The organism is Cellulomonas sp. NPDC058312, from assembly GCF_042880135.1.
Classification (GTDB): domain Bacteria; phylum Actinomycetota; class Actinomycetes; order Actinomycetales; family Cellulomonadaceae; genus Cellulomonas.
In genome coordinates this window covers 735399-793069 of record NZ_JBHVZE010000003.1, presented here as the reverse complement: position 1 = coordinate 793069, position 57671 = coordinate 735399, and the positions used below count along the sequence as shown (strand labels likewise).

General features: G+C 72.6%; 48 protein-coding genes and 1 pseudogene (2 of these 49 cut by a window edge). 30 read left to right on the top strand and 19 right to left on the bottom strand.

What is annotated here, in order from left to right; genetic code table 11:
- Positions 1-301 (bottom strand): annotated as a pseudogene (locus tag ACFVXN_RS12550) (DDE-type integrase/transposase/recombinase); its annotated part reaches 29 nt to the left of the window's first position; the annotation flags it as partial.
- Between the two features lie 66 nt (positions 302-367).
- On the opposite strand from ACFVXN_RS12550, the gene ACFVXN_RS12545 reads away from it, so the two are divergent.
- Positions 368-2725: a restriction endonuclease gene (locus ACFVXN_RS12545; RefSeq protein ID WP_389232554.1), complete on the top strand. Its 2358-nt coding sequence runs from the start codon at positions 368-370 to the stop codon at positions 2723-2725.
- A 638-nt stretch (positions 2726-3363) separates the two neighbouring features.
- Here ACFVXN_RS12545 and ACFVXN_RS12540 read toward each other — a convergent pair.
- Positions 3364-3819 carry a hypothetical protein gene (locus tag ACFVXN_RS12540; RefSeq protein ID WP_389232551.1) on the bottom strand — a complete coding sequence of 152 codons (456 nt, stop codon included), beginning with the start codon at positions 3817-3819 and terminating at the stop codon, positions 3364-3366.
- Positions 3820-3824: 5 nt separating this feature from the next.
- Positions 3825-4949, bottom strand: coding sequence for an acyltransferase family protein (locus ACFVXN_RS12535; protein ID WP_389232548.1), 1125 nt, complete (start codon positions 4947-4949; stop codon positions 3825-3827).
- A gap of 417 nt (positions 4950-5366) precedes the next feature.
- Here ACFVXN_RS12535 and ACFVXN_RS12530 point away from each other — a divergent pair, with 417 nt between their 5' ends.
- The 4 genes from ACFVXN_RS12530 (at position 5367) to ACFVXN_RS12515 (ending at position 13045) form a co-directional block, all read left to right on the top strand.
- Entirely contained in the window at positions 5367-8885 is a 3519-nt protein-coding gene (locus ACFVXN_RS12530; protein WP_389232545.1) for an RHS repeat domain-containing protein, read from the top strand.
- Positions 8886-9606: 721 nt separating this feature from the next.
- Entirely contained in the window at positions 9607-10467 is an 861-nt protein-coding gene (locus tag ACFVXN_RS12525; RefSeq protein WP_389232634.1) for an RHS repeat-associated core domain-containing protein, read from the top strand.
- A gap of 834 nt (positions 10468-11301) precedes the next feature.
- Positions 11302-11940 carry an RHS repeat-associated core domain-containing protein gene (locus ACFVXN_RS12520; protein WP_389232631.1) on the top strand — a complete coding sequence of 213 codons (639 nt, stop codon included), beginning with the start codon at positions 11302-11304 and terminating at the stop codon, positions 11938-11940.
- Positions 11941-12394: 454 nt separating this feature from the next.
- Positions 12395-13045 (top strand): RHS repeat-associated core domain-containing protein, encoded by a 651-nt coding sequence (locus tag ACFVXN_RS12515; protein ID WP_389232628.1) that lies wholly within the window; start codon positions 12395-12397, stop codon positions 13043-13045.
- 261 nt (positions 13046-13306) lie between these two features.
- Here the strand turns inward: ACFVXN_RS12515 and ACFVXN_RS12510 are convergent, their stop codons facing one another.
- The gene (locus ACFVXN_RS12510; RefSeq protein WP_389232542.1) at positions 13307-13627 is read right to left on the bottom strand and encodes a DUF4913 domain-containing protein; all 321 of its coding nucleotides are present in this window, start codon (positions 13625-13627) and stop codon (positions 13307-13309) included.
- A gap of 56 nt (positions 13628-13683) precedes the next feature.
- Positions 13684-14307: a hypothetical protein gene (locus ACFVXN_RS12505; RefSeq protein ID WP_389232539.1), complete on the bottom strand. Its 624-nt coding sequence runs from the start codon at positions 14305-14307 to the stop codon at positions 13684-13686.
- Between the two features lie 783 nt (positions 14308-15090).
- Between ACFVXN_RS12505 and ACFVXN_RS12500 the strand changes: the two genes are divergently transcribed.
- The 15 genes from ACFVXN_RS12500 (at position 15091) to ACFVXN_RS12430 (ending at position 34486) form a co-directional block, all read left to right on the top strand.
- On the top strand, positions 15091-15792 hold the full coding sequence (locus tag ACFVXN_RS12500) for a hypothetical protein (RefSeq protein WP_389232536.1): 702 nt from the start codon (positions 15091-15093) through the stop codon (positions 15790-15792).
- A complete protein-coding gene (locus ACFVXN_RS12495; protein WP_389232533.1) occupies positions 15789-22307 on the top strand; it encodes an RHS repeat-associated core domain-containing protein in 6519 nt (2172 codons plus the stop codon). The genes ACFVXN_RS12500 and ACFVXN_RS12495 overlap by 4 nt, the downstream gene beginning before the upstream one ends.
- Positions 22308-22357: 50 nt before the next feature.
- On the top strand, positions 22358-22789 hold the full coding sequence (locus ACFVXN_RS12490; RefSeq protein WP_389232530.1) for a hypothetical protein: 432 nt from the start codon (positions 22358-22360) through the stop codon (positions 22787-22789).
- 193 nt (positions 22790-22982) lie between these two features.
- On the top strand, positions 22983-23537 hold the full coding sequence (locus tag ACFVXN_RS12485) for a hypothetical protein (RefSeq protein WP_389232527.1): 555 nt from the start codon (positions 22983-22985) through the stop codon (positions 23535-23537).
- 1236 nt (positions 23538-24773) lie between these two features.
- Positions 24774-24965, top strand: a complete 192-nt coding sequence (locus tag ACFVXN_RS12480; protein WP_389232524.1) for a hypothetical protein — start codon at positions 24774-24776, stop codon at positions 24963-24965.
- A gap of 55 nt (positions 24966-25020) precedes the next feature.
- A complete protein-coding gene (locus ACFVXN_RS12475; protein WP_389232521.1) occupies positions 25021-25848 on the top strand; it encodes a hypothetical protein in 828 nt (275 codons plus the stop codon).
- Positions 25849-25907: 59 nt separating this feature from the next.
- Positions 25908-26399 carry a hypothetical protein gene (locus tag ACFVXN_RS12470; protein WP_389232518.1) on the top strand — a complete coding sequence of 164 codons (492 nt, stop codon included), beginning with the start codon at positions 25908-25910 and terminating at the stop codon, positions 26397-26399.
- 130 nt (positions 26400-26529) lie between these two features.
- A complete protein-coding gene (locus tag ACFVXN_RS12465; RefSeq protein ID WP_389232515.1) occupies positions 26530-27678 on the top strand; it encodes a LacI family DNA-binding transcriptional regulator in 1149 nt (382 codons plus the stop codon).
- Between the two features lie 100 nt (positions 27679-27778).
- The gene (locus ACFVXN_RS12460; protein ID WP_389232512.1) at positions 27779-28750 is read left to right on the top strand and encodes an ABC transporter substrate-binding protein; all 972 of its coding nucleotides are present in this window, start codon (positions 27779-27781) and stop codon (positions 28748-28750) included.
- A 70-nt stretch (positions 28751-28820) separates the two neighbouring features.
- Entirely contained in the window at positions 28821-30371 is a 1551-nt protein-coding gene (locus tag ACFVXN_RS12455) for a sugar ABC transporter ATP-binding protein (RefSeq protein WP_389232509.1), read from the top strand.
- On the top strand, positions 30368-31447 hold the full coding sequence (locus ACFVXN_RS12450) for an ABC transporter permease (protein WP_389232506.1): 1080 nt from the start codon (positions 30368-30370) through the stop codon (positions 31445-31447). Before ACFVXN_RS12455 ends, ACFVXN_RS12450 begins: the two co-directional genes overlap by 4 nt.
- Positions 31444-32502 carry a sugar ABC transporter permease YjfF gene (locus ACFVXN_RS12445; RefSeq protein WP_389232503.1) on the top strand — a complete coding sequence of 353 codons (1059 nt, stop codon included), beginning with the start codon at positions 31444-31446 and terminating at the stop codon, positions 32500-32502. Before ACFVXN_RS12450 ends, ACFVXN_RS12445 begins: the two co-directional genes overlap by 4 nt.
- An 80-nt stretch (positions 32503-32582) precedes the next feature.
- Complete coding sequence (locus tag ACFVXN_RS12440) at positions 32583-33059, top strand: GNAT family N-acetyltransferase (RefSeq protein ID WP_389232625.1); 477 nt, start codon at positions 32583-32585, stop codon at positions 33057-33059.
- A gap of 189 nt (positions 33060-33248) precedes the next feature.
- Positions 33249-33800: a hypothetical protein gene (locus ACFVXN_RS12435; protein WP_389232500.1), complete on the top strand. Its 552-nt coding sequence runs from the start codon at positions 33249-33251 to the stop codon at positions 33798-33800.
- Entirely contained in the window at positions 33797-34486 is a 690-nt protein-coding gene (locus tag ACFVXN_RS12430; protein WP_389232497.1) for a hypothetical protein, read from the top strand. The genes ACFVXN_RS12435 and ACFVXN_RS12430 overlap by 4 nt, the downstream gene beginning before the upstream one ends.
- Here ACFVXN_RS12430 and atpC read toward each other — a convergent pair.
- The 4 genes from atpC to ACFVXN_RS12410 all read right to left on the bottom strand — a co-directional run bounded on the left by atpC (position 34446) and on the right by ACFVXN_RS12410 (position 36790).
- On the bottom strand, positions 34446-34760 hold the full coding sequence (gene atpC / locus ACFVXN_RS12425; protein ID WP_389232494.1) for an ATP synthase F1 subunit epsilon: 315 nt from the start codon (positions 34758-34760) through the stop codon (positions 34446-34448). The two genes, ACFVXN_RS12430 and atpC, sit on opposite strands and share 41 nt — an antisense overlap.
- A 117-nt stretch (positions 34761-34877) precedes the next feature.
- The gene (locus ACFVXN_RS12420; RefSeq protein ID WP_389232491.1) at positions 34878-35171 is read right to left on the bottom strand and encodes a hypothetical protein; all 294 of its coding nucleotides are present in this window, start codon (positions 35169-35171) and stop codon (positions 34878-34880) included.
- A 144-nt stretch (positions 35172-35315) separates the two neighbouring features.
- Positions 35316-36458 carry a hypothetical protein gene (locus ACFVXN_RS12415; RefSeq protein WP_389232488.1) on the bottom strand — a complete coding sequence of 381 codons (1143 nt, stop codon included), beginning with the start codon at positions 36456-36458 and terminating at the stop codon, positions 35316-35318.
- Entirely contained in the window at positions 36455-36790 is a 336-nt protein-coding gene (locus ACFVXN_RS12410; RefSeq protein ID WP_389232622.1) for a PadR family transcriptional regulator, read from the bottom strand. The genes ACFVXN_RS12415 and ACFVXN_RS12410 overlap by 4 nt, the downstream gene beginning before the upstream one ends.
- Before the next feature lie 113 nt (positions 36791-36903).
- Here ACFVXN_RS12410 and ACFVXN_RS12405 point away from each other — a divergent pair, with 113 nt between their 5' ends.
- Positions 36904-38334: a PQQ-binding-like beta-propeller repeat protein gene (locus ACFVXN_RS12405; RefSeq protein WP_389232486.1), complete on the top strand. Its 1431-nt coding sequence runs from the start codon at positions 36904-36906 to the stop codon at positions 38332-38334.
- A gap of 16 nt (positions 38335-38350) precedes the next feature.
- On the opposite strand, the gene ACFVXN_RS12400 is transcribed toward ACFVXN_RS12405, so the two are convergent.
- Positions 38351-38626 (bottom strand): helix-turn-helix domain-containing protein, encoded by a 276-nt coding sequence (locus tag ACFVXN_RS12400; protein WP_389232483.1) that lies wholly within the window; start codon positions 38624-38626, stop codon positions 38351-38353.
- A gap of 65 nt (positions 38627-38691) precedes the next feature.
- On the opposite strand from ACFVXN_RS12400, the gene map reads away from it, so the two are divergent.
- Together map and ACFVXN_RS12390 are read left to right on the top strand one after the other, a co-directional pair.
- Positions 38692-39471: a type I methionyl aminopeptidase gene (gene map, locus ACFVXN_RS12395; RefSeq protein WP_389232480.1), complete on the top strand. Its 780-nt coding sequence runs from the start codon at positions 38692-38694 to the stop codon at positions 39469-39471.
- Positions 39472-39565: 94 nt separating this feature from the next.
- Entirely contained in the window at positions 39566-40177 is a 612-nt protein-coding gene (locus tag ACFVXN_RS12390; protein WP_389232477.1) for a dihydrofolate reductase family protein, read from the top strand.
- Between the two features lie 3 nt (positions 40178-40180).
- On the opposite strand, the gene ACFVXN_RS12385 is transcribed toward ACFVXN_RS12390, so the two are convergent.
- The gene (locus ACFVXN_RS12385) at positions 40181-40894 is read right to left on the bottom strand and encodes a hypothetical protein (RefSeq protein WP_389232474.1); all 714 of its coding nucleotides are present in this window, start codon (positions 40892-40894) and stop codon (positions 40181-40183) included.
- 244 nt (positions 40895-41138) lie between these two features.
- Here ACFVXN_RS12385 and ACFVXN_RS12380 point away from each other — a divergent pair, with 244 nt between their 5' ends.
- On the top strand, positions 41139-42065 hold the full coding sequence (locus tag ACFVXN_RS12380) for an Fpg/Nei family DNA glycosylase (RefSeq protein ID WP_389232472.1): 927 nt from the start codon (positions 41139-41141) through the stop codon (positions 42063-42065).
- Position 42066: 1 nt separating this feature from the next.
- Here ACFVXN_RS12380 and ACFVXN_RS12375 read toward each other — a convergent pair whose 3' ends face one another.
- Genes ACFVXN_RS12375 through ACFVXN_RS12365 form a run of 3 tightly spaced genes read right to left on the bottom strand, consistent with a single transcriptional unit; the run spans position 42067 to position 43424 of the window.
- On the bottom strand, positions 42067-42522 hold the full coding sequence (locus tag ACFVXN_RS12375) for a GNAT family N-acetyltransferase (RefSeq protein ID WP_389232470.1): 456 nt from the start codon (positions 42520-42522) through the stop codon (positions 42067-42069).
- 19 nt (positions 42523-42541) lie between these two features.
- A complete protein-coding gene (locus ACFVXN_RS12370) occupies positions 42542-43201 on the bottom strand; it encodes a DUF1684 domain-containing protein (RefSeq protein ID WP_389232467.1) in 660 nt (219 codons plus the stop codon).
- Between the two features lie 4 nt (positions 43202-43205).
- The gene (locus ACFVXN_RS12365) at positions 43206-43424 is read right to left on the bottom strand and encodes a hypothetical protein (protein ID WP_389232464.1); all 219 of its coding nucleotides are present in this window, start codon (positions 43422-43424) and stop codon (positions 43206-43208) included.
- A gap of 61 nt (positions 43425-43485) precedes the next feature.
- Between ACFVXN_RS12365 and ACFVXN_RS12360 the strand changes: the two genes are divergently transcribed.
- A complete protein-coding gene (locus ACFVXN_RS12360; RefSeq protein WP_389232461.1) occupies positions 43486-44430 on the top strand; it encodes an LLM class F420-dependent oxidoreductase in 945 nt (314 codons plus the stop codon).
- Here ACFVXN_RS12360 and ACFVXN_RS12355 read toward each other — a convergent pair.
- Positions 44411-45667 carry a hypothetical protein gene (locus ACFVXN_RS12355; RefSeq protein WP_389232459.1) on the bottom strand — a complete coding sequence of 419 codons (1257 nt, stop codon included), beginning with the start codon at positions 45665-45667 and terminating at the stop codon, positions 44411-44413. The genes ACFVXN_RS12360 and ACFVXN_RS12355 overlap by 20 nt on opposite strands.
- 178 nt (positions 45668-45845) lie before the next feature.
- Between ACFVXN_RS12355 and ACFVXN_RS12350 the strand changes: the two genes are divergently transcribed.
- Positions 45846-47183 carry a uracil-xanthine permease family protein gene (locus ACFVXN_RS12350; protein WP_389232456.1) on the top strand — a complete coding sequence of 446 codons (1338 nt, stop codon included), beginning with the start codon at positions 45846-45848 and terminating at the stop codon, positions 47181-47183.
- 26 nt (positions 47184-47209) lie between these two features.
- Here ACFVXN_RS12350 and ACFVXN_RS12345 read toward each other — a convergent pair whose 3' ends face one another.
- The gene (locus ACFVXN_RS12345; protein WP_389232453.1) at positions 47210-47881 is read right to left on the bottom strand and encodes a LytR C-terminal domain-containing protein; all 672 of its coding nucleotides are present in this window, start codon (positions 47879-47881) and stop codon (positions 47210-47212) included.
- Positions 47871-48179: a type II toxin-antitoxin system VapB family antitoxin gene (locus tag ACFVXN_RS12340; protein ID WP_389232450.1), complete on the bottom strand. Its 309-nt coding sequence runs from the start codon at positions 48177-48179 to the stop codon at positions 47871-47873. The genes ACFVXN_RS12345 and ACFVXN_RS12340 overlap by 11 nt, the downstream gene beginning before the upstream one ends.
- 178 nt (positions 48180-48357) lie before the next feature.
- Between ACFVXN_RS12340 and ACFVXN_RS12335 the strand changes: the two genes are divergently transcribed.
- Positions 48358-51222 carry an EAL domain-containing protein gene (locus tag ACFVXN_RS12335; protein ID WP_389232447.1) on the top strand — a complete coding sequence of 955 codons (2865 nt, stop codon included), beginning with the start codon at positions 48358-48360 and terminating at the stop codon, positions 51220-51222.
- Here ACFVXN_RS12335 and ACFVXN_RS12330 read toward each other — a convergent pair.
- Positions 51105-53675, bottom strand: a complete 2571-nt coding sequence (locus ACFVXN_RS12330) for a hypothetical protein (protein WP_389232445.1) — start codon at positions 53673-53675, stop codon at positions 51105-51107. The two genes, ACFVXN_RS12335 and ACFVXN_RS12330, sit on opposite strands and share 118 nt — an antisense overlap.
- Positions 53676-53804: 129 nt before the next feature.
- Between ACFVXN_RS12330 and pheA the strand changes: the two genes are divergently transcribed.
- Complete coding sequence (gene pheA / locus ACFVXN_RS12325; RefSeq protein ID WP_389232442.1) at positions 53805-54767, top strand: prephenate dehydratase; 963 nt, start codon at positions 53805-53807, stop codon at positions 54765-54767.
- Between the two features lie 51 nt (positions 54768-54818).
- Here the strand turns inward: pheA and ACFVXN_RS12320 are convergent, their stop codons facing one another.
- Entirely contained in the window at positions 54819-55961 is a 1143-nt protein-coding gene (locus ACFVXN_RS12320) for a diacylglycerol/lipid kinase family protein (protein WP_389232440.1), read from the bottom strand.
- Between the two features lie 160 nt (positions 55962-56121).
- Here ACFVXN_RS12320 and serS point away from each other — a divergent pair, with 160 nt between their 5' ends.
- The gene (serS, locus tag ACFVXN_RS12315; RefSeq protein WP_389232437.1) at positions 56122-57432 is read left to right on the top strand and encodes a serine--tRNA ligase; all 1311 of its coding nucleotides are present in this window, start codon (positions 56122-56124) and stop codon (positions 57430-57432) included.
- A protein-coding gene (locus tag ACFVXN_RS12310) for an HAD family hydrolase (RefSeq protein WP_389232434.1) crosses the window boundary here: on the top strand, positions 57429-57671 show its 5' end (the start). 570 nt of this gene lie beyond the right edge of the window; the window shows 243 of its 813 coding nt (coding positions 1-243); the start codon lies at positions 57429-57431; its stop codon lies beyond the right edge, outside the window. The genes serS and ACFVXN_RS12310 overlap by 4 nt, the downstream gene beginning before the upstream one ends.

The window sequence follows — 57671 nt, the reverse complement described above, 5'->3', positions numbered from 1 at the left end:
GACGCAACGCCCGATCCGCCTGCTGCTGCCGTCGCGACATTCCACACCTCCGTGACCACAGGGGGGGGTGTTGCGACGACCGATTGATTTCGCCCTGGCTGCCCCTGTCGCTGTGGACGATGCAGCCAGCGACGTCACCGCCGCGGCGGGCGACCGCCGAGGCCAGGGCGTCGACCGCGAGGCGGGAGGTCATGCGGTCGCTGATCGAGTACCCCACGATCCGGTTCGAGTACACGTCCTTGATCGCGCACAGGTAGACCTTGCCCTCGGCGGTGGGGTGCTCGGTGATGTCGGTCAACCACCGTCTTCAAGAACGATCCTGCTGGATTTTCTGGTGGGCAACCGCTCCGGCTGCTAGCGTGCCGTCATGACAGACGGCGGGCTAGCAGCACTCTCACCGCACGATTTCGAAGTCCTGTGTCAGGACCTGCTAAACGCCGCGTGGGGCCTCTCTCTAGAGGGATTCACGAAAGGCCGCGATGGAGGAGTCGACCTCCGACTGCTGAAACCCGAAACCGGCCAGATTGATCTGGTGGTGCAATGCAAGCACTACCTGGCCACCGGCTACTCCGGTTTGAAGTCGCGAGTCAAGAACGAGGCCGATACGGCGGCTACCGTCGGGGCCTCCCGCTACGTGTTGGCCACGACAGTTTCGATGACACCCAAGCGGAAAGCCGAACTCGCGGCGATACTGGCAGATGCTGGCGCGAATTGCGCACCGTCTGACATCCTCGGCAAGGAGGACATACTTGCCCTCATTCGTGCACATCCGGAGGTCGAAAAAGCCCACTTCAAGTTATGGCTCAACAGCGCTGCAGTCCTCGAACGCCTCCTCCATAACGAGCTATACGTCCGATCTCAGGGCTACGTCGAAGAGCTTCGCTCAAACGCGGCCGTGTTCGTCCACAACAAGAGCGTCGCCCGAGCTCGCGAAATCCTCGACTCATCGCACACCGTCCTCATCTCGGGCCCGCCTGGCGTCGGCAAGACCACGCTCTCAGAGATTCTACTTCTGCAGGCCATGGCCGATGGATTCCAGGCGGTCGTAATCAGCTCTGATATAGACGAAGCGGACAGGCTTTACACGGCCGGGACGAAGCAGATATTCGTGTACGACGACTTTCTCGGGCGAACCACAGGTTTCGAGAAACTCGGCAAGAACGAGGACGACAGGCTCCTCAGATTCATCAAAAGGATCGAAAGTTCTCCCACTAAGCTGCTCTTACTAACCACCCGCGAGTACATACTCCAGCAAGCGCGGGTGGCCTTTGATCGCCTGAATAGCCCGAAGATGGAACTGAGCAAGTACGTGCTCGATGTGGGCGTCTACACGCGTCGAAACCGGGGGCACATCCTTTACAACCACGTTTTCTTCTCCGGCGTTGGTCCCGCCGCACGGGAGTCGCTGCGCCATGAGCGCAAGTACGCACGCCTCATCGATCACGCAAACTACAACCCTCGCCTCATCGGCGACGCGATATCTCTCTTTCAATCCAGCGGTCGGGCTGAGTCGGAGTTCGGCGACTATCTAGAGGAGGCTTTCGACAAGCCTACTGAACTCTGGAGGCATGTTTTCCGCCACCAGATCTCGCGCATGGCGAAGCGGATGCTCGCGATGCTGACGCTTATGGAACCACCCAGCCAAATCGCGTCGCTGGAAAGATCGCACGCGAGTTTCTCGATCGCGCTTAGGGACGACGAAGCGTTCGAGGAGACGATGCGTCAACTGGAAGGCAGCTCCGTCGACCTCCACATCGCGCCGTGGGGCACTATGGTCGACTTCTCAAATCCGGGCGTCCAGGATTCTGTGCTGTCGATCCTCCTGCCAGATCCAGTGATATTGCAGTCGGTCGTTGCTGCGAGCCACGACTTCAATCAACTCTTGCGGCTCTGGACGTACGCGAGCGAGCCGGAGCGTGGCGTCCCAGCGCATTTGTTCGCAGGGCCGCGCTCGCTTACAAGGACCGCTTCTTTTATGTTGCAGAACGCGGGTCGCAACAAGCAAGTGTTGCGGCCGACCCTTCGCGCCAGCGTCGTGGGGATCGGTGACTTGATCGTCGAACGACTGCTGTCGCTCACGGGTACTGGAATGCACGGCCAGTCCAGCCGAACGGAGCGACTAGGATTCGTTGTCGCCGTTACTCACGATCTAAACGCGAGGACAGCGACCCCAGACATCTCGAGCGCGTTACTGGCTGACTCAATCTCCTGGGAGCAGTGGGACAATAAGGGCGATGTCCTGGTGCTTTTAGAGCGAGTCGTATCTTTCCCTTCTTTCGACCCGAGCGTTCGAGAGACGCTGTTCTCGAGAGCGGAAGACTGGTTCTCCAAGTCGTTGGATCGGCCCCGGGACTTCGAATTTCTGGTCCAGTTGCATCGGCTCAGTCCGCTGCGGACCCAGGGATCGGACCCCGCTGACCTCACATCTGAGTTCACTGATTCGGTCGCTGGCGCACTCGAGACTTGGACGGACCTCGGTGACGCTGAGGAACTTCGCGGTTTCGTCGACGAGCTTGAAGAGGCGGCTCGTGCCGTGGGGATCGAACTGGACGACTTGGATGTCGATTGGGCCTACCAGCGAGATCAAATTGACGATCGAATCGCGGAGCTCGAGCGCGATGACTACGAGCCCGACGATGATCGTCGAGAAGAACGGGGATACCGCCCTCAGCTAGGAGACGACGACCGCTGGCTCGACGGACTCTTCGACACTATTTCGGAATGACAGAACGCCCATATCAGTTTCACGCGGGGGTCAGGGCGCTCAGCAGGTTTGACTTACCAGTCGCGGAGCGGGCATTTGGCACGGGTCTAGGCTCGATGCCCAGATTCGTCCATGATGACCTCCGTCATTATGGACGGGCCGTCGGAACGCACTCGCGTGGACACTCGTGAACTCGGACTCAGCGACCAGGAAGCCGCCGAGTACGGTGCGGCGGTCCAGGCCGACGGCGGTGTAGCCGGAGAGCGCACCAGGACGTTCATCGAGTTGTCCGCTCCGGCGCGATCACACTTGCAGCTGACGTCGCTGCGAACGTCGCCGCAACTGGCCTCCTCGAGCTCGTCGCCGGATCCTCGGGCTAGACGCCCGGCCTGTACACGACATCACCCCTAGCCTGTACACGGCAGCTGACCAGCGAAGACGTGCCGCCCTATCGGAGGGTTAGGCGAACAAGCCACACAGACTTGTTCGTCTGGAACGGGTCAAGCAGTTCGGGTAACCCCCGGTCGGAGTGTCTCCGGCCGGGGGTTCTTCGTTTGCGGGTGGATCTGCGGAATCCTGAGCGCGCTGGCGTGCCGTAGCGCTCGGGGGAAGGTGCCTGGGGCGCTGGCGGGGTGGACGCGACGTAGCCGGGCTCGTCGTCAGGGCGAGGCGACGTCCGCGAGCGTCACGGACGGGGGTAGGCCGTGCGGTGCGCTGGCGATCCGGTTGAAGGTCGAGCCACCGGGTGATCGTTGGAATGCCCCTGGACCCACCACGGTGAACGCCTCACTGGTTCCGCCGTCCTCGAGGTAGAGCACGTAGTGGAAGCCGGGGTGCAGGTCCAGGGGTTCGGCAGGGTCGAGAGCGACGTGGATCGGGTCGTCGCGTGGTGCGGCACCTTCGAGCGTCGAGGTCACGGAGAACTGGACGAGGGGTCGCTCGTCGGTGCCCGTGTGCCGTTGCGCCACCCCGGTGACGATCAGGGAGGCGTCGTCGGCCAGGGCCGTGAGCGTGTCGTACTCCTGCCATGATTCCGGGGGCGACGGTTCGGCGGTGGCTGCGCAGCCCGAGACCAGCAGCAGCCCGATGATGGATCCGAGTGCGCGACGTCGCACCGGGGTCATACCGGGATCGGTTCGGTCGTGGGGTCGGTGCGGGGCTGCCGCCGCTCCGCCGGCGCGACGGTGTGCGGGAACCGTCGTCGCCCGGCTCGGTGGCTCGGCATCTCCACGGCACGGAACAGCACCTCGGCGCCCAGGACGGTGATCGCCAGGGCGAGCGACCCGCCCAGGACGAGCTGGGTCGGTGTACCGCCGGGGAGTGCTGCCACGGCGGGGGCCAGGACGAGCAGGACGGGTTGGTGCAGCAGGTAGAAGCTGAACGAGCGGGCGCCGAACAGCTCGAGTGCGGTGCCGCCCAGGGTGTGCCCGATGGGCCCGGCGAGGAGCAGGACGGCGCTCGCGCCGGCGGCGGCCCACGTGATCCCGGTGACGACGCCGAGGTTCAGCGTCGAGGTGCTGAGCGCGACCAGCGTCGCGAGGGCGAACGTGATCAGCGACCGGCGGGTGGACCATGCGAGGCCCGCGCGGATCGCGACCGCGCAGGCCATGCCGGCGACGAACTGGTCGAGGCGCGCGGGCACGACCAGGTCCGACCCGAGCGGCGCCGGTCCGCCCAGCGCGCCCGTAAACCGCCACGCCAGGTCGAGGGCGACGGCGCCGACCAGGACCGGGACGATTCCCCAGCGTCGCCAGGCCAGGACCAGCAGGGGCAACAGCGCGTAGAGCTGGACCTCGAGGGCGACCGACCACAGGGACCCGTTGATGGTGCCGACCTCGCCCGGGACCCATGCCTGGCCGGTCATGAGGTGCAGGAGCACGTCGCTGAAAGACGCCTGCCGGGCCACCGTGAGGTGCCACGTCGCGGGCAGCAGCGCGAGGACCGCGGCGAGCGCGAGTGCGACGTAGTACGGCGGCAAGATCCGCCACGCGCGGCGGCCGTAGAACTGCGGCACCCGCAGCGCCCGCCGGTGTCCGGCCAGCGGCAGGGCGAGGCAGAAGCCGGAGATGACGATGAACACGTCGACGCCGTGCGCGCCGGCGGCGACGAGCTGCGGGACCTTGCCCGGCAGGTCGAGGAAGCCCCAGTACCCGCCGATGTGGCAGATGAACACCGCGATCGCGGCCAGGCCGCGCAGCGCGTCGACGCCCTTCACGCGCGTGCTCGTCGTCGTCAGGATCGTCACGTCGCCCCCTGGCGCTTTGACTTGCCGGCTGTCGTTGCTGGTCGCAGAGCACGCTGGCATAAATCGGACAAATCTGGCACTGGTCGGAGCATGTTCACCCAGATGGCTCCCCTGCGGGGATCCGTGCCCGCGGCGTGGGGGAGCATGACGCTCTCGGCCGCATTCGCGGCCCGGCTCACGACGGACGCTGGCGCGGAGCGCACCCTCGGTTACGCCGAACGGGTGACGCGCCCGTCGGCACTCTCGTGGCTCATACACCCGTTGGAGTGGTTCGGGTGAAACCGCCCACGCAGCCCGTGCTTGGCGGTTAGGAATGCCTTGGCGACCTGACTGCAGGGGGCAGGTGGGGGCCGCAATCTCAAGGGGGACCCGATGCGGGGTCGATTGCGTGCTGTGGTCGTTACGAGTGTCGCAGCGATGGTGGTCACGGCCCTGCCGGCCGCGGCCGCTGCGCCGGGAGCACCGAGCGGGCTGGGGTTCGAGCGGGCGGCAACGCACACACCGGTGCTCGCGGCGACGGTGTCGGACCCGGACGGCGGGAGCGTGGACGGGCAGTTCTTCGCCCGCCGAGCCGGTGCCGGCTCGTGGGACCTGGCCGACGGGACCCGGGTCGCCGTGGCCTCCGGATCGACCGCCCGGCTGACGCTGCCCGTGTTACCGGCAGGTCAGGACGTCGAGTGGCAGGTGGCCTCGTGCGACGCCTCGGCATGTTCGCCGGTCTCGGACCTGCGGGCTGACCAGGTGCAGCCGCTGATCGGTGCCGGCTCGCGCAAGGGTGCCACGACGGTGCCGTTCCAGGTGGGCGACCGGGTCAGCGCGGCGGTCGACGTCGCGACGGGCAACCTGCAGGTCACTGCGACAGGGCTGTCCGCCCCGGGTGTCACGGGTGATCTGCCGGTGGACCTGGCGTACAACTCGTTCGCGATCGGTGCCGGCACGATCCAGGACCAGCCGGTCTCGCCGTTCGGTCGCGGGTGGTTCGCCACTGCCGGGCACATCCTGTCCGCGCAGCCCGACGGTTCGGTGGTCTTCTACGCAGGGTCGGGCCAGGCGGCGACGTTCGTCCCGAACGGGACCGGCGGGTGGGCGCCTCCCGCGGGTATCACCGCCGACCTGGTCGCGGCGAGCGGTGGGGGGTGGACCCTGACCGACCACGGCTCGCAGCAGAAGTGGACGTTCGACGCCTCGGGGTTCCCGCAGGCGGTCGCCGACCGCAACTCCAACACCCACACCCTGGTCTACGGGCCTACAGGGTCGGGCATGCCCACGACCATCACCGCGACTCGCGGTGGCGCCGACCTGGACGTCGACCTGGCCTATGACGACCAGCAGGCGTACGAGATCGCGCAGGGCCCGGCGAACGACCGCCGCACCGTGCAGCTCGGTTACGACTCCGAGCGGCGACTGGAGGTCATCACCGACGCGCTCGGACGCGACACGACCTTCGAGTACGACGGCGCGCTGCTGACGAAGATCTCCGCGCCGGGTGTGCCGGCCACGGAGTTCACCTACGACGACCGCAACCGGGTCACGGCGGTGGCGCAGAACACCGGCGACTCCTGGACGCGGTTCGCGTACACCTCCGACACCGAGACCCTCGTGTCCGACCCCGAGCAGGACCAGTCCGGCTCCCCGGCCTCCGGGCCGCACACCACCTACACGCTGACCTCGGACCTGCAGGGCCAGGTCACCAAGGCCGTCGACGCCGAGGGCCGTGAGCGCGGGGCCACGTTCACCCCGAACATCGACCCGGCCACCCAGACGCAGGGCTCGGGCACCGGCGCCCAGACCACGACCTACAGCTATGACGCGAACGAGGGTGAGTCGCTGACCAACCTCGCGACCCAGGGCGGGGCGTCCTCCACCTGGGAGTACGGGAACACCTCGGCCGCCTCGAAGTACTCGCCGTCGGGGATGACCGACGACGCGGGCAACGCCTCGCTCTACACGTACAACGGCACGGGGAACCAGCTCACGTCGACCGACGCCCTGGCTGCCGAGGCCGCGCTGACGTACAACGCCGACGGCACGGTCGCCACCGCGACCGCCCCGGGCAACACTGGGAACGCCACGACCTACGGCTACGACGCGAACAAGCAGCTGACATCGGTCACCCCGCCGACCGGCACCAGCCTCGGTGTGCGGAACCTGACGTACGACCAGTACGGGCGCACCGCGACCGCGTCGAACGGCAACGGCGTCACGACCACGTACAGCTACGACGACATCGACCGGCTCACCGGCCTGGACTACTCGGGGACCACCGCGGCCCCCGACGTCGCGTACACCTACGACGCCGCAGGTCGGGTCGCCACACGCCTGGACGCCTCGGGCACGACCACGTACTCCTACGACTCGATGTCCCGGCTGACCTCGCGCGTGCACAGCGACGACGACGACCCGGTGACGTACACGTACGACAAGTCCTCGCGGCTGAAGACCACGACCGACGGTCGCGGGACGACCACCTACGTGTACGACGACTCCGGTGCGCAGACCGCCCAGTACACGACCGTCGGGACCGAGGAGAGCTGGACCCGGTTCGCGGTCGACGACAAGGGTCGACGCACCGACACGTGGATGACGACCAACCAGGACAACACCGCCTGGGCCGCGCACACCCACACCGACTACGACGCCAACGGGCGCATCACGGGCATCAAGGCCGAGTCCTCCGACTGGGGCACGAACACCACCCCGGTCATGGACGCCACGTTCTGCTACGTCGCCGGGACGACCGCCCCGACGTGCACCCCGTCGGCCGCGGACGACCGGTCGCTGATCCAGTGGCGCCGGGACAACCTCACCGGCCAGGTCTCGACCTACACCTACGACCAGGCCAACCGGCTGACTGCCGTGTCGATCTCCGCCGGCACTGACAGCAACGGCCCGATCGCCGCGCAGAGCTACACCTACACGTACGACTCCCGCGGTAACCGGCTGACCGCCACCAGCCCGGACGGCACCCAGACCCGTACCTACAACGCGGGCAACCAGACCACGAGCACCGGGTTCACCTACGACGCCGCGGGCAACCTCACCGCCAACCCCGAGCTGTCCGACATCACCTACACCGCCGGCGACCAGCTCGAGTCCGTCGACGACGGCGCCGGGATCTGGACGTACGAGTACGCCGGTGTCGGCAACGGCGAGCTCCTGGGCCAGAAGAACCCGAACGACCAGTACCTCTACCGGTACGGGTACGGGCGCACGAACGCGCTCGGCAAGCCGATCATCGAGCAGGTCCGCCACGCCGGGTCGCGTGCGTACCTCGAGCACGACGCCTCCGGGACGCCGATCATCATCCGGTCCGACACCGGGAACATCGACGACCAGTCCCTGTACATCTACGACAATCTCGGCTCACCCACGGCCCTGGTCACGCAGAACAACACCACCAACGACTCCTGGGAGTACGACCCCTACGGCGTCAGCGAGGTCGAGTCGACCAACGGGTCCGTCGCCGCGGACTACACCCCGTTCGGGTTCACCGGCGGCCTGAACGACCGCGTCACCGGCTGGACCCTGAACGGCGCCCGGTACTACGACCCCGCCGAGGGCCGCTGGACCCAGATGGACACCCTCGACGCACCCCTCGACCCGTCCAACGCCAACCGGTACGCCTACGCCGCCAACAACCCGGTCAACTACGTCGACCCCACCGGCCGATACGGAACCGCGGACCTGGTGGGTGACGTGGTAGGCGTCGGAGTCACGGCCCTCTTCACCGCCGTTGGCAGCGCGATCGGAGGACTCGGGGGAAGTGTCCCCGGGGCCGCGCTCGGCGGCACGATCGGCAGGGTCGCGGGTGGTTGCTTCGGTGGCTACCTTGGTGACTCGATCTCGAACATCTGGGGTGCGCGAGGGGCCTACGACTCCGGAAGTGGCCTGCGCGCGTGCGCCGCGGGCGCTCTCACCGCCGGAATCGCCGGCTAACGGCCCCCGTGATCACGAAACCGTCGGATGTGGGAGGGGGGCAGAAGTGAGCTGGTCAGCTGGTCTCATTGCGCTCGGACTGCTGCTCAAGATCGCACTGAGCCCGGTCGACGAGTCCCTGGGCACCTGGGCTGGCGGCGCGGCGGCCTTTGGTGGAGTCGTCATAGTCCCGTCGGTCATATGGCTCCGTTCGCGCCATCGAGAGGCGAGCGAAGGGCACGACATCTCAGGGTCGGGCGAGGATGACGTCAACCGGGAGAACTAAGCCCCGGGTTGTCATGCGAGCAGCATCGCGCTCGCTCGGAGGCGCCCACCGTCGAGGGCAGCCGACGCGAGCTGATCGGCACAGTGTGCGAGCACCTCCGGCCGGTACGGCTTGCACGGGTCATCGATCTGGCGAACCGACGGTTGCCCTGCGGGATCGGTGTAGGAGGAGCGCCCGTCTGGAGGATGGTCTGCCAAGTTCGTAGACCTGAGCCGGTAGACCTGGGATTCGGCCGGGCAACGCACCGTGGTGGGCTGCGGCGAGCCCGAGAGCGAGGAAGACCTCTGCCCTGTTCGTGTCCCCTCGTGCCAGTTCCGCTCGTCGACCTCCGCGGCTTCTCGGCCACCACCTGCGAGGCGGGCTGCGGGGGCTCCAAGAGCGTTCACGCACTCACCGCCAGAGTGCGATCTCCCGGGCGCCATGACAGGGGACTGCTGCAGGGCTGGTTGACACTCCATCTGTGGGACGAGGTCCCGCTGGAAGGATGTCGACGACGGCGCCGGGATCTGGACGTACGAGTACGCCGGTGTCGGCAACGGCGAGCTCCTGGGCCAGAAGAACCCGAACGACCAGTACCTGTACCGGTACGGGTACGGGCGCACCAACGGACTCGGCAAGCCGATCATCGAGCAGGTCCGCCACGCCGGGTCTCGTGCGTACCTCGAGCACGACGCCTCCGGGACGCCGATCATCATCCGGTCCGACACCGGGAACATCGACGACCAGTCCCTGTACATCTACGACAACCTCGGCTCACCCACCGCCCTGGTCACGCAGAACAACACCACGAACGACTCCTGGGAGTACGACCCCTACGGCGTCAGCGAGGTCGAGTCGACCAACGGGTCCGTCGCCGCGGACTACACCCCGTTCGGGTTCACCGGCGGCCTGAACGACCGCGTCACCGGCTGGACCCTGAACGGCGCCCGCTACTACGACCCCACCGAGGGCCGCTGGACCCAGATGGACACCCTCGACGCACCCCTCGACCCATCCAACGCCAACCGGTACGCCTACGCCGCCAACAACCCGAGCAACTACATCGACCCCACCGGGACGCTCATCGACTACATCGAGGGTGCGGGAATCCTTGGAGATCTCATCGGGGTCGGAGAAGCGGTCAACTCCTACGCAAGGGGAGACACATACAACGGCTCTGTCAAGGTGGCCTCGTTGGTCATCGGCGGCGTCGTCAGCGGCGTCTGTACGGGCTTGACCACGGCAGCAACCGGTGGCTGGCGGGTCGTCGCGGCGGGCGGCTGCCTCGCGGCGGGGACCGCCGCATCGTATGGTTTCGAGTCACTAGCATCGCGATGAGAAGAGAGTATTGTGAGTGAGCCCCCGAAGCGAACACGCGTATTTTTCTATATCCTCTTCCCGATTGCATTCCTCGCCTGCCTTTGGTTTCTGCTCACCACGGACAATCCGAGCCCACGCCTGATCATCGGCACGGTGGCGGGCGGAGCCGCGGTGGTCGGAACTCTAGTTCTACTGCTTCGCCGAAAGGACTGATCACACAAGTCGTGAATGTCCCGCGAACGGGCCAGCCATCGCGGCTTTCGGATTTTCGTCGCAGGTGTCGAAGATTTGGCTGTGCCAGGGTCGGCCTAGCGGGAACAACTGCCTCATTCGCCTGCTACGGTTTCGTGGCCCTCGCCTCGATCGCCACCAGCGGTGAACCGCATTTGCCACTGCAGCCTGTGCCAGCCTCGCCGCACCAGGACCGGTGCCGACCGCGTGTGCCGAGGGCTGGCAGCCGCGGCGGGGTGCGCTGGACTGACGTGACCGCGCGCCGAGAGGAACCGAACAGACGGATGCTCATGGTCGGTGGGATAGTCCTCATCGTGGCCGGGTCAATCGGCGTCATCGTCTTTCCCGGTGATCGAGCTGTCCGCTTCCCGGTTACCGGCGCTGCAATCGGGTGGTTCCTCATAGCGATGGGGATCGTTGTCACCGTAGTCAACTTCGTCAAGAGGGAGCGCCAGCCACCCCCGTCTGGCTGGCGCGCCTCGCAGATCAGGCGACCGTGCAGGTGGGCAGGGGCGGACTATGGCTCGGACCCGAGAACGCGCAGCGAACGATTTATAACGCACCTCTTGAAGCGATTTTAACCATTTTGGTTACAAGAGCACCAACGCGCTCGGCTCTCCGATCATCATCCGGTCCGACACCGGGAACATCGACGACCAGTCCCTGTACATCTACGACAACCTCGGCTCACCCACCGCCCTGGTCACGCAGAACAACACCACCAACGATTCCTGGGAGTACGACCCCTACGGTGTCAGCGAGTTCGAGTTGACCAACAGGTCCGTTGCCGCGGACTCCACCCCGTTCGGGTTCACCGGCGGCCTGAACGACCGCGTCACCGGCTGGACCCTGAACGGCGCCCGCTACTACGACCCCGGCGAGGGCCGGTGGACTCAGATGGACACCCTCGACGCGCCTCTCGACCCGTCCAACGGCAACCGCTACGCCTATGCCGCGAACAACCCCGTCAACTACGTCGATCCGACTGGCGAAGACAGTTTGTGGTCGGGACTCTTGGATACGACAGGGCGGGCTCTCGACGGTATCGGGATTGCGAGCGCTGTAGGTGCGTACGCCAGTGGTGACACGTACGGTGGGTCTGTCGAAGTTGCGTCGCTGGCGATTGGCGCAGTCGTTGGCGGGGCGTGTGCGGGCATCACCGCTGCCGCGACGGCGGGCGCGGGAGCTGTACTCGCCGCTGGAGGGTGCTTCGCGGCAGGCGAGCTCGCGAGCCTCGGTTTTGAAGCCCTAGCGAGTTGATTCTCTGAGACTGGAGGACTGGTGGCAGAGCAGCAAGTCAATAGACGGCCGCGAGGCATACAAGCTGTCATTTTTTTCGGAGTCTTCCCGATAGTCTTGATCGGCCTGATACTGTTCGCCTTCCAGGGCGTGGGCGACTATCGCACCTTCGCCGCAATCGTAGCTGCGGTTGCGGTTAATATCTACACTGCTGTGATGTGGTTTACCCGATGGCGAAAGGAGTGATGGTGGACATCCTCACGCCAGTCGTGATTGCTCTCGTCGTAGTGGCCGTATTTGTCGCCGTCCGGCGAAGCAGGCGAAAGCGCTAGAACCGTTCTCAAGGCAAGACGTGGAGCGGCGGCATTGGTGATCGATGCGATCGCGACCATCGATTCCAGAGGGCTGTCGAACTTACTAGCGTTCGGTCCGACATTAGCTCGCAGATTCGCGACGAGGAAATTCGGCGACGCCGATCATCGTCCGGTCCGACACCGGGAACATCGACGACCAGTCCCTGTACATCTACGACAACCTCGGCTCACCCACGGCCCTGGTCACGCAGAACAACACCACCAACGACTCCTGGGAGTACGACCCCTACGGCGTCAGCGAGGTCGAGTCGACCAACGGGTCCGTCGCGGCGGACTACACCCCGTTCGGGTTCACCGGCGGCCTGAACGACCGCGTCACCGGCTGGACCCTGAACGGCGCCCGCTACTACGACCCCGGCGAGGGCCGGTGGACTCAGATGGACACCCTCGACGCGCCTCTCGACCCGTCCAACGGCAACCGCTACGCCTACGCCGCGAACAACCCCGTCAATTACGTTGACCCCACGGGCCAGCTGGTGTCGGAGCTCGTCGGAGCGGTGGCAGGCAAGGTCGTGGCAACGCTCGGCGCCGCCGCTCTCTGCGCTGGCATCCCTGGCGTCGGTTGCGCTATCGCGGCTGGCATTGCGTATGGGGCGGTCGGCGGCGCGCTCGGATCTGGCCTTACGGCTACTCTGCAAGGGAAGAGCTCCACGCAGGTTCGGCGTGCGACCCTCGATGGCGCGGTAATCGGTGGTGTTACAGGCGGACTGAGTCCGCTCTCTCGCCTTATGCCGAAGGGGACTCAGTCATGACAAGCGTAACTCCCGGCCGCATGCTTCTGGTGTTGCTCCTTCTCGGCGCAGCCGGCTTGCTCACAGCCACCCTGGTGCAAGGCACGTTCTCATGGGTCATCGGCGTCGTCTGCTTGCTTGCTCTGGTAGCGGCGCTCGTTGCCTGGCGTGTGGAGAAGACGCGACGTTAGCCCGACGTCCGCTTCATCGCCTTGTCGCCGCCTGAACGCGGCAGTGCCTGGAGGAGGCCCCCAGGCACTGCCGCGCTTCGATGACCCCGGTTCAGGCGTTCGCGATCCTCTCGTCTTGGTACATGCCGTGCTGCGGCCCGTCGCTGGGCAGGACCTCGCGGGCGTCGCGGTGGCTGTCGGGCTTGCAGCCTTTGAGGGGGCCGTCGTAGGACAGCGGGATCGGCGTGTGGTGGTCCCGGTGGTCACGGAGCCACACGGACAGGCCCAGCGTCGGGTCAAGGCGCGGCTGCTCCCACGCGAGCCACAGCGGTTTCGGTCGTCGCCATCGCCAGCTTCTGACGGTAGTGGTCCGTCTCGTGCTCGGCGGGCGGGATGTCGCCGAGTTCGGCTCGTCTGATCGGGCGCTCCGCACCTCGACCCACTGCGTAGGAGACTTCCACAATCGGGGGCGGGCATTGTCCGGAGCACCTACCGGGCATCGCGTCCTCGTGCCTTGCTTGCGGCGGATGCCCAAGACAGAGTTGCGCGCGCCTCCTTGAGCTTCGGAGGGTTACCTTGGGTGCGAATCGCGTAGGTGATTCGGGCTCGCCCTGGTTTCAGAGTCGCGACGCCGGTGGTTGCGTCGAGTGCCGCGACGTGCGGCATCTGCTTCGCGTCAACGAGAGAGCCGGCCCACACGCCGGCGGTCGTTAGCTCGACGTCGATGCTCAGTCGCCAGTCGACGAAGCCACGGCTGGAGGACTTGGCATGTTCGACGGTGACGTCGTCCGCGAGGGCGTACGCGCCGGTGACTACGGCGTCGGGCACACCGGGTGGCGGTGTGAGGTCCAACTCGTGCAGCAGCCGACCTTCGAGGTCGTCGAGGAACTTGTCGACGTTCACCTGCGGAGGCTGCCGATCGGTCTGATCGGTCAGCCGGGCACGAGCTTCGCGGTACCGCGCCGCGTGTTCCGGGTTCTCCTGCTCCCACATGCGCGTCGCGACGCCGTACTTCACGCCTCGCTCGGCCTGGAGCGCCCGGATCGCGCGGTCCCGTGTCCGGTTGATGCTCATCGGACCTGCCGCCGGGTTTCCTGTGACGTCGCAGGACACTGCTGAACCTCGCTCATGAAGCCCACCTCGCATTGCCGTGCTGGATCGAAGATGAGGCGGCGTGTCCCGGCGTGAGCAGTGTTGCGCGAACACCGCACGGCAAGCAAGAGAAGGGGGGACAGCATCGGCGACGTGCCTGAACCCGAGCGGCGGCGGGCCGGTTCGTCCGAGGGTGCGTCCCTCGGCGCCGCAGCGGGTTCACTGGTCGCGGTACTCCAGGTATGACAACGAGAGCCCGTTCACAGCATCAGGGGTGCCTTGCGCTCGATCTGGTCACACGATTCCGCTGACGGTCTCGCGCGATTCCGGCAGCGAGACCGGCTTCTGGTCCCATCGTGCTCGGTCGAGACCCGGTGAACAACACCGCTGTCGTTCGGATCCACGGACGTTCCACCACGTCAGGACGTCGTGTGATCAGAACCGCGAAACGGTGAGATCGCAGGTCAGGGCACCGGACGTCGCTGCAGAGAGCCCGGAGTTACCGGACTCTCCCGCGTGTGATGCCGAAAGGCGTCGACGACAGCCCGAACCCTGATCAGGGTTCGGGCTGTCGTCATCTCCGCGGTGGTCCGTGGACGCCCCGACCACCTACCCAGGCAGGTCGGTGATCTGCCCCGGACCACCTCATTTCGCGCGATCTACCCCGTCTGAGGGGTCGCCGCACCACCTCATCGCCCGCGAGATCGGACCAGGTGGTCCGTTGAGTAGTGCCGATTCCGCCTTGCTTGTCGTCGACCGCTGCCCGTCCCGGGGCGTGGCGACCGACGAACGAGGGGGTCCGGCGTGGGTGCCGCGTGCCGCGTGCTGCTCGTCCTGCTGCTGGGCTGCGTGGGGACGGCGGGGGGTGCCGCCGTCGCGTCGGCCGCGCCGCCGCCCGCCGACCTGCGGTGCGCACCCGGTGACCGCTCGTGCGACGGCGACGGCGACCGGATCCCCGACGCGGTCGAGCAGGTGGTCTGCGGGTCGGTCACGTGCGCCACCGGGCACGAGGACGCGGACGCGGACGGCCTGCCGGACTGGGTCGAGGTGCTGGCGTCGGGCTCCACCACCGGCGCCGACCCGGGTGCGGACCGGGACGCCGACGGGATGCCGGACCACGCCGAGCTGCTGACCTGCGGCTCGACGGTGTGCGCGACGGGGCGCGAGGACGTCGACGGCGACGGCGTGCGCGACTGGGCGGAGGTCGTCATCTGCGGCGACACCACCTGCGCCACCGGGTCGGAGGACTACGACGGCGACGGGGTGCCGGACGCCGACCAGCTGCACGCGTGCGTCGTCTACGACCGCGGGTCGTGGTGGGGCGACCGGTGGGCGGGGCGCCTGGCACGGACCGGCGGCGACTGGTGGCCCGTCCTGCTCACCGCGCTGGGGTCGGTCGTCGGCGGGACCTGGCTGGTGCGCCGGGCGGGCCGGACGGTGACGACCGCGGCGCCCGCACCCGGCGGTGGACGCGGACCCGGCGGTGACGGCGGGGTCGCGCCGTGACGCCGCCCGGTCGGGGTCGCACCCTGCGGACGCTGCGCGCGTGCCGGGCGCTGCGCCGGGGCGTGGGGATCGCGGTCGCGGGGACGCTGCTGGTGTCGGTCGCCGGGCCGGTCGCCGCCGACGAGCGCCCCCGGCTGCTGCCCGATGCGGAGGTCGTCGAGCGCGCGCGGGCGTGGGCGGCGCAGCTCACCGGCACCGACCCGGACCCGGCCGCCACCACGGAGCCGCGGGACGCCCCGGCGCCCGACCCGCTCACCGGGGACCAGGCCGCGGCGGTGCTCGGCGACCTCACGCGGACCCTCACGCAACCCGCCCAGGGCCCGGACGGCACCGTGGTCGCCGGCGAGGGCGGGACCGTGGTCGCGGACGACCTCGGGGTGCGGGCGGAGTTCTCCGGGCACGAGGTGCCGGCCGACCTGGCGGTGCGAGTGGACGACCTCCCCGGCGCGCCCTCGGCCCGGTCCCGCGCGGGCGCCGACCCGGGGCTGCCGGCGGACGCGGTGCTGCTGGTCGACCCGTTCGAGGTCGTCGCGACCGACGGGGCCGGCGGTGTCGTCACGTCCTTCCCCGCCCGGTCGGCGGCGGTCGAGCCCCTGACGCCCGACGACCCGGGGACCGACGCGGACGTCGTGCCGGGGCTGCGGCTCGAGGTCGCCGTCGACGCGGCACGGGTGCGCGCGGCGGACGTCGACCGGGGCACCGTGCGCCTGTTCACCCGGGAGTCCGCGGCCGAGCCGTGGGTGCGGGTCGCGTCGTACCTCGACGCCGCGACGTCGACCGTGGTGGGCGAGCTCGACCACCTGTCGCAGTTCGTCGTCGTCGGCACCCCCAACGACCCGGAGCCGCGTCCGCGGATCGTGCTGGACCCGGACAACGACGTCGCGAGCGTCACCGCCCCGAACGGCGCGCACGTCACCGAGCTGCCGTACAACGTGCGCCTCGCGACCGGACTGCAGCAGCTCTTCGGGCAGGCGTGCCACGCGGACGTCGTGCTGACCCGCGACGGCAGCACGCCGACGGTGTCCCGGCAGCTGCGCGCGGGCGTCGCGGCCGCCGCCGACCCGGACCTGATGCTGACGATCGGGTTCAACTCGTTCGCCGGCGGCCCGGGCGGCAGCGAGGGCGGTGGCGGGTCGCGGGTGTACTTCCGCGGCGACCCGTTGTCGGTGGACGCGGGGATCCGCCTGCACCAGGAGCTGCCGGGGTACACGGGGCGGCCGTCCCTGGCGATCGACGTGCACCCGAGCCTGCCGTACGCGGACTACGCCGGCCTGCCCGGCGCCAAGGTGCACCTGGAGGCGCTGCACCTCAACCACAACTACGACTGGCCGGTCATCGACGGGGGCTTCGACCACCTGGTCAACGGGGTGTTCACGGGGCTCGGCAAGCACCTGGAGGGCCAGGGCTTCAACTGCACCGACTACTTCGGCGGCGGGTGGCCGGACCGGCCCAGCGCGGCCGACCTCGCCCGGTGGCGCCTGCTCGGGCACCTGAACTACCTCGTGTACGGCGCCGACCCGGTGTCGTTCTCCACGGGCAACCTGGTCGAGGACGAGCCGCTGTTCGCGCTGCCCGGCCCGGGCGGCACCGACACCGCCGTCACCCTCGTCCACAACTCCCAGGACGGCCGGCCCACCCGGGTCGGGGCGGGCTGGTCGTTCGACCTCGGCGGGCGCGCGCAGCGGTTCTCCGACGGCTCCGTGCTGGTCGTGCGCGGCGACGGCGCCTCGTTCGTCCACGAGCCCGACGGTTCCGGCGGGTTCACGGCCGACCCGGGCGACCCGGCCGTGCTGCGCGAGGTCGCCGGCGGCATGCTCGAGCAGACCGACGCCGACGGCACCCGCCGCGTCTACGACACGAGCGACCTCGAGGGGATCGGCGAGCTCGTCTCCGTCACCGACCGGGCCGGGAACGTCACGACCCTCACGTACGGGGTGCCGGACAGCGACGACGCGTTCGTGCCGCTGACCGCGATCACCGACGCCGCGGGGCAGCGGATCGACGTCACGAACGACGCCGCGGGGCGAGTCGCCGCGTTCACCCTCCCCGACGGCCGCGTCTGGGGCCTGTCCTACGACGGCGCCGGCGACCTCACGACGATCACCGGCCCCGACGGACGCACGCGGTCGTTCACCTACGACGGCGCGCACCGGATGGTGACGGCGACCGACCCCGCGGGCGTGCGCTACCTGCACAACGTCTACGACGGCGCGGGCCGGGTCGTCGAGCAGCGCGACGCGCAGGACAACCTCCGGACCTGGGCCTACGCGGACGCTCCCGACGCGGACGGGCTGCGGCACGTCGTCTACACCGACAACGAGGGCAACCCGTCGACGTACTGGTTCGACGCCCGCTACCGGGTGGTGCGCACGCAGGACACCGCCGGCCAGGTGGAGCGGTTCGCCTACGACGGCGCGGACCGCGTCACCCGGTTCACCGACGGCGAGGGCCGCGTGACGCGGTACACCTACGACGCCCGCGGCGAGGTGGCGACGCGGACCGGGCCGGACGGCGCGGTCACCGCGTACACGCACGACGGCGCCGGGGGTCTCACCTCGGTCACCGAGCCCGGCGGCGCGGACGGCGGCACCCGCAGCACCACGTGGGCGCTGTCCCCGCGCGGCCTGGTCGACGCGGTCGTCTTCGCGGACGGCACGACCGCCACGGCGACGTACGACGCGGCCGGGGACGTGCTCACCGAGACCGCCCCGGCGGGCGGCACCCGCGGCTACGCGTACGACGGCCGGGGCAACGTCGTGACCTCGACCGACCCGACCGGCGCGGTCACCGCGTACGCGTACGACGCGGCCAACCGCCTGACCGCCGTCACCGACCCGGCCGGGTCGACCACGGCGTACGCCTGGGACGACGGCGACCGCCTGGTGGCGCAGACCCAGCCGGACGGCGGCGTCGTGCGGATCGAGTACGACGCGAACGACCACCCGACGTCGGTCACCGACCCGGACGGAGCGGTCACCCGTTACGCCTGGGACGCGATGTTCCGCCTCACGTCCGTCACGGACCCGGAGGGCGGCGTCACCACGTACGCGTACAACCGCGAGGACGCCCTCGTGCAGCGCACCGACCCCGAGGGCGGGGTCGTCACCTACGAGCTCGACGACGCGTACCGGCCCGTGACCGTGCGGGACCCGGTCGGCGGCGCGTGGCGCGTCGCCTACGACGCGACGGGCGCGGTCGTCGCCGAGACCAGCCCGGAGGGCGGCACCACGACGTCGACCTACGACGCCGCGGGCCGCCTGGAGTCGGTCTCCGACCCGGCCGGCGGGACCACCGCCTACGCCTACGACGCCGCCGGCCGGCTGGTCGCCGAGGTGGACCCGGTCGGCGCCACCACGACCTACGCGTACGACGCCGTGGACCAGCTCGTCGCGGTGACCGACCCCGTCGGGGAGGTCACCGGGTACGCGTACGACGCCGTGGGGAACCTGACCGGGGTCACCGACCGGCGCGGGCAGACCTGGACGCGCGAGCACGACCGGTCCGGCCGGGTCGTCGCCCTGACCGACCCGCTCGGCGCGCGCACCGCGTACGCGTACGACGCCGCGGGCCGGGTGGCCGCCGTCACCGACCCGCTCGGCGCGGTGACGGGCTTCTCGCACGACGCGGCCGGCCGGGTCGTCGCGGTCACGGACCCGCTGGGGGACGTGAGCACGACCGCGTACGACCTCGCCGGGCGCGTCGTGGCCGCGACCGACCCGCTCGGGGCGGTCACCGCGTACGGCTACGACCTCGCCGGGCGCCTGACCTCGGTCACCGACCCCACCGGAGCCGTCGACCGGTACGGCTACGACGCGGCCGGCCGCCAGACCAGCACCACCGACCCGCTCGGCACCGCGACCCGGTACGCGTACGACGCCGCGGGGCAGCTCGTGGAGGTGGTCGAGGGCGCGGGCACCGACCTGGCGGCCACCACCGCGTACGCCTACGACGGGGACGGCCGGCTCGCCGGGATCACGGACGCGCGCGGCGGCGTGTCGTCGTTCGCGTACGACCCGGCGGGTCGGGTGGTCCGCGAGACCGACCAGGTGGGGTCGGTCACGACCGCCCGCTACGACGCCGCCGGCCGGGTCACGCGGACGCGGGCGGCGGACGGCCGGGTCACCGGCTACTCCTACGACCCCCGCGGCGACCTGGTCCGCACCCGGTACGCCGACGGCAGCACCGTCGAGCTCACGTACGACGCCGGCGGCCTGCCCATCGCCATGACCGACGCCACGGGCGCGACCGCGTGGGCCTACGACGCGGCCGGTCGGCTCGTCCGGCAGACCGACGCCGCCGAGCAGACGCTCGCGTACGACTACGACGACGCCGGGCAGGTGGTCGGCCTGACGCTCCCGTCGGGCGACACCGTGGCCTCGACGTACGACCTCGCCGGCAGGCTCGTCGCCCAGCACACGCCGTGGGGCGACCTCGACCACGCCTGGGACGCCTCGGGCCGGCTGACCGGCACCACCCGCACGGAGGCCGACGGGGCACCGGGCGTGGCGTCCACGTTCGCCTACGACCCGGCGGGGCGCCTCACCACGCTCGCGCACCTGACGCCCGTGGTCCCCGACGCGCCCCGGCCCGCGGCTGCGGTCACCGCGTCGGAGCCCGCGCCGGTCGCGTCCGCTGGGGCGCCCGCCACCTGCACCTCCGCGTCCGCCTACCTGACCGGCCGGACGATCCCGGAGTCCGGGGCGGGCACCCGGTGCCGCGCCGCCGCCGACTACCTCGGCGCCCGCACCCTGCCGACCCCCGACCCGGTCGCCGCCCACGGCGAGGGCGTCCGCCTGGACTACGCCTACGACCCCGCGTCGAACGTCACCGCCCGTACCCGCACCACCGGCGACGTGTCCGCCGCGACCGAGCCTGCCGCGGCGCTCGCGGCCCCGGCCGCCGCCCACCGGACGACGTACGCCTACGACGCGCTGTCCCGGCTGACCGGGTCGAGCAGCACCGACGGCGCCACCGCCACGTACGCGTACGACGCGACGGGCAACCGGACCGACCGGTCGAGCGCCACCCGGGACGGCACGAGCAGCTGGGCGGCTACCTACGACGCGGCGCACCGCCTGGTCGCCGCCGACGTCACCCGCGACGACGCCACGGCGCACGTCGCGTACGCCGTCGACGCGAACGGCGCCCGCCGGTCCGCCACCGCCACCGGGGACCCGGCGCTCGCCTCCGAGCTCCGGATGACCGCCGACTACGACGCCGCCGGCCGGATCCGCTCCTACGCGACCGACGACGCCACGACGACCACCACCCGCGACGGCCTGGGCCGTGCCGTCGGCACCGCGACGCAGACCGCGACCGGCACCGTCTCGACGTCCTGGGCGTACGACGGCCTCACGGCTGTGGCGGGCCGGTCCGGCGGCGACACGATCGCGCTGGTCCGCGACCAGCTCGGGACCCTCGCGCTCCAGGCGGACGACCGCCTGACGGGCACCCTCGACGGATCGGTGCGCTGGGGCCTGGTCGACGCGCTCGGGTCGGTGATCGCGCAGGCGTCCGGCGCCGGTGGCACGGCGGCGATCACCCAGGAGGTGACGTACGACGACCTCGGGGCGGCGACCGCGCGTACGGACGGGTGGGCGTCCGACGTCGGGTACTCCGGGGAGCTCAGCGACCTGGCGACCGGGACGGTCGGGTACCACCAGCGGCTCTACGACCCGGTGTCCGGGACGTGGGCCACGCGGGATGCGTGGCGCGGGCTGCTCACGGCGCCGGCGACGTTGAACGGGTTCGCGTTCCTGACCGGGAACCCGGTCTCGCAGATCGACGTGCTCGGGTTCGCGGGGATGCTGATCGACGGGCAGTGGGGCAGCGTCCAGGCGTACAAGAAGGCGCAGTCGGTGCAGAAGGCGGTTTCTCCGCGGTCTACGAGCGCCTCCGCGTCTGGCCGCAAAACGGTGTCGAGTTTGCAAGCCGGGTCAATGGGGCAACGGTGCTCGTACACGGGTGGGTACACGGGTTGCAGCGCGCCCTCGATCGCTAGCCCGACCGCTCGCACATCGGACCGACATTCCGGTGATCGTATCGATCGATTCCATGACTGGGCGCGAAGATTCAGTGACGAGGAACCCGCCGTGGCTGGACTCGTCGGAATCGTCGATTACGTCAAGTGTCTCGACGGTTCAACCGCAGCGTGTACCTGGCAGGCTGTCAGTGCACTCTCGGTGGCGAGTCTCGGATTTGGGCGTGTGGCAACGGGCGGCGTGCGCGCCGCGGTAGCAGGTGGTTCTGCGACACGATTGTCACTTCCGGTACTTTCTGTCTCATCAAAGCAAATTGGAAAGAAGTGGGGCAAGCATGCGAGTGACTACGCTCGGTCAGCGAATGACCCCATCGCGCGGGCGTGGTACGAGAGCCGAATTCAGCAGGTGTACCGGGCGCCCGACGAGATTCGGAGGGGGCCGTGGGGTCCTAATGGGGGCGGCGGTGCTGACTATCTGTTCTATCGTCAGGGCGAGGACATCCTCATCATGAAGCCTGACGGCTCGTTCGTCTAGCTGTTCCCCGGGGCGGGTAACAGCTGGTTCCAAGGAGCGAAGGTAATTCCATGAGTTGGGCTGAGATTGCGCGAATGTCCGGGCTCAGTTGCGCGCGCGTGTTTCGCGCGCAGTACGAGTTCGTCGAGGAGTCGCCTCCGGGCATCGAAGACGACACGTCGCCCGACGGCGCACTGCAGATTACATGGGGTGACGATTCAAGCACGGTGTTCGATGTTAATTCCGACTGGACGCTCTCGGTCGAACGTGGACCGTGGGTAAACCCGCTAGCAGGTGCAGACCCCGATATTTTCGGACGGTGGAGCCTGACTGAGATCGAATCACCAGAACCTTTGGCGATCGCGATCGGAGCAGTGGCGCTTGAGGTGTCCACTGGAATCAACGAAATGAAGGAACTCGTGGGGATAGAGATCCGATTCGCTCGATGCCTCGTGAGAATCGATTCCTGGGCTGGAGAGCTGCGGTGTTCGGTCGAAACGTGAACGCGGCATGTCGGGGCCGTCTGGGGTTCGCGGGGATGCTGATCGACGGGCAGTGGGGGCATTTTCGTGGGTACGGGAGCGGCGATCGGGTCCGGCTTTCGTGGTGCGGAGTCGCTCGCCACATCACTCCGGGGCAAGCCCGGTGGGTCGACGGCGTAGGGGGTGTCCCGACATTGACGCGCACCGCCTCTCAGTGGTGCTGAAAGCAGGAGAGATGTTGTTCAGGATTTCGGAGTCAACGCGCTTCGTGGGTGTCGTGGTCCTCGTCATGGCCGCGGTCTCCGCCACGATGGTCGCCGATCCGCGCCTCGAGTTCGGGGCTCGCATGTTCGCCGTGGTGATCGCACAGCTTGGAGTGCTGGCGTGGTTCTCCGTGGCTGGGTCGTGGATCTACGCGAGCCCTACCGCTCTTGAGAGCAGGAACCTCGTGTTCGAGTGGCGGATCGAATGGGCTGCCGTTGCTGCGATCGAGGCTGCCGATCGCGTCGTCGTCCACGACCGATTTGGAGGACGTCACCGGCTCTACGCCGTCCAGCGAGCCACCATCGAGGCGAGTGGTGCCGCAGAGCCCCGTGTTGATCGAGTGGTCCAGGAGCTTCGCGGCGCTCTGGATCTCTTCGGGGCGAGAGGTGAGCATCCGCCGGGTCCGGTCCACCGCCGGCTGATTCGACCGACTCGTGTCGAGCTCGTCGCGCTCGTCGGCGTGGTCCCGCTGGGTGTTCTCGTCGGGGGGTACGTGCATGGGTGATCGCGCGCACGTGACGGCTCCGAGTGTCCCGATGGTGGTGTCCCTCAGGGTCCACGCGGAACGAACCACCGTGTGATGCCTCATTCGGATCGAGGTTCCTTTGGAGGGTGATGTGTTCAAGGCAGCATGCGCCGCGGGTTTCTTCGTCAGCGGGGCCGCAGGTGCGATCGGGGCGTACGCGGGAAACCCGCGAGGGGCAGTTGGGTTGATCTGCGCGGGTCTGATGGGCTTCGTGTGGGGAACTCTCTTTGCCCAGGTTGCCAAGGAACAGCCAGGTCGGAATGGGAAGCCGCCCCGAAAGGAAGCGTTCCGCGCTTATGCGACGGTCCTCACCAGCCTGACGCTTTCGGTGGTGGCTTTCGTTGCAGGTTCGACCCTCGGAGGGGCGCTGGCGCTGTGCCTGGGATTGGCGGCGGTGGCACCGGCCCCACTCGGTGGATACTACTTGGCGAAATTGGCAATCGACTACCCGCAGTCGCGGGCGCGGAGAATTCTTGCGCCAGGGATCCTGTTCAGAGATCACCCACGCCAGTGATGTGCCTGGTCGCCGCGGCGGAGAGCGAAGCAGAACGCCTCCAGGTGCCAACGTATTCGCGCTGGACCCTCACTTAACGCGCGGTGTTGCAGGTCGACGCGCTCGGTGGATCCGGGCTTGTCGGAGTTCTCTCGTTCGTGTGGAGGTCGATGTGCTGAAGACAGGAATGGCTGCGGGATTTCTCTCCTGCGCTGCGTTGGGAGCGATCGGGGCGTATGCAGGAAACTCAGTGTGCGCAGCTGCGCTACTTGTCGCGGGGCTCACGGGCACCGTGTGGGGAACTCTCCTGGTCCACGTTTCGAGGGAAGGGCCGGGACGGGATGGCAAGCCACCTCGTCAGGAGGCGCTCTCCGCCTATGCGACGGTTCTCACCAGTTTGGCCCTTCCGATGATGGCATTCGTTGTGGCCTCGCATTTCGGAGGGGCGCAAGCACTGTGGTTGGGATTGGCCGCGGTGGCCCCGGCGCCGCTGGGTGGCTACTGCTTGGCGAGGGTGGCGATCAACTATCCGCGGTCGCTCGCGCGGAGGATTATTTCACCCGAGCGCTCCTTCAGAGATCATCCTCGGCGGTGATGCGGGTCGCATTCGAACCGAGGAACGCTGGTCGACGCGTGCGCGTTCGTCAACGGTCGTTGTGAGATGTGCGAGAAAGTGAGCTGTACGAGAAAGGATGCATATGTGGTTACAAGTAGGGCTCGGCATGATCATCCTCACGACCGGAGTCGTCTTCGCGCTCAAGCGGCCGGCCGTGGAGGACGGCATCCGCACGATCTCGAGTCGAATGCCTCGCGTGACACGGGAGCCGACCCGCGTGCCGGCTCGCATGCTGTCAGTCATCTATCCCGCCGTGATGATTCTCGTGGGTTTCTCGCTCATATTCGACCTGCGGTGAGGGCGCGGCGATGCATCTTCTCCCTATCTCCGGCTCGAACGAGGCTCGAGGCGGCATGAGCAGCACACCGCGATCGGACGGCTCTGCGTGGTCGAGTCTGCTGCTCGGAGCTCCAGCCACGTTCCTCGCAGCGCACGCGCTGGTACACCCCGGCGGCGTCGCGCTGTTGTCCGCTGTCGTGTCGGCCGGCGCGATCGCCGTGATGGGGCGGCTCGCTCGTGGTCCCCGGCTTCAGGAGGGGCGCACCCCTGAGAGTGAGGCAGCGACCGGAGCCCAGCGCTGCGACCGCTGGTACCTGGCGATGAGCATCAGCGCGGTAGTCGTTGCTGCTTCGGGACTGTGGCTCGGGCGCCCTCTGATCGCGACGCTGGCGGCCGCGGTGGCCTACGGAATCACCGCGCTCGCGTGGGCGAGGTGCGTGCTCGCCCAGTCCCGGGCTCCGCGCGAAGTCGGCACACCGGTCGGCAACGTCGACGCGCCCGTGCACCCCCCTGAGACCGAGCGGGTTCGCGAGCTGACGGACGGCCCGCGAGTCCTGGACGAAGCGCGAACGGTGGAGCGCATCGTCGTCATGGGGAGCTTCGACTGGGTCTCGAGTCACGACCTGGTCGTCGTCGGCTCTGACTTCGAGTACCCGGTCGGTCCGGGCGGGCGAGCGAGGACGCTGAGGGTCCTCGAGCGTCTGCTTCGGGACGGGCTGATGGTGCCGGGCGATCTCGGTGACACCGGGTTCGCCGACTGGCCCGGCTCTGCGTCCGAGTGGACCGACCGGGCCAGGACCGATCTCGACCGGCTGAGCTGGAGCCCGATGGGTGACGGCTTCTGGTTGCGTCTGACCGAGCGGGGCGTGCAGGTGGCGGAGCGGTCGGAGGAGGTCCTGTGAGCCTCGACTCGGTCGCCGAAGTCCCTCTGGTCTTTGGGATGTCGCGCGGGATGCGGGTCATGAGAGTGGTGCTTTTGGTGCTGGCCGCGGTCATCGCGTTCGTGTCGGGTGTGGACGTCGGGGGCGATGCCGACGCCGGGCTCGGCCTGGGGCCCGCGCTCTTCTCCGCTCTCTTCGCCCTGGTGCTGAGTCGCGGCACCATCACCTGCGACGCCACGGGCATCCACGCCCGCAACCTCCTGCTCGACCTGCACGTCCCGTGGCGTGCGGTCCGGGAGGTGGTGGCGCGGGACCTGGTGGTGGTCGTGACCTCCTCGGGTGCGCAGCACCGGTTGTGGGCGGTGCAGCGGGCGAGGATCGCGATGATCCTGAACCGGCGGTCGGTGGTGGATGACGTCGTCGAGCGGATCGAGTCGGTCCGCCCGGCCTTGACGGACCGGGCGGCGGACGATGACCGGGTCGTGCGTCGTCCGGCGTGGCCGAGCCTGGCCGACGTCGCGCTGGTCGTGGCGCTCCCGCCCGGCGCGTTCGTCCTCGGGATGCTCGTCTAGTCGGGTCCCGCGCACCCCGCAACGCCCCCCACCCACCTGTTAACGTTCACTACAGGAACCGGCACCGGCGCGCGGACCCTCGTGCGTGCGCCGCCGTCGCCGCAGTCGTAGCCAGAAGGGTGGACGGGCGATGCAGTCCGGATCCGACACGCCGCGCCCGGACGAGGCGGGGCAGTCGGGTCAGGCCGCGACCAGGGCCACCCGAGCCGGTCGTGACTCCGACGGCCGTCCCCGGCGCCCCGGCATCCTCGACGTCGCGAGCCGCGCGGGCGTCTCGCACCAGACCGTCTCGCGTGTCCTCAACGACCACCCGAACGTCAGCGCGCGCACCCGCGCGAAGGTCGAGGCGGCGATCGCCGAGCTGGGCTACCGGCGGAACTCCGTGGCGCGGGCCCTGGTCACGCGCCGGACGGGGTCGATCGGCGTGGTCACGGAGGACTCGCCGCTGCACGGTCCGACGATGACGCTGATCGCGGTGGAGAACGCGGCCCGCAGCTCCGGGATGTACGTGAGCGTCGCGACGGTGACGCAGTGGGACGTGGACTCGGTGCGGGGGTCGTTGGAGCACTTCCTGGACCAGGGTGTCGACGGCGCGGTGGTGATCGCGTCGCACGACGACGCGGTGCGGGCCGTGGAGGGCTTCGCGCACGAGCAGCTGCCGGTGGTGATGCTGGGGCCGTCGGACCTGTCGGGCGGGGTGTACACCGCGGCGGTGAACCAGTACGCGGGGGGTCGGATGGCGACGCGGCACCTGCTGGAGCTCGGGCACACCGACGTGCTGCACGTGGCCGGGCCGGAGTCGTGGCTGGACGCGCGGTCGCGGTCCCGGGGCTGGCGGGACGCCATGCGGCAGGCCGGCATCACCCCGCGCGAGCCGATCCCGGGGGACTGGCGGGCGAGCACCGGCTACCGGATCGGGCAGGAGCTGGTCGCGAAGGCGCGCACCGCGGGCGAGGAGCTGCCGACGGCGGTGTTCGCGGCGAACGACCAGCTCGCGCTGGGCCTGCTGCACGCGTTCGCGGAGGCGGGGGTGAGCGTGCCGCGGGACGTGTCGGTGATCGGGTTCGACGACGTGGAGGGGTCGGCGCACTTCTTCCCGCCGCTGACGACGATCACGCCGGACTTCACCGAGCTGGGTCGGCGGTGCCTGGACCAGATGGTCGCGGCCATCGCCGGCGCGCCCGCCGTGGACGGCAACGTGGGCGCGTCGATCCGCGTCCGCGCGAGCACCGCCCCGCCCCGCGCCGGCGCGCAGGCGTCCCGCGTCGGCCCCGGGTAGTTACCGGATCGTGACCACCCACCCTTGACCGGTCGGATTGTGAACGATCACAATTTCGCCACCGACACAGGCGTCGGTCCAGTGACTCAAGGAGGAGTTCATGTTCGGACGACAGTCCCGGCGGGCCGCGCTCGGCGCCGCCTCCCTGGCCGCCCTGCTGGGCGTGGCCGCGTGCAGCTCCGGATCCGGTGGCGGTGGCGACGACGGCGGTGACGACCTGATCCGCGTGGGCTTCTCCCAGCTCGGCGCCGAGAGCGGCTGGCGCACCGCGAACACCGAGTCGGTCAAGGCGAGCCTCACCGAGGAGGCCGGCTTCGACCTCAACTTCGTCGACGCGCAGCAGAAGCAGGAGAACCAGATCAAGGCGCTGCGCGACTTCGTCGCCCAGGACGTCGACGTCATCGCGTTCTCCCCGGTGATCGAGACCGGGTGGGACGAGGTGCTGCAGGAGATCAAGGACGCCGGCATCCCGGTGGTGCTGGTCGACCGCACCGTCGACACCACCGTCGAGGACCCGTACGTCACCTGGATCGGGGCCGACTTCCGTCAGGAGGGCACCACCGCGGGCGAGTGGGTCGCCGAGAACGCGCCCGACGCGAAGATCTTCGAGCTGCAGGGCACGCTCGGCTCGGGCGCCCAGATCGACCGCGAGGAGGGCTTCGACGAGATCGTCGGGGACCAGGTCGTCGGCAAGGCCAGCGGCAACTTCACGCGCGCCGAGGGCAAGACGGCCGTCGAGGCCGCGCTGCAGGCGTACCCGGAGACCACGCTGATCTTCACGCACAACGACGACATGGGGCTCGGCGCCATCGAGGCGATCGAGGCGGCCGGCAAGGTCCCCGGCGAGGACATCCAGATCGTGTCCGTCGACGGCGTCCGCGACGGCCTCCAGGCCCTCGTCGACAAGAAGTTCAACTACGTCGTCGAGTGCAACCCGGTGTTCGGCGACCAGCTCGCCGAGCTGATCCAACAGGTCGCGGACGGCGAGGACGTCCCCAAGGAGACGATCGTCGTCGACCAGGCCTTCGACCAGACGATCACGCAGGCCGACGTGGACGCCCGCGCCTACTGAGCCACGCCGGGCGGGGTGGGCGGTCCCGGCCCACCCCGCCCGACCACGGCCCGGGACCAGGAGGACACCGATGTCCGCAGGGAGTCACCCCGACGACCGCGCCGTCGTGCGCATGACCGGCATCACCATCACGTTCCCCGGGGTCAAGGCGCTCGACGGCGTCGACCTCACGCTGCGCGCCGGCGAGGTCCACGCGCTGATGGGGGAGAACGGCGCGGGGAAGTCCACGCTGATCAAGGCGCTGACCGGCGTGTACCGGGTGGACTCCGGCGGCATCGAGGTCGACGGCGAGGAGCACGTGTTCGACGGCCCGGACCGCGCGCAGCGGGCCGGGATCAGCACGGTCTACCAGGAGGTCAACCTCTGCTCGAACCTCACCGTGGCCGAGAACGTCATGCTCGGCCACGAGGTGCGCCGCGGACCCTTCATCAGCTGGCGGGCGACCCGGCGGGCGGCGCGGCGGGTCCTCGAGCGCCTCAACCTCGACATCGACCCCCGGTCGCAGCTCGCGAGCCACAGCATCGCCGTGCAGCAGCTGTGCGCGATCGCCCGGGCGCTGGTCGTCGACGCGAAGGTGCTGATCCTCGACGAGCCGACGTCGTCGCTCGACAAGGCGGAGGTCGCCGAGCTGTTCCGGGTGGTCCGCCAGCTGCGGGAGTCCGGGGTGGCGATCCTGTTCGTGTCGCACTTCCTCGAGCAGGTGTACGCGATCTCCGACCGGATGACGGTGCTGCGCAACGGGCGGTTCGTCGGCGAGTTCCGCACCGCTGACCTGAGTCGCCGGGACCTCATCTCGCACATGATCGGCCGCGCCGAGGAGGACCTGGCCGGCATCGAGGAGCGGGCCCGCGGCGCGGTCACCACCCACTCCGCGCAGGAGGTGCCGGTGCTCGCGGGCGTCGGCCTCGGGCGCGACGGGGCCGTGGAGCCGTTCGACGTGAGCCTGTACGCGGGCGAGATCGTGGGCGTCGCCGGGCTGCTCGGCTCCGGCCGGACCGAGGCCGCGCGGCTGCTGACCGGCGCGGACCGCCCCGACCACGGCGAGCTGCGGGTCCAGGGCACGCCCACCAGGTTGAGCACGCCGCTCGCGGCCCTGCAGCGCGGCATCGCGATGTCCAGCGAGGACCGCAAGAAGGAGGGGATCATCGCGGACCTCACCGTCCGGGAGAACATCGCCCTCGCGCTCCAGGCCCGCCGCGGCACGCTGCGCCGCGTCCCCGCCCGCCAGCTCGACGAGCTCGTGCAGAAGTACATCGTGGCGCTGAACATCAACCCCCCGAACCCGAACGCGCTGATCAAGAACCTGTCCGGCGGCAACCAGCAGAAGGTGCTGCTCGCGCGCTGGCTCGCCACCTCCCCCCGCGTCCTCGTGCTCGACGAGCCCACGCGCGGCATCGACATCGGCGCCAAGGCCGAGATCCAGCGCCTGGTCACGGAGCTCGCCGCCGACGGCATGTCGGTGGTGTTCATCTCCTCCGAGCTCGAGGAGGTGCTCCGGCTCAGCCAACGCATCGTCGTCATGCGCGACCGGCAGAAGATCGCCGAGATCGAGAACGACGACGCCGTCACCACCGACACCGTCCTGGAGACCATCGCGATGAGCGCGGAGACGTCCCGATGACCGCCCCCGCCCCGGCACCGGCGCGCACCCTCGACCTGCGGGCGCTGCGGCGCGTCGCCGACCACGGGATGTTCTGGCCCGTCGTCGCCCTGCTCGTGCTGCTGGTCGCGTGCGGGCTGAAGAGCCCCGGGTTCCTCGACGTGACCCTGCGCGACGGGCACCTGTTCGGCCAGCTCATCGACCTGCTGCGCAACAGCGCGACCCCGCTGCTCCTGGCGCTGGGCATGTGCCTGGTGATCGCGACCGGCGGCATCGACCTGTCCGTCGGCGCCGTCATGGCGATCGCGCTGGCGGTGTCGCTCACCTACCTCGACGGGTCACCGGACCCGGGCTCCGTCGGCGCGGTCGCGGTGGCGATCGCGCTGGGGCTGGCCGTCGGGCTGGTCGTGGGCGCCTTCAACGGGTTCATGGTCGCGGCCCTGGGCATCCAGCCGTTCATCGCCACGATGATCCTCATGGTCGCGGGCCGCGGCATCGCGATGCTCATCACCCAGGGGCAGATCACGACCGTCACCAGCCCGCCGTTCAAGTCGATCGGGTCCGGGTTCCTGCTCGGGGTGCCGACGCCGGTGGTGATCGCGGCGGTGGTGTTCGTGCTGGTGACGCTGCTGGTCCGCCGCACCGCCCTCGGGATGTTCCTGGAGTCGATCGGCGTCAACGGCGAGGCGAGCCGGCTCGCGGGCGTCCGGGCGCGGTCGACCACCTGGACCGTGTACGTGATCGCGGGCGTCCTCGCGGCGCTCGCCGGCCTGGTCTACGGCGCGCCGACGATGGCGGCCGACGCGAACAACATCGGCCTGCTCAAGGAGCTCGACGCGATCATGGTCGTCGTCCTCGGCGGAACCAAGCTCGACGGCGGCCGGTTCAACCTCGGCGGGCTGATCGCGGGCGCCCTGCTGCTGTCGACCCTCGAGCGCGCGGTCATCATCTTCGAGCTCCCCTCGCAGACGACGCCGCTGTTCAAGGCCGTCGTCCTGATCGCCGTGTGCGTCGCGGCGTCCCCGTACCTGCGCTCGCTCGTCGAGTCCCGCCGCGCGCGGGCGAGCCGGCCCCGACCCGTGGAGGTCGTCCGATGACCGACCAGCTCACGCACGCCCCCGCCCCCGCGCCGGAGCGCCCCGTGCGACGCCGGCTCGCCGGTCTCGTGCAGCTCGCGCACCTCGACCGCCGGTTCCTGCCGGTGCTCGGCACGGTGCTGACGCTCGTGCTCATGCTCGGCGTCGGGCAGAGCCGGTACTCGACGTCCCGGTCCGACTTCATCAGCATGAAGCTGTTCTCGAACCTGATGATCGACAACTCCTACCTGCTGGTCCTCGCCGTGGGTATGACGTTCGTGATCCTCACCGGGGGCATCGACCTGTCGGTCGGCGCCGTGGTGGCGCTGGTCGGGCTGGTCGTCGCGAAGCTGTTCACCGCGGGGCTCCCGCTGCCGGTCGTGCTGGTCGTCGGTGTGCTGATCGGCACCGCCTGCGGACTGCTGATCGGCGTCCTGGTGCAGGTGTTCGACATCCAACCCTTCATCGCCTCGCTCGCGGTGATGTTCCTCGCCCGGGGCCTGGCGAACGTCGTCAGCACCAGCTCGCTGGCGATCAAGGACGAGGGGTTCGCCGCGCTCGCGTCGTGGAGCCTGAAGTTCGGCGAGGGCCGCACCACCTGGCGGATCAACGCGAGCATCCTGATCGCGGTCGCGGTGCTCCTGATCGCGTTCGTGGTGCTGCACTACACGCGGTTCGGGCGGACCGTCTACGGGCTCGGGGCCAGCGACCGGGGGACGGCCGTCAGCCTCATGGGCCTGCGACCCGCGCGCACCCGGATCTGGGTCTACGTCATCAGCGGGACCTGCGCCGGGATCGCCGGCATCCTGTTCGCGCTCTACACCAAGTCCGGGTACAACCTCACCGGCATCGGGATGGAGCTCGACGCCATCGCGGCCGTCGTCATCGGCGGGACGCTGCTGTCCGGCGGCGTCGGGTTCGTGCTCGGCACCGGCGCCGGCGTGCTCGTGTACGGGCTGATCCAGGTGCTGATCGCCCGCGAGGGCCTCGACTCCTGGTGGACGCGGGTGTTCATCGGCGGGGTGCTGCTGCTGTTCGTGATGCTGCAGCGGCTGATCGTGGCCCGTCGGCGCTGACGGACCCACCTGCGACGATGGGCGCAGCGACCCCGCCGACCCGGAGGTGCCCCGTGCCGCCCACCGTCCGCCTCGCCCCGATGACGCCCGCGCACGCCGACGCGGTGCTGCGGATCTACGGCGCCGGCGCCGCCTCCGGGCTCGCGACGTTCCAGGCGCAGCCGCCGACCTGGGCCGAGTTCGACGCGGGGCACCTGCCCGACCACCGGCTCGTGGCCCTCGACGCCGACGACGCCGTGCTCGGCTGGGTCGCGGTCTCGCCGGTTTCCGGCCGGTGCGTGTACGCCGGGGTGGTCGAGCTGTCGGTGTACGTCGACCCGGCGGCCCGCGGGCGCGGCGTCGGCCGGCTGCTCGTCGACGGCCTGGTCGACTCCGCGCGGGCCGGCGGCGTGTGGACGATCCAGGCCGGGGTGTTCCCGCAGAACCGGGCCAGCCTCGCGCTGCACGCCGCCGCCGGGTTCCGGGTGGTGGGCACCCGCGAGCGCCTCGGGCTGATGGGGCACGGGCCGCTCGCCGGGTCCTGGCTCGACGTGGTGCTGCTGGAGAAGCGGCTCTAGGCGGTCGCCCGGGGGCCGGGTGCGTACGGCACCCAGGTACCGGGCGGACGCTACTCATCCGCGCCCCGGGCCTACTCACCGCGCGCCGGCGCGCCGTCGTGCGGCGCAGGGGCGACGGAGGCTGGGGGCGACCGGGCGGGCACCCCCGTGCGTCGCCGGTCGCCCCGAACCCCGCCGGAAGGACCTCGCATGCGCACGCCCCGCACCCGGGCCGCCGCCCTCGCAGCCCCGCTGTGCCTGCTCGTCGCCCTGACGGCGGCGCAGGTCGTCGACCGTGACGACGTCCGGATCGACTTCGACGGCACGACCTTCGCGATCGAGGCCGCGGGCAGCACGTCGCCGGGCTGGCAGCCCGGCGACGTCGACTGGCACTCCTCGACGGACGCGTGGACGGTCGACCTGGCCCACGACGTGCTCGTCCCCGGGGTGCCGCTCGAGCTGCGCGTCGCGGTGCGGAACGTCTCGGGCACCCCGGCCGCGGTCGACGTCGCGTTCGACGACACGGCACCGGCGTCCGACGGCTTCTTCGACTCGCTCCACGTCGTGGTCCGCGACGAGGGCCGGGTGCTCGCCGCCGGACCCGCGCACGCGGTGCGGGCCACCCTGCCCGGGGACGTCGGCCCGCACGGCGCGGACGTCCGGGTGCTCGACGTCGAGATCACCAGCCCGGCCACGGGCGACGACCGCTGGGCGGGTGCCCGCACCGGCCTCCAGGTCCTCCTCGAGGGGACGAGCCGATGAGCCGCCGACGGACTCCCCAGCCGCCGCGCGGCCTCCGGCTGGTGGCCGCGGCCGCCCTGGTCGCCGTCTCGGCCGCCGCCGGGGTGCTCGTCGGGTCGGCGGCGACCGCCCGGGCGGCGGGGCCCGGGATCGACCTGGTCGAGGGGTCCACCACGACCGCACGGCTCGCGGTGCCCTACCCCGGGCACGCCACGGAGCTCGACATCACCGCGCACCCGGCGACCACCGGGCCCAGCGCGCTCTCGCTCGTCGTGACCGGAGGGACCGGCCCGCTCGCCGACGGACCCGACGCGCTGGTCCTCACCCTCGCGGACTCCGCGGGTGCCGTCCTCGCGCAGGGGACGGCGGCCGACCTGGCGGGCCGGCCGGTCGACCTCGGCACGCTCGAGGGCGAGCCCGTGACGGTGCACGGCGTCGCGGCGCTCCCCGCCAGGGCCGGCGACGAGCTCCAGGGCGTGGGGCTGAGCCTGACGTTCGGGCTCACGGCCACGCAGGACGTCTCGACCGCACCGACCCCCGGGTGGGGTGCGCTGGCGGTGACCGGAACCCCCGCGCTGGGCGGCGTCGCGCTGGCCGGTGCCCTGGTCGCGCTCGGGCTCCTGCTCCTCGCCGCGCGTCGCCGTCGCCGGGCCGGGACGCGCCCGCCTAGTCCTGCGCAGGCGCGACCGCGTCCACGAGCACGGTGACCTCGTCGTCGTCCGCGACGACGAAGCCGCCCGTGATCGCGACCTCGACCGCGTCCCCGTCGGCGAGCCGGAGCCGCACGACGCCGGCGCCGAGGACGGCGGCGACGGGCGCGTGCCGGGCGAGGATGCCCAGCGAGCCGGCGGTCGACGGGACCGTGACCCCGCGCGCGGCACCCGACCAGAGGACGCCGTCCGGGGCGACCACCTGGACGGTCAGCGAGGCGCCCTCGATCGGCGCGTCGGACGCGGGGGTACGGGGCTGCTCGGCGGTCACGGACGGGTCTCCTCGGGTCGCGCGGGCTCTGCTCCGCCCGAGTCTCGCCGCGTGGCGCGCGGGGCCCGTCGTCCTTTGGTCCGGGGGTGGTCGACCTGGACGTGGTAGCGGGGCTCGTCAGGCGAGGCGGGCGCGGTGCCGGGGTTGACCCGCGGCGTCCTGGTCGCTGACCCACTCGCCGTCCACGCGGCGGCCGATGGCGTCCAGGCTCGGCTGGACGAGGTGGTCGAGCGGGAGGATCCCGTCCTCCGCCACGATGTCGCGCGCCAGCACGCGGCCGCCGAGGTCGACCAGGCTGAGCAACCACGTGGTCCGGCCGTCCGCGGGCCGCGGACCGTGCAGCACCACGATCCGGGCGTGCGGGCGCGCGTCGGGCCCGAGGTCGCCGATCAGGGGGACGCTCCGCTCCACGATCACCTCCGCGCTCGGTCGGTCCTCGTCGAGTGTGCTGCGCGCGCGCCCCGTGGGGACCGCCCGAGGAGGGTGAAACCGCGGATGATCGCCGCCGACGCGCCCGCGCGCCGCCGGGCCGACACCGGCGCGGGCGTGCGGGGGTCAGGGCGGGGGCGGGTCGCCCGGGAGGGGGAGGACCGCGCCGGGCGGGAGCCACGTCGTCGCCGGGACGTGCCCCTCGACGAGTCGGTCGGGCGGGTCGGGCAGGCCGGCGACCGCGCGCAGCACCTCGACCCCGGCGGCCGCGCGGGTCGTACCGGTGCCGACGACGCGGCGGGCGGCGACCAGCACCGGCAGCAGGACGCACGCCACCACGGCCGCCGGCCCGGCGAGCAGGACGGTCAGCGGCTGCGCGACGGCGGCGAGCGCCGCGGCCACGACGAGCAGCAGCGCCAGCCGGACGGAGGTGCCCGTGCGCAGCGGCGCGACCCACCGGTGCGGCTGCGGGCCCGGCGTCCAGCGCCGCAGCCGGGACGCCGCGCGCCGGGCCAGGAGCAGTCCGACCAGGGCGCCGACCACGCCACCGGCCAGGACCGTCCAGCGGTAGGCGGGCGGCACGGGTGCGCTCGACACGGTGAGGCACGCGGTGCCGCACGGTGCCGAGGCGGCGACGCGCGGCGCCAGGGCGACGACCGCCGCGCAACCCGCCAGCACCGCGACGGTCACCGTGACCGCGACCGTCAGCCACGGGCGTGCGGCGGTGCGGGTGCGGGCGACCTGGGCGTACAGCCGGCCGCTGGGGGTGACGACCTCGCCGGGCTGGACGACGAGGTGCCGGGAGACCGCGCGGCGGCGGTGGACCGGCGCGCCGACGGTGCTCACGAGCGCGGCGACCACCAGCCAGGCGCCGACGAACCCGATCGGGACGCCGCCGTCGTGCCCCACCCGCGCGACGAGGTAGACCAGCAGACCGCCGAGTCCGGACGGCACCGTCCGGCGCGCCGCGTGCAGCGGGCCCTCGATGTCGTCCCGCACCCAGTCGCGGTACCGGGGGTCGAGCCGGCGCTCGAGCAGCACGTACCCGAGCCAGGCCGGCAGCGGGGGGTGCTCCCGCCACCGGGTCGCCCACCCGCCGCGGACGAGGCCGAGGCCGGACCGCAGGTCGAGCCGACGGGAGCCCTCGGGTGCGAGGTCGGCGAGCAGGGCGGTCACCTCGGCGGCGCGCGCGGTGCGCCAGCGCCGGGGGTAGGCCCGCAGCCACCGGGCGGCGGACCGCGCGAAGGCCGGGTCGGCGCCGGTCGTCACGCGATGCCCGGGGCGGGTCGGGCGGTGCCGCCGAGCAGGCGGTCGGCACGCCGGGCGAGCGCGGTCAGCCGGGCGGTCTCGGTCGTCAGGGCGGCGCGCCCCTGCGGGGTGAGGCGGTAGTAGCGGCGCAGGCGCCCGTCGACGACGACCTCGCCGGACGCCTCCGCGTACCCCGCGGTGACCGCCCGGTCGAGGATCCCGTACAGCGTGCCGGCGCCAAGGCGGACCGACCCCCCGGACAGCGCCCGCACCTCCTGGACCACCCCGTACCCGTGCCGGGGCTCGTCCGCGAGCGCGAGCAGCACGAGGTACGCCTGCTCGGTCAGCCGCATCGTCACCCCCGATATATATCGTCGGCCGACGTATCGGGGCAACCCCCGGCGCGCGTCGTGCCGCCCGTCGCGCGGGCGCGGAGGGGACGCGGGGTCTCCTACAGTGGCGCGGCATGGGGGCAGGGCGGATGGACGAGGTGGACCTGGTCGACGACGAGGTCGGCGGCGGGCGGTCCGCCGCCACCGTCGACGACGCGCGGCGCCGAGCCCGGCGGGCGCGGGGCGCTCGGCTGCTGCGGCGCTGGTGGCCGGTTCCGGTGCTGGTCGTCGCCGCCGTCGTCACGGGACAGCTCGTGGGTGACGCGCGAGCGCGTGCGGACGTCGAGCGGCTGCGGCAGACGCCGGGCGTGCTGTCCGCGACCCTGACCCCGCCGCTCCAGGGGCGCCCGTGGGGCGAGTCCTGGACGGGCGGCGTCGCCTACCAGGGCGCCCGCGCGGAGGGCGGTCTGGTCGTCGGCGTCGCGCACCCGGAGCTCGACGACGGCTGGGTGGTCGTGGCGCTCGACGAGGCCACGGGCACCGAGGTGTGGCGGGTGCCGGTCGGTGCACCGTCCGACGGTCCCGGCGGGGCCGGGTGCGTCGCCCCCGCGGAACCCGCGCGCTCGTTGTGGTGCACGCTGACGTCGCGCGCGGACCCGGAGTCCCCCGGTCTCGCGCCCAGCCACCTCGTGCACGTGGACCTCGTGAGCCGGTCGGTGGTGGCCGAGCGGGAGCTGCCGCCCGGCACCACCGCGACGCCGGTCGGCGACCTGCTGGTGGAGACGGCGCAGGTCGGCGCGGAGCTGGTGGCCACGGCCTCGCCGGCCGACGGGGGTGCGCCGGTGTGGTCCACGGCGCTGCCCGACCCGTTCACCGGCGGCGACGGCAGCGGGCCGTGGGTGCGCCGGGTCGGCGGTCACCTGTGGGTCGCGGGCGGTACCCGGACCTGGTCGCTCGACCCCGGCAGCGGGGCGGTCGAGGCATCCGGCGCGGCGCTCGAGGTGCTGCGCGGCGACCGCCTCGCGACGGTGGAGGGCAGCAGCAGCACCCGCCTGCTGGGTGTCGCGGGGGACGGCACCGCCGCGGCCGCGGGCCAGCCGGTGCCGGTCGAGGTCGACGACGGGAGCAGGCCCGACCTCGTGCTGCTGCACCGTGCCGTCGGGACGCTCGACGAGCAGCTGCGCGCCGTCGACGCCGAGACCGGCGAGCCGGTCTGGGAGCGCCCGGTCGCCCGGTCGCCGGCGAGCGCGGTGCTGGTCCTGGACGGCGTGGTGGTCGGCAGCGGCCCGGACGGCGTCTGGGCGCTGGACCTCGCCACGGGTGCGGAGCGCTGGTCGACTCCGGCGTCCGGCCCGGCGCCGGACGCGCGGCTGCTGACCGACGGGGTCGCGGTGCTGCGGGTCGAGCGCGACACGGGCTCCGGTGACGACGTGGTCGCGGCCTACCGGCTCCGGGACGGGGCGGCGCTGTGGACGACGCCGCTGCCGGTCGAGGTGGGGTACCTCCAGGCGCTGGGCGGGACGCTGGTCGCCCGGTCGGGGACGGGCACGGTGGTGATCGGCTGACCGACGGTCGGGCGGACTAGGACGCGAGCCGCTCCGCCCGCGTGGCGGCAGGGCGGTCGACCTCGGACCAGAGGTCGTCGAGCGAGAGGCCGAGCACCGCGGCGACGGCGGCGACGGTGGAGAACGCGGGGGTCGCGACCCGGCCCGACTCGATCTTGCGGAGCGTCTCCGGCGAGATGCCGGCGTCGAGGGCGGTGGTGAGCATCGAGCGGTCGCCGCGGGCGCGCCGCAGCAGGGCGCCGAGGCGCTGCCCGCGCTCGATCTCCGCGGTGGTGAGCGGGAGTCGGACCATGCGCCGACTCTAACCCGGGATAGTCTTACCGGGATAGTTATCACCACCGCCGGGAGGCACCCCGCATGATCGAGATCCTCGACGCCGCCGAGCTGACCCGGGCGCGGGCGACCGGCGCGCTGGTCGCCGACATCCTGGACACGCTGCGCGAGCGCGCCGTGGTCGGGACCAACCTGCTCCAGATCGACGCGTGGGCCCGGGAGATGATCCTCGGCGCCGGCGCGGTCTCCTGCTACGTCGACTACGCCCCGTCGTTCGGTCGCGGACCGTTCGGCCACTACATCTGCACGGCCGTCAACGACGCGGTCCTGCACGGCCTGCCGCACGACTACGCGCTCGCGGACGGGGACCTGCTCACCCTGGACCTCGCGGTGCTGCTCGACGGGATCGCCGCCGACTCCGCGATCAGCTTCGTCGTCGGCGCCACGCGGCGGGACGAGGACGTCGCGATGATCGAGACCACCCGCCGCGCGCTCGCCGCGGGCATCGCCGCCGCCCGGCCCGGCGCGCGGACCGGGGACATCGCGCACGCGATCGGCACCGTCCTGACCGGGGCCGGCTACCCGGTGAACACGGAGTTCGGCGGGCACGGCATCGGCTCGACGATGCACCAGGACCCGCACGTCGCGAACACCGGCCGCCCCGGTCGCGGGTTCCCGCTGCGACCCGGGATGCTGCTGGCGATCGAGCCCTGGATCATGGCCGACACCGACGAGCTCGTCACCGACGCGGACGGGTGGACCCTGCGCAGCGCCACGGGCTGCCGGACCGCGCACAGCGAGCACACCATCGCGATCACCGCGGACGGCCCGGAGATCCTCACGCTGCCGACCCGCGCGCGCTGAGACCGGCGGGCCGAAGGGGTCTGGTCACGACGGGGTCGCCCGGGGTGTGATGGCGGGGTGCCGCACCCGGCGGCCCGACCGCGGAGGTCCCTCGATGGCGACGATCGTCTCCACCCTGTTCATCTCGCTCGACGGCGTCGCGGAGGTCGACCCGGCGTGGCACTTCCCCTACTTCGACGACCGGATGGGCGCCGCGGTCGGGGAGGACTACGCCGACGTCGACCTCCTGCTGCTCGGGCGGGTCACCTACGACAGCTTCGCCGGCGCGTGGCCGGACCGGGAGGCGGCGGGCGGCGAGGACGCGACGTTCGCGGCGCAGCTCGGCGACACCCGCAAGGTCGTCGCGACCCGCGGCGACCAGGACCTCGGGTGGCGCAACGCCGAGCGCCTCGACGGGGACCTGCCCGCGGCCGTCGCGGCGCTCAAGGCCCAGCCCGGGCTCGGCAAGATCCTCGTGCCCGGCTCGCTGTCCGTGGTGCGCCAGCTGCTCGCCGCCGGGCTGCTCGACGAGCTGCGTCTGCTGGTGCACCCCGTCGCGGCCCGGAAGGGCGAGCGCCTGTTCGACGAGGGCGAGCCGATCTACCCGCTGCGGCTGCTGCGCTCCGACGTGCTGCCGACCGGCGTCGTGCGCCTGGTCTACGCGCCGGCCGCGCTCCCGGGTGCGCAGGGCTACGAGGACGTCACCGGGTCGCTGCCCGGCGCCTGACGCTCAGCCGACGACGCCCGCGACGGCCGCCTCGACCGCCGCGCGGGCGTCGTCGACGCCGCGGCGCGCCGCGATCACCCGGTCGATGTCCTCCGGGTCGGTGACCGGGGTCGCGCGCGCGACGACGGCCGCGTCGAGCGCCGCCCGCAGCGCGTCCCGGGCCGCCGTGGCCCCGGAGCCCGCCGCGTAGGCCTGCTCGCCCGCGGCGACGGCCTGGTCGACCGCCACCAGGGCGGCCTCGTACACCTCGACCTCGGCGGCGAGCTCCCAGTAGTAGCTCCCCTCCAGGACGTCCTTCGAGCCGGAGTCGACGGCGGCGAACCGCTCGCGGGCCTGGTCGGTCCGGCGGTCAGCCTCCGCCGCGCGCTCGGCGACCGAGCCGTCCGTCGGCGCGCTGGTGTCCAGTTCCGCCGCGTCGTCCACCACGGCGGTGAACTCGTCCTGCACCGCGGGGTCGATCCGGCCGTCCGTCGACGCGAGCAGGTCGCGCGCGGTCACGACGCGCTCGTCCAGCTCCGCGGCGGTGGACCCCAGGCGCTCGAGCGCCTCGTCCAGGTCCGCCTGCGCCGCGGCCCTCGCCCGCTGCTGCCCGACCAGCCACAGCCCGCCGAGCACCAGCACCGCCAGCACCGCGACCACGAGCCCCGTGACCAGCACCGGGCTCGGGCGTCGACGCCCCCGGGCCGTCGCGGTGGCGTCGGACGTGCTGCTGACCATGCGGGACCTCCGGACGACGGCGACGGGCCGCCCCATCGTGCCACCCCCCCACCCCCCACCCGCACCCGCTCCCGCACCCCACCCGCTCCGCCCGACGAGAGGTCACGACACGCGGGCGCGCGGGCGACGCACCCAGCGTGTCGTGACCCCTCGTCGGGGACAGCGACGGGGAGCGGGGACAGCGACGCGGGAGCGGGGACGGGGCGGGGCGGCACGGCGGCGGGGGCGCGCCTAACCTGGGCGGATGCCCGAGGGTCACACCGTCCACCGCATCGCCCGCCAGTTCGACCGGGACCTCGTCGGCCACCGCCTGGCGGTGTCGTCGCCGCAGGGGCGGTTCGCGGCGGGGGCCGCGCTGCTCGACGGCCGGGAGCTGCTGGGGTCGTCGGCGGTCGGCAAGCAGCTGTTCCTCACGTTCGAGGGCGGTCACGTGCTGCGGGTGCACCTCGGGCTGTACGGGGCGTGGGACCTGCACGGCGTGGTGTCCCCGCTGGCCGAGGGGTCGGACGCGGTCGCGAGCCTCGGGGCGCCGCGGGTGCGCCGCTCGGTCCGGATCGGCGAGGAGGAGCGCGAGCGCGACGACGACGTCGACGTCCCGGACGCGCCGTTCCCGCCGGCCCCGGTCGGGCAGGTCCGGGTGCGGCTGGCGGCGGAGGCGACGGTCGCGGACCTGCGCGGGCCCACGGCGTGCGAGGTGCTCGACCCGGCGGCCGCGGCGCTGGCGGTCGCCCGCCTGGGGCCGGACCCGGCGTCCGACGACGGCGCGGGCGGCGACGAGATGGTGCGGCGGCTGACGTCGCGCGGGACGCCGGTCGGCCAGCTGCTGATGGACCAGGCGGTGGTCGCCGGGATCGGCAACATCTACCGCGCGGAGCTGCTGTACCGCGCGCGGCTCGACCCGCACGTGCCCGGCAGGCGGGTCCCGGCCGAGACGGCGCGGGCGCTGTGGGACGACTGGTCGGTGCTGCTCGCGGACGGGATCCGCACGGGCGTGATGCTGACCCGCGAGGACCTGGACGACGCGGGCCGCGCGGCGGCGCTGCGGGACCGGTCGCTGCGGCACTGGGTCTACGGGCGCGGCGGTGAGCCGTGCCGGACGTGCGGCACCCCGGTCGTCGTCGAGGAGATGGCGGGGCGCAAGCTCTACTGGTGCCCGACCTGCCAGCGCTGAGTCAGGCGGTGGGCCCGGGTGCGACCAGCGTCATCGGCAGGTGCGGGATGCCGTCCTCGACGTCGTTCGCACCCGCGCGGGCGAACCCGAACCGCGCGTACCAGTCCTCGAGGTGCGCCTGCGCGTGCAGGTGCACCGTCGCGCCGGGCCGCACCAGGGTGAGCCCGTGCCGGATCAGCGCGGCGGCGACGCCCCGTCCCCGGGCGGCCCCGGCGGTCGCCACCCGGCCGATCGCGGGCTCGTCGCCGGAGGCTCGCAGCACCCGGATGCAGCCGAGCACCTCGCCGTCCTCGTGCGCCCAGATCTGCAGGGTGTCGTCCAGCAGGTCCTGGCCGTCGAGGTCGGGGTACGGGCAGTCCTGCTCGACGACGAACACGTCGACGCGCAGCCGCAGCAGCGGGTACAGCTCGGCGGCGGTGATCGTGGCGGCGGTGCGGGTCTCGATCGTCAGGGGCACCGGACCAGCGTAGGCGGCGCTACTCGAGCTCGAAGTCGGCGACGATCAGCGGGTCGGGCTGCTGCTCGCCGACGGGAACCTCCGCGTCGAGCACGTTGCCGCGGGTCGCGAGCGGGCACGCCCACGCGGGGTCGTACGCGCACGACGGGTTGTAGGCGAAGTTGAGGTCGAGCACGAGGCCGCCGTCGGCCGCGCGGCCCAGGTCGGCGTGCTTGACGGTGTCCAGCAGGTACCGGCCGCCGCCGTAGGTGCCGCGCCCGGCGGTGCGGTCCTTCACGGGGATGAAGATGCCGCCGCCGTAGCTGCGCAGCGCCCACACGGACAGCCCGCCGAGGCCGTCGAGCTCGACGCGGCCGACCCGGTCGAACGGGACGACGCCGTCGGTGCCGGTCGCGACCTCGAGCCGCTGCGCGGAGGTGGCGCGCACCCGGACCTCGAACCGGAAGGCCGGGTCGTAGGGCGCCACCGACAGGCCGGTGAACACGGCCTTGGCCGCGGGCCGCAGGGGGGACGCGGCGTGCTCGGCGAACAGCTCGTCGCGGCGGGCGACCCACTCGGCGTGCGCGGCGGCGGGGTCGGACTCCGCGATCCGGCGCACGTCCGCGTAGGTCTGGGCGGTGCGTCGGCGCCAGTCCGCGACCGCGAGCGCGTCGAGGGCCAGGCCGAGCTGCGTCACCATGCGCTCACGGTCTCACGGACGGGCGCGTCCGCGCGGGTCGAGCGCGCGGGGCCCGGTCGAGCCGGCGCAGCGCGCGCACCTCGCGGACCGCCGTCGCGGCGCTCACCAGCGCGACGAGCAGCGCCCACACGGCGCCGCGTGCGGCCAGCACCAGGCAGACCACCGTCAGCGTCAGGGCGCCCGCGACCACGGCGAGGCTCGACCACCGGATGCTGCGCAGCACGCCGACGACGCTACCCCGGCGTCGGCGTGCACGGCTCCGCGGGCGTGAAAGGCTCGGGGGCATGGACCTGAGGATCTTCACCGAACCGCAGCAGGGCGCGACCTACGACGACCTCCTGGCCGTGGCGCGTGCCACGGAGGAGCTGGGCTACGACGCGTTCTTCCGCTCCGACCACTACCTGACGATGGGCGGCGACGGCCTGCCCGGTCCGACCGACGCGTGGACGACGCTCGCCGGTCTGGCGCGCGAGACCAGCCGGATCCGGCTCGGCACGCTCGTCACCTCCGCCACGTTCCGGCACCCGGGTGTCCTCGCGATCCAGGTCGCGCAGGTCGACCAGATGTCGGGCGGCCGCGTCGAGCTCGGGCTCGGCGCCGGCTGGTTCGCCGAGGAGCACGCGGCGTACGGCATCCCGTTCCCGGAGAAGCGGTTCGGCCCGCTGACCGAGCAGCTCGAGGTCGTCACCGGCCTGTGGGGCACGCCGGTGGGCGAGACGTTCGACTACGCCGGCGAGCACTACACCCTGACGCGCAGCCCCGCGCTGCCGAAGCCGGTGCAGGCCTCCCCGCTGGACCCGTCGAAGGCGGGGGTGCCGGTGATCGTCGGCGGTCTGGGCCCGAAGCGGACCCCCGCGCTGGCCGCCCGGTTCGCCACCGAGTTCAACCTGTCGTTCCCCGCGCTGGACGTCGTGGGCGAGAAGTTCGAGACGGTCCGCGAGGCGTGCCGGACCATCGGCCGCGACCCGCAGTCCCTGACGCTGTCCGCGGCGCTCGTGCTGTGCGCGGGCCGTGACGACGCCGAGGTCGACCGCCGGGCCGCCGCGATCGGCCGCGACCCGAAGGAGCTGCGCGAGGTCGGCATCGCCGGCACGCCGACCGCGATCGTCGACCGCCTGGGCTCGCTCGCCGAGCTGGGCGCGACCCGCGTCTACCTGCAGGTGCTGGACCTGCACGACCTCGACCACCTGGAGCTGGTGGCCTCCGAGGTCATGCCGCAGCTGCGCTGAGTCCGGGCGCCCGCGACCGGTCCGCACGCCCCGTGCGGACCAGGTCGCGGGCCACCACCACCGCGAGCACGACCAGCAGCACGTTGCGGAGCGCGAGCACCAGCGTCGGGCCCGCCTGCTGCAGGGTGATCGCGTCGTAGGCGACCGGGAACACGACCTGCGTGAGCCCCGCGACCACCAGCACCAGCACCGCCGGCACCCGCCAGGACCGCAGGCCGGCGAGCCCGGGCCGGGCGAGGCCGACGACCACGGGCCCGGCCAGCCAGCCGACGAACTGCGGCGAGCCGACCTTGTTCGCCAGGATCAGCACGACCGCGAGCAGCAGCGCCCCGCGCGCGAGGAACCCCGCGGTGTCCAGGGCGTCGCCGGCGCGCAGCCGCACCCACGCGAGCAGGCCGGTGACGAGCGCCAGCGCGACCGGCAGGACCAGCCCCAGCGCGGCGGCGACGCCCGCGGTCCCCGGCCCGGCGATCTCCCAGGTCGTGATCGCGTCGTTGAGCACCACCCGCACGTCGGGGCTGGTGATGCCGGCGACCAGCCAGGGCGTCGCGGCGACGGACTCGAGCTGGAGCCCGCGGTCGCCCTGCTCGGTGAGGAAGCTCGTGAGGTGCCCGAGCCCGCCGCCGGCCGCGACCGCGCCGACCACCACCACGCACACCGCGGCGGCGGGCAGCACGAGGTCCCGCCAGGGGCGGCGGACGACGAGCACGAGGGCCAGCAGCAGCGCGCCGGGGGCGACCTTGACCCACGCACCCGCCGTGAGCAGGGCGGACGCCACCGCCGGGTGCCGCAGCGCGACCGTGAGCGCGACGACGACGACCGGCGCGACCACGGCGTCCAGCCGCCCGACCGCCACCGGACCGAGCAGCAGCACGAACCCCAGCCACCACCACGCGCCGACCGCCGGGTCGTGCCGGGGGGCCTCGACGACGCCGCGGACACCTGTCGCTCCCGCGCCGGCCCGGCGCAGCAGCACCAGCACCGCGACCGCGTTCAGCAGCGCGACCATCGCGGACCAGGCGAGCGCGTACGGCCGGGTGCCGACGGCGTCGACCAGCGCGGGCAGCGCCATCGGCACGACGGCCCCGGCGGGGTACACCCAGTCGCCGTCCAGCACGGGCCACACGCCCTGGTGCAGGCCCTGCCACATCCACCAGCGGTACAGGTCGAGGTCCCAGAAGGCCCGCGCGGGGATCAGGACGGTGCCGACGTACGTGATCCAGCCGTGCACCAGCACGAACGCGGTCCACAGGGCGGGGCGCGAGCGCAGCAGGCGGTCGATGACGTCACCTCGGGCGTGGGCGGGCGGGCGCGGGCGTCCACACCCTACGCGGGCGCCCGACCGGGTGAAGCCGCCCGGTAGCCTGCCCCCGGCGCGCGGACGGTCCGCCGCGCCACGAGGAGGCGGGACCGGCGTGAGCGCGATCGGGTGGCGGGTGCACGGCGACGGCAGGCGCGTCGAGCCGGGGGCGGTCGTCGCCCCGGACGAGCGGCTGTCCTGGCCCCGGACCATCGGGATCGGCATGCAGCACGTCGTCGCCATGTTCGGCGCGACGTTCCTGGTGCCGCTGCTCACCGGGTTCTCCCCGGCGACGACGCTGCTGTTTTCCGCCCTCGGCACCGTCGTGTTCCTGCTGGTCACGGGGAACAGGCTGCCCTCGTACCTGGGCTCGAGCTTCGCGTTCATCGGCCCGATCGTCGCGGCGACCGCGTCCGGCGGGCAGTCCGCGGCCGTCGGCGGCGTGCTGCTCACCGGCGTGCTGCTCGCGCTGATCGGCCTCGTGGTGCACCTCGCCGGCTCCCGGTGGATCGACCTCGTGATGCCCCCGGTCGTCACCGGCACCGTCGTCGCGCTGATCGGCTTCAACCTCGCGCCGACCGCGTGGGGCACCTGCGACGACAGCGGCGCGTGCAGCGGGTTCCGTGCCGCGCCCGTGACCGCCGTGGTCACCCTGGCGGCGATCGTGCTCACCGGCGTGCTGTTCCGCGGCATCCTCGGCCGGTTGTCGATCCTGGTCGGCGTCGTGATCGGCTACGCGGTGGCGACCCTGCGCGGCGAGGTCGACTTCACCGCCGTCGGCGAGGCCGCGTGGGTCGGGCTGCCGGAGTTCGTCACCCCGACGTTCGAGCCGCGGCTGCTCGGGCTGTTCCTGCCCGTGGTGTTCGTGCTGATCGCCGAGAACGTCGGCCACGTGAAGTCCGTCGCCGCGATGACCGGCAAGGACCTCGACCCGCTCACCGGCCGCGCGCTGCTCGCCGACGGCCTGGCCACCACGCTCGCGGGCGTCGGCGGCGGCTCCGGCACCACCACCTACGCGGAGAACATCGGCGTGATGGCGGCGACCAAGGTGTACTCGACGGCGGCCTACTGGGTCGCGGCCGCCACCGCGCTGGTGCTGAGCCTGTCCCCGAAGTTCGGCGAGCTGATCAACACGATCCCCGCCGGCGTCCTCGGCGGCGCGACCACGGTGCTCTACGGGATGATCGGCGTGCTCGGCGCCCGGATCTGGGTGCAGAACAAGGTCGACTTCTCGAACCCCGTGAACCTCACCACGGCGGCCGTCGCGCTGGTCATCGGCATCGCGAACTACACGTGGGCCGTCGGCGACCTCACGTTCGAGGGCATCGCGCTGGGCTCGGCCGCGGCGATCGGCGTCTACCACCTGATGCGGGCCGTGGCCCGGTGGCGCGGCACCACCCAGGAGCCGGCGTCCCCGGCGTCCGTGCCGGGCGGGACCGAGCTCGGCCGCTGAGGCGGGAGGCGGACCGGCCGGGGGCGTCAGCCCTCGGCCGGGGGCGCGGTCTCCTCGGGTGCCGGCGGCGGCGTGGGCTGCGGGACCGCGGTCACCTGGTCGAGGGCGATGCAGCCCTCCGGCACGGCGAACGGCTGGTCCACGACGAGCACGACGTCGGCCGCCGCGACCAGCGCGTTGTACGTCTTGCCGACCACGACGTCGACGGTCGCGTCCGCGCGGGTGTCGAGCACCAGCTGCGGGGTGTCGAACTGCGCGGCGACGGTGTACGCGGCGGCGACGCCCTGCGTGCCGAACTGGATCAGCGCCGTGCCGTCGTACCCGGTGTAGCCCATCGCGGCGGCGTTGTTCTGCGACGCGACGACGAACCCCCGGGAGGCCAGGGCGGACGCGGTGTCGCCCGCGAGCCCGACCCGGCTGGTGGAGTTGAGGACGTTCACCGTCACCTGGCCGTACGGGACGGGCGTGGCGCCCTCGGGCGGGCACGGCGAGTTCGCCGCGGCCAGGCCCGTCGGGGCGGGGGACGAGAAGCCGCGCGCGAGCAGGGGCGGCGTCCAGCTGCCGGTGTAGACGGCGGCGGCGCCGAGCGCGGCGACCGCGAGGCCACCCAGCAGGACGCCGAACACGACGGCCTGGCGCTCGCGGACGTGCCGGTGGCGTCGCTGACGGGCGGCGTCCGGGGTGCGGTCAGCGCTCATCGTTCTCGATCACGAGGACGCGCGCGTGCAGCACGGGCCGCTGGTGCAGGGCGGCACGCACGGCACGGTGCAGGCCGTCCTCCAGGTAGAGGACGCCGCGCCACTGCACGACGTGCGCGAACAGGTCCCCGTAGAACGTGGAGTCCTCCGACAGGAGGTTGTCCAGGTTGAGGTCCCGCTTGGTGGTGACCAGCTCGTCCAGGCGGACCTGGCGCGGCGGCACCTCGGCCCACTGCTTGGGCGTGACGAGGCCGTGATCGGGATAGGGCCTGCCCTCGCCCACCGACTTGAAGATCACGTCGGCGAGTCTAGGGGCATCCGCGCTGCCGCAGGGCGATCGGCTCGCCCGGCGGCGCGCACCCGGGTGAAGTTCGCCACAGGGGTCGCGTCCGGACCCCTCGCGACCGATGGGAGGTGTACGCGCTGGTCCGCCGCCGGCGGCGCGGACCGCCGTGACGAGCCCGAGGGAGGTGCGGATGCCGCTCGACGCCCGTCGGCGCGCCCGTCGCCGGCTGCGCTTCATCCTCGCCGTGCTGATCCCGCTCGGCCTGGTGCTGACCCTGGCGTTCTCCGCGCTCGACGCGCAGCAGCAGCGCGAGCGGATCCACGCCGCGACCCGCGCGCAGCTCGCCGTCACGGCGGAGTCGGTCTCCGGCCGCGTGGACGTGCAGACCCGGCTCGCCGTCGCGGCGGCCCGGCTGCTCACGCCGACCGGGACCACCTCCTGGGGCGACGGGGTCGCCGAGTGGGACATGCACGTCCCGGTGCTCGGCGTGGCCGAGGGCGTCGTGGCGGCCGACGACCACAGCGCCGGCGGCGCGACCGCCGGGATCGGCTGGGTGGCGGCGTCCGACGGGGCCGACCCCGCCGCACCGGTGCACCTCGCGCCCGCCGGGACGATCACCCCGCACGGCGTCACGGTCGGCGGCATGGTCCGTTCGGGCGCACCGTCCCTGCTCGACGGCCTGGTCGCGGGCACCGGCGCCCCCTCCGCGCTGTCCGCCGTGGCCGCGGCGCTCACCGTCGCGCGGGACACGGGCCGGCCCGCCCTGTCGGCCGTCTACCCGGTGGACGCCCTGACCGCCGACAGCCACCCGGCCGACACGGGCCTGGTCGCCCGGGCGGGCTCGGCGGTGGGGCCGGAGGCCGCGGTGGTCGCTCCCGTGTACGACGCGCCCGCCCCGCCCGACGACGTCGCCGCACGGCAGCGGCTGCTGCTCGGCTGGACGGTCGTGACGTTCCGGGTCGCCCCGCTGCTCGACCAGGTGCCCACCCGGCCCCGCGACGCGATCGTCGTGCGCGACGGCGCGACCGTGCTGGGCGAGCTCGCGGACGGCACGGCGGGCACGGTCCCCGCCGCCGCACCGGACCGCGCCGGCCCCGGGACCGCGCAGACCCTCGACGTGCCCGTGGCCGGCCGGACCTGGACCCTCGTCGCCGCCCCGCAGGCCGAGCCCGGGCCCCTCGCCTGGTTCCCGCTGGTGCTCGGGCTGCTGCTGACCGGGCTGGTCGTCGGGCTGATGGGCTCCCGGGCCGCAGCGGAGGTGCGGGCGGTGGTGCTCGCCGCGGAGCGGACCCGGGCGCTGGCGCTGCGCACCCGGGACCTGGAGTCGATCACCCGCAACACGCCCGACGCGCTCGCCCGGGTGGACGCGGACGGCTGCCTGCAGTTCGTGAACGAGGCGATGCGGCGCGCGGCCTCGCTCACCGAGGACGACCTCGGCCGCACGGTCAAGGAGCTGTCCGGTCGGTCCGCGGTGATGGACGCCGTCCGCGCGCTCGCGCACCACATGATCGCCCTGGGCACCGAGCCCGGGGTGGACGTCGACGCCGACCCCCGGCGCCTGATCAGCATGTCGGCGCCGTCCGGCGGCCACTGGTACGACGTGCGCGCCGTCCCCGAGCCCGGCCCCGACGGGGGCGTCGACTCGGTGCTGGTGGTGGCGCGGGACGTCACCCGGTTCCGCGAGGCGCAGGACCGGCTCACGCACGCGGCCACGCACGACTCGCTGACCGGCCTGCCGAACCGGGACCTCGCGCGCGAGCGGGCCGTCGCGGCGCTGGCGACCTCGCGGGAGGGCACGGCGCTGCTGCTGCTCGACCTCGACCGGTTCAAGCTCGTCAACGACTCCTACGGCCACGTGGTCGGCGACGAGCTGCTGCAGCGGGCCGCGGGCCGGGTCGCCGCGGACCTGCCGGACCGGGCGACCGCCGCGCGGCTCGGCGGCGACGAGTTCGTGGTGCTGCTGCCCGACGTGGACGCGGCGACGGCCGAGCGGGTCGCGCGGCGGCTGGTCACCGCGTTCGACGAGCCGTTCGTGCTGCGCGACGAGGAGTTCGCGGTCGGGTGCAGCGTCGGCGTGGTGCACGCCGAGCCCGGCGCGATGCCCTGGGACGAGCTGCTGCGCTGCGCCGACGTCGCGATGTACGGGGCGAAGGCCGCCGGCGGCAGCACCCACCACTGGTACGAGGAGCACGGCGCCGACCACGCGCGCCAGCGGCTGACGATGGCCGCCGACCTGCGGCGCGCGGTCGAGGAGGGCGAGGTCACGCTCGTCTACCAGGCCGAGGTCGACCTCATCACCGGGCGCGTCGAGGGCGTCGAGGCGCTGATGCGCTGGACCAGCCGCACCCGCGGACCCGTCTCCCCGGCGGAGTTCATCCCGGTGGCGGAGGAGACCGGCCTGATCGGCGACCTCGGTGCGTGGGCGCTGGACCGCGCGCTCGGCGAGGTCAGCGCGCACAACCGCCGCACGGGCGCGGACCTGCGGGTCTGGGTCAACGTGTCCCCGCGGCAGTTCGCGGCCGCCAAGGACCGCCCGGACCTGGTGACGCTCGTGGTCGACACGCTCGCCGCGCACGACGCGCCGCCGAGCTGGCTCGGCATCGAGGTCACCGAGAGCGCGCTCGCCGACGACGCCCGCGCCGTCCCCATGCTGCGGGCGCTGCGCGAGACGGGCATCGGCGTCGCGATCGACGACTTCGGCACCGGCTACTCGTCGCTGTCCCGGCTGCACGACTACCCGGTGACGCTGCTGAAGATCGACCAGTCGTTCGTGCAGGGACTCGGCGGCGGCGGCCCGGTGGGCTCGCGCGCGGGCGGCGTGGTCGAGGCGATCGTCGCGCTCGGCCGGTCGCTGGGCGCCGACGTGATCGCCGAGGGCGTCGAGGACGAGCCCCGGTACACGGCGCTGCGGTCCCTCGGCTGCGACCTCGCGCAGGGCTACCTGTTCGGGCGGCCCTCGGCGTTCGAGCTGGCCGTGCGGCCGGTCGACGTGCCCGGTCCGGCGCTGCCGGGGATGGTCGGCGCGAGGCCGCCAGCGTTCCGGACGGTGCGCTGACCGTCGGCCTCGTCCTCGGCCTCGGCGCCGTCGTCCGTGCCGGGATCGGCCCCCGGCACGGTCGCCGACGCCGGCAGCAGCAGCATCCAGCTCGCGCAGACCGCGGCCAGCAGCGGGACCGCCAGGCCGATCCCCGTCGCGGGGATGACCACGCCGGAGTCGTTCAGCGCGAACCCGATGCCGAGCGTGACGGCGAGCGCGATCAGCCCCTTGAGCAGCATCGGCGCGTCCGTGGCGAGCCGGCGCACGGGGGCCCCGCCGGACAGCCACGCGTACGGGCCGCCGTCGGGGGCGCTGACCGCCGACCGCGCGGGCCGGCCGACCAGCAGCACGACCAGCAGCAGGCCGCCGATCGCCAGCAGCGTCTGCTCGCTGCCGAACAGGATGCCGAGGTTCGCCTGGCCCTTGCGCAGCAGCACCGTCCACAGGCCGCCGTCGAGCACGGTCTCGATGAACGCGCCGAGGTGGGTGCGCTCGTCCGGGGGGCGCAGGTAGTCGAGGGTGGCGATGCCGATGACCGTCACCGCGCCGGCGGCGAGCACCAGCAGGACCCGGCGCCAGTTCAGCCGGATCCCGGCGGCCAGCAGCGCGAGGATGCCGAACCCCGGCACGAGGGCGGGCGGGCCCCCGAAGTCGGCGCCGATGCTCGGCGTGCCGTTGACGACCGTCGCGGTCACGCCCATCACGGCCACGACGCCGACCGCCAGGCCGCGACGGCCCCGGCGGAGCAGCGGGTCCGCGAGCGCGACCGTCGTGAGGATCATCGCCGTGGCGAACAGGGCGAACGCCGGGTTGCCGAACCCGTAGAACCGGCCCGCGACGAGCGACCCCGGCCCCATCATCGAGTCCAGCGCGAGGCGGGCCCCGGTCGCCACGTCGACCGCGAGGACCAGCGCCGTGACCGCGCCGACCACGCCCAGCGGGCCCAGCAGCCGCGTGCGCCACCAGGGCGCCGCGAGCGTGAGCGCGGTGATGAGCGCGGCGAACCCGACGACCACGACCACCAGCGCCCACGCGGGCGAGGACGACCGCCACCACGGGACCAGGTTCGCCAGGAACGTCGACACCGGCACCGCGGCCACCAGCACCGCCGCGACCCGCAGGCCGTGCAGCACCCGGCGCGGGTGCTCGGGACCGGCGTGGTGCCCCGGGCGGAGCCGGTGCAGGAGGTCCAGCCACCAGCGACGGACCCGGCTGTTCAGGCCGACCATCACCAGCAGGTACAGGGCCAGGTTCGCGCCGACCCACCACACGTAGAAGCTGCCGACCAGGGGCTTGGCGGCCTGCGCCTGGCGGTTCTGGTCCATCAGGTACGCGACCCGCTCGCCCGCGGTCGCGTCGTCCGGCGAGAACCGGATGCCCGACCCGACCAGCGCGCCCGCGGGGGCGCGGTCGCGGACGCCCAGCGCGTCGAGCACGGTCGGCGCGATGTCCGTGGCCTGGAGGTAGCCGGGCTGCCGGGTCGACTGCGAGCCGATCAGGCCGCCCGCGTAGACGTCCCCGGACGGGGTCGGGCCCGTCGCCGCGGCGACCTGCAGCTGGGCGCGGCGGCTGGAGTCCGCGAGGGAGAACAGCAGCACGGTGGTGTCCGTGCGGGACGCGGCGACCGCGTCGAGCACGGCGCCGACGTGCGCGTCGATGGCCTGGACCTGCTCCGCGCGGGTGGGCTCGATGACGACGTCGGTCCCGGACACGTCGGGGGCCTGCTCGCCCTCGCCGGTCGCGGTGCCGTCCGCCTCCGAGCGACCGCGCGTCTGGTAGCCCGGGTCCCGCACCACGCCCGCGTCGACCACGACCAGGCGGGACGTGGCGAGGGCGTCCCCGACGACCGCCTCGAGCGCGTCGGCGTCCGCGGGCTCGCGCACGTGGGTCCCGACGGGCATCCCGTCGGCGCCGGCCAGAGCGATCGCGGCACCCGGCCCGACGCCCGTCGCCGTCACCCCGGCGGCCGCGACGGTGTCGCCCAGCAGCCCGAGGCGGGAGTCGTACGGCGAGGCGTCGGTCGCGTCGAGGTAGTCCTGCCACCCCGGGACCGCGCCGTTGGCCAGCGGGTCGCGCAGCGTGCGGCAGGTGCCGTCGGCGACCCGCACGTCGTCCGAGCGCCCGCCGGCCGAGACCGCGAGCCAGCCCGCGCTGGGGCAGGTGTACGACCAGCGGCTGCGCACCACCGTCGTCCCGACCGACGCCTCGCGGGACAGCTCCCACAGCGACGGCGTCGTGAGCGACCCGAGGTCGTCCCAGCGCAGCCCGGTCACGCCGAGCAGCACCACCGGCTGCTCGGGCGCGGGCTCCTGCGCGGCGGCGGCCGTCGGGGCGGCGGTCAGCCAGCCGGTGCTGACGGCGACCAGCGCCAGTGCGACGGCGAGCAGCCGGGCGCCGGGCGCGCGGCGCCGCGCCGGCTGGGGCGGTCCGCCCGGGTCGGACGGGCACGGCACGGGCGTGGACAGGAGCACCGTGCCAGCGTACGGGCGCACTACTGTCGGTCGCGTCGTGCCGGGCGTCCCCGCCCGCACGTGCACCCGCGCCGCACAGGGCGCTCACCGCGTCCTCACGAGCGCCGCCCGCACCACCCGGAGGTCCCGATGCCCGGCCGCACCCGCTACGCGTACCTCGGACCCGCGGGCACGTTCACGGAGGCCGCGCTCCGGCAGGTCGCCGACCCGAGCGAGGCGGAGTACCTCCCGCAGGCCGACGTGGTCTCCGCGATCGAGGCGGTCCGCACCGGGCAGGCCGACCGCGCCGTGGTCGCCATCGAGAGCACCATCGAGGGCGGCGTCACGGCGACCCTCGACGCGCTCGCCGTCGGCAGCCCGCTGGTGCTGCACCGCGAGGTGCTCGTGCCCGTGGGCTTCACGCTGGTCGGGCGGCCCGGGGTCGCGCTCGCGGACGTCCGCCGCGTCGCCGCGCACCCGCACGCCTGGGTGCAGTGCCGCCGGTGGCTCGCCGCGCACCTGCCCGGCGCCGTGCACGTGCCCGCGACGTCCAACACCGCCCCCGCCGCGCTGCTGGCCGAGGCCGCCGGGTCGTCCGACGCCGGGGAGGCGCTGGGCTTCGACGCCGCGCTCGTCCCGCCCGCCGCGCCCGCGCACTACGGGCTCGAGGTCCTCGCGGAGGGCGTCGCCGACAACCCCGACGCGGTCACCCGGTTCGTCGTCGTGGGCCCGCCGGGGGAGGTCCCGCCGCCCACGGGTGCCGACAAGACCACGCTCGTCGTGCACCTGCCCAGCAACGAGGCGGGCGCGCTGCTGACGATGCTCGAGCAGTTCGCGGCGCGCGGCGTGAACCTGTCCCGCATCGAGTCCCGGCCCATCGGGGACTCGCTCGGCCGGTACTCGTTCTCCCTCGACGCCGAGGGGCACATCGCCGAGGAGCGGATGGGCGAGGCGTTCATGGGCCTGCACCGGGTGTGCCCGCTGGTCCGGTACCTCGGGTCCTACCCGCGGGCCGACGGCCGCGCCGCCGACGTGCACCTCGGCACCGCCGACCCCGACTTCCGGGCCGCGCGGGACCGCCTGCGCTCCGTCCGCGGCGGCACGTCGGTCTGACGCGGGGCCGGGGCCGCGGTCGGCCGCGGGCCGGGGTCGGGCCGGCGCGGGTCAGGGGTGCGCGACGCGGACGACCAGCGCGCCCGGGTCGACGCGCGCGGACAGCTCGGTGACCTGCCCGATGACGTCGCCGTCGACCTGCACCCACTCGCCGCCGTCGATCTCCACGTGCACCTCGCGGGCGCGGGCGTGGTCGATCCGGCCGATCTTCGCGGGCAGCTCGGTGCGGACGCCCACGCCCTGCAGGACCACCTCGCCGAGGAGCTGCGCCCAGCCCGCGACGCCGCCGCGGGTGTCGATCGCCGCGACGTCCAGCCAGCCGTCGTCGAGCACCGCGTCCGGCAGCAGCGTGATCCCGCCCGGCAGCCGGCCGCAGTTGCCGATCAGCAGGCTGCGGACCCGCGCGGGCTCGGCGTTCTCGTCGTCCAGGCGGACGGTCGTGCGCAGCCGGCGGCCGTGCAGGTGCTTGATGCCGGCGACGAAGTAGGCCATCCAGCCGACCCGCGCCTTGAGGTCGTCGTCCGCGTCCGCGACCATCGCCGCGTCGAAGCCCACCCCGGCGATCACCAGGAAGATGTGGTCCCGCGGGACGTCGGTGTCCGCGGGCAGGTCGTCGGCGGCCTCGGCGATGTCGTCGTCCACCCCGGACTCGAACTTCAGCACCCGCAGCCAGCCGACGTCGATCGTGCGGTCCGTGCCGTCCAGCGCGATCTGCAGCGCGGCCATCGGGTCGCCGATCGGGATGTCGAGGTTCCGCGCCAGCAGGTTGCCGGTGCCGACCGGGACCAGCCCCATCGGGACGCCCGTGCCGACCAGGCCCTCCGCGACCGCGCGCACCGTGCCGTCGCCGCCCAGCGCCACCACGACGTCCGCCCCGCGGGCGACCGCGTCCCGCGTCTGCCCGACGCCCGGGTCCTCGAGGGTGGTCTCCAGCCACAGCGGCTCGGGCAGGTACTGCTCCGCGCACGCGCGCCGCACCTGGGCGCGCAGGTCCGGCACGTCGGGCTTCGAGGGGTTCGCGACGAACGCCACCAGCGGCCGGTGCGGTGCCGGCTCGTCGGGCGCGGACACGGTCCCCACGACGGTCCCCGTCCGGCGCGTCGGGGCGGTCCGCCGCCAGACGACCGCGGAGACCCCGAGGGCCACCACGGACAGCACGGCGGCGACGAGCGCGAGCCATCCTTCCCAGGTCATGCGCCGAATCTACGGCCCCGCGTCCCCGTCCCGCGCGGGGTGGATCCACCCGGGACGGCGCGCCGGGCGTGTCGAGCGCGACCCCGCCACCCCGGACCGGGTGGATCCACCCGGGGGACTGGGGGCGGGCCGGGGTGGCGGCGGTCGGTACGCTCGCCTGGTGATCGATCTGAAGCTGCTCCGGCAGGACCCCGACGTCGTCCGCGCCAGCCAGGTGGCCCGCGGGGACGACCCGGGGCTCGTGGACCAGGTGCTCGACGCGGACGCCCGCCGCCGCGCCGCGCTCACCGACTTCGAGCAGCTCCGCGCGGAGCAGAAGTCCCTGGGCAAGCAGGTGGCGTCCGCGCAGGGCGACGAGAAGCAGGCGCTGCTGGCCCGCGGCAAGACGCTCGCCGAGCAGGTCAAGGCGCTGCAGGCCGACGCCGACGCCGCGGAGGCGCACGCCACCGAGCTCGCGCGCCGGATCGGCAACGTCATCGAGGACGGCGTCCCGGCCGGCGGCGAGGACGACTACGTCGTGCTGCGGCACGAGGGCACCCCGCGCGACTTCGGGGCCGAGTACGGCGCGGACTTCCGGGTCCGCGACCACCTCGAGCTGGGCGAGGGCCTGCAGGCGATCGACACCGAGCGCGGCGCGAAGGTGTCCGGCGCGCGGTTCTACTACCTGACCGGGATCGGCGCCCGCCTCGAGCTCGCGCTGCTGAACGCGGCCGTCGACCGCGCGCTCGCCGCCGGGTTCACCCCGGTCATCACGCCCACGCTGGTCAAGCCCGAGATCATGGCGGGCACCGGGTTCCTGGGTGCGCACGCGGACGAGATCTACCGCCTGGAGGCCGACGACCTGTACCTGGTCGGCACCAGCGAGGTGGCGCTCGCGGGCTACCACTCGGGGGAGATCCTCGACCTGTCGGCGGGTCCGCGGCGGTACGCGGGCTGGTCGGCGTGCTACCGGCGCGAGGCCGGGTCGTACGGCAAGGACACCCGCGGCATCATCCGGGTGCACCAGTTCCACAAGGTCGAGGCGTTCAGCTACACGACCGTCGAGGACGCCGCCGACGAGCACCGCCGCATCCTGGGCTGGGAGGAGCAGATGCTCGCCCTGGCCGGCCTGCCGTACCGGGTGATCGACACGGCGGCGGGGGACCTGGGGTCGAGCGCCGCGCGCAAGTTCGACTGCGAGGCGTGGCTCCCGAGCCAGGAGCGGTACCTCGAGCTGACCTCGACGTCGAACTGCACGACGTTCCAGGCCCGGCGCCTCGGCGTCCGGGAGCGGACCGCGGACGGCGAGGTCCGTCCGGTCGCGACCCTGAACGGCACCCTCGCGACGACCCGCTGGATCGTCGCGATCCTGGAGAACCACCAGCAGGCCGACGGCTCGGTCCGGGTGCCGGAGGGGCTGCGTCCGTACCTGGGCGGCCTCGAGGTCCTCGAGCCGACGGCCCGCGCCACCACCGGAGGCGGATCCCGATGACCCACCCGCGCACCGCGGCCGGCACGCTCGTCGCGCTGGACGTCGACGGCACGCTGCTCACCTACGACGGCGTGGTCTCGGACGAGGTGCGCGGCTGCCTGGCGTCGCTGCGGGACGCGGGGGCGCACGTCGTCCTCGCGACCGGTCGCGGCGTGCGCAGCGCGGTCCCGGTGGCGCAGGACCTGGGGATCACGTCCGGCTGGGTGGTCTGCTCGAACGGCGCCGTGACGGCGCGGCTC

What these genes read in the sequence shown, in the direction of transcription:
- ACFVXN_RS12545 (WP_389232554.1), top strand. Translation starts at nt 368, where the DNA reads ATGACAGACGGCGGGCTAGCAGCACTCTCACCGCACGATTTCGAAGTC.
- ACFVXN_RS12530 (WP_389232545.1), top strand. Translation starts at nt 5,367, where the DNA reads ATGGTGGTCACGGCCCTGCCGGCCGCGGCCGCTGCGCCGGGAGCACCG.
- ACFVXN_RS12490 (WP_389232530.1), top strand. Translation starts at nt 22,358, where the DNA reads ATGAGTTGGGCTGAGATTGCGCGAATGTCCGGGCTCAGTTGCGCGCGC.
- ACFVXN_RS12480 (WP_389232524.1), top strand. Translation starts at nt 24,774, where the DNA reads ATGATCATCCTCACGACCGGAGTCGTCTTCGCGCTCAAGCGGCCGGCC.
- ACFVXN_RS12475 (WP_389232521.1), top strand. Translation starts at nt 25,021, where the DNA reads ATGAGCAGCACACCGCGATCGGACGGCTCTGCGTGGTCGAGTCTGCTG.
- ACFVXN_RS12470 (WP_389232518.1), top strand. Translation starts at nt 25,908, where the DNA reads ATGAGAGTGGTGCTTTTGGTGCTGGCCGCGGTCATCGCGTTCGTGTCG.
- ACFVXN_RS12465 (WP_389232515.1), top strand. Translation starts at nt 26,530, where the DNA reads ATGCAGTCCGGATCCGACACGCCGCGCCCGGACGAGGCGGGGCAGTCG.
- ACFVXN_RS12460 (WP_389232512.1), top strand. Translation starts at nt 27,779, where the DNA reads ATGTTCGGACGACAGTCCCGGCGGGCCGCGCTCGGCGCCGCCTCCCTG.
- ACFVXN_RS12455 (WP_389232509.1), top strand. Translation starts at nt 28,821, where the DNA reads ATGTCCGCAGGGAGTCACCCCGACGACCGCGCCGTCGTGCGCATGACC.
- ACFVXN_RS12450 (WP_389232506.1), top strand. Translation starts at nt 30,368, where the DNA reads ATGACCGCCCCCGCCCCGGCACCGGCGCGCACCCTCGACCTGCGGGCG.
- ACFVXN_RS12445 (WP_389232503.1), top strand. Translation starts at nt 31,444, where the DNA reads ATGACCGACCAGCTCACGCACGCCCCCGCCCCCGCGCCGGAGCGCCCC.
- ACFVXN_RS12440 (WP_389232625.1), top strand. Translation starts at nt 32,583, where the DNA reads ATGACGCCCGCGCACGCCGACGCGGTGCTGCGGATCTACGGCGCCGGC.
- ACFVXN_RS12435 (WP_389232500.1), top strand. Translation starts at nt 33,249, where the DNA reads ATGCGCACGCCCCGCACCCGGGCCGCCGCCCTCGCAGCCCCGCTGTGC.
- ACFVXN_RS12430 (WP_389232497.1), top strand. Translation starts at nt 33,797, where the DNA reads ATGAGCCGCCGACGGACTCCCCAGCCGCCGCGCGGCCTCCGGCTGGTG.
- ACFVXN_RS12410 (WP_389232622.1), bottom strand. Translation starts at nt 36,790, where the DNA reads ATGCGGCTGACCGAGCAGGCGTACCTCGTGCTGCTCGCGCTCGCGGAC.
- ACFVXN_RS12405 (WP_389232486.1), top strand. Translation starts at nt 36,904, where the DNA reads ATGGGGGCAGGGCGGATGGACGAGGTGGACCTGGTCGACGACGAGGTC.
- ACFVXN_RS12400 (WP_389232483.1), bottom strand. Translation starts at nt 38,626, where the DNA reads ATGGTCCGACTCCCGCTCACCACCGCGGAGATCGAGCGCGGGCAGCGC.
- map (WP_389232480.1), top strand. Translation starts at nt 38,692, where the DNA reads ATGATCGAGATCCTCGACGCCGCCGAGCTGACCCGGGCGCGGGCGACC.
- ACFVXN_RS12390 (WP_389232477.1), top strand. Translation starts at nt 39,566, where the DNA reads ATGGCGACGATCGTCTCCACCCTGTTCATCTCGCTCGACGGCGTCGCG.
- ACFVXN_RS12385 (WP_389232474.1), bottom strand. Translation starts at nt 40,894, where the DNA reads ATGGTCAGCAGCACGTCCGACGCCACCGCGACGGCCCGGGGGCGTCGA.
- ACFVXN_RS12380 (WP_389232472.1), top strand. Translation starts at nt 41,139, where the DNA reads ATGCCCGAGGGTCACACCGTCCACCGCATCGCCCGCCAGTTCGACCGG.
- ACFVXN_RS12370 (WP_389232467.1), bottom strand. Translation starts at nt 43,201, where the DNA reads ATGGTGACGCAGCTCGGCCTGGCCCTCGACGCGCTCGCGGTCGCGGAC.
- ACFVXN_RS12360 (WP_389232461.1), top strand. Translation starts at nt 43,486, where the DNA reads ATGGACCTGAGGATCTTCACCGAACCGCAGCAGGGCGCGACCTACGAC.
- ACFVXN_RS12345 (WP_389232453.1), bottom strand. Translation starts at nt 47,881, where the DNA reads ATGAGCGCTGACCGCACCCCGGACGCCGCCCGTCAGCGACGCCACCGG.
- ACFVXN_RS12335 (WP_389232447.1), top strand. Translation starts at nt 48,358, where the DNA reads ATGCCGCTCGACGCCCGTCGGCGCGCCCGTCGCCGGCTGCGCTTCATC.
- pheA (WP_389232442.1), top strand. Translation starts at nt 53,805, where the DNA reads ATGCCCGGCCGCACCCGCTACGCGTACCTCGGACCCGCGGGCACGTTC.
- ACFVXN_RS12320 (WP_389232440.1), bottom strand. Translation starts at nt 55,961, where the DNA reads ATGACCTGGGAAGGATGGCTCGCGCTCGTCGCCGCCGTGCTGTCCGTG.